The sequence below is a fragment of the Mucilaginibacter paludis DSM 18603 genome (assembly GCF_000166195.2).
Classification (GTDB): Bacteria; Bacteroidota; Bacteroidia; order Sphingobacteriales; family Sphingobacteriaceae; genus Mucilaginibacter; species Mucilaginibacter paludis.
In genome coordinates this window covers 346,029-403,699 of sequence record NZ_CM001403.1, presented here as the reverse complement: position 1 = coordinate 403,699, position 57,671 = coordinate 346,029, and the positions used below count along the sequence as shown (strand labels likewise).

The 57,671-nt window shown below is 43.9% G+C and carries 40 protein-coding genes and 1 pseudogene (2 of these 41 cut by a window edge); 15 read left to right on the top strand and 26 right to left on the bottom strand.

The genetic code is table 11. The features are described 5' to 3' along the window. From MUCPA_RS01530 to pxpB, 4 genes and pseudogenes are all read right to left on the bottom strand, one after another. A protein-coding gene (locus MUCPA_RS01530; protein ID WP_008504053.1) for an NRAMP family divalent metal transporter crosses the window boundary here: on the bottom strand, nucleotides 1-724 show its 5' portion. The gene continues 458 nt to the left of window position 1, outside the view; only the first 724 of its 1,182 coding nucleotides appear in the window; it begins with the start codon at nucleotides 722-724; its stop codon lies off the left edge, out of view. Further along, nucleotides 721-1,427 (bottom strand): annotated as a pseudogene (locus tag MUCPA_RS01525) (5-oxoprolinase subunit PxpA). The gene MUCPA_RS01530 and the pseudogene MUCPA_RS01525 overlap by 4 nt, the downstream one beginning before the upstream one ends. Nucleotides 1,428-1,496: 69 nt before the next feature. Next, the gene (locus tag MUCPA_RS01520) at nucleotides 1,497-2,492 is read right to left on the bottom strand and encodes a 5-oxoprolinase subunit C family protein (protein WP_008504051.1); all 996 of its coding nucleotides are present in this window, start codon (nucleotides 2,490-2,492) and stop codon (nucleotides 1,497-1,499) included. Continuing rightward, complete coding sequence (gene pxpB, locus MUCPA_RS01515; RefSeq protein ID WP_008504050.1) at nucleotides 2,473-3,222, bottom strand: 5-oxoprolinase subunit PxpB; 750 nt, start codon at nucleotides 3,220-3,222, stop codon at nucleotides 2,473-2,475. The genes MUCPA_RS01520 and pxpB overlap by 20 nt, the downstream gene beginning before the upstream one ends. A 297-nt stretch (nucleotides 3,223-3,519) precedes the next feature. Here pxpB and MUCPA_RS01510 point away from each other — a divergent pair, with 297 nt between their 5' ends. The 4 genes from MUCPA_RS01510 to MUCPA_RS01500 all read left to right on the top strand — a co-directional run bounded on the left by MUCPA_RS01510 (nucleotide 3,520) and on the right by MUCPA_RS01500 (nucleotide 11,055). Continuing rightward, the gene (locus MUCPA_RS01510) at nucleotides 3,520-4,722 is read left to right on the top strand and encodes an iron-containing alcohol dehydrogenase (RefSeq protein WP_008504049.1); all 1,203 of its coding nucleotides are present in this window, start codon (nucleotides 3,520-3,522) and stop codon (nucleotides 4,720-4,722) included. A 654-nt stretch (nucleotides 4,723-5,376) separates the two neighbouring features. After that, nucleotides 5,377-5,511 (top strand): hypothetical protein, encoded by a 135-nt coding sequence (locus MUCPA_RS39145; protein ID WP_008504048.1) that lies wholly within the window; start codon nucleotides 5,377-5,379, stop codon nucleotides 5,509-5,511. Between the two features lie 407 nt (nucleotides 5,512-5,918). Next, nucleotides 5,919-8,780 (top strand): UvrD-helicase domain-containing protein, encoded by a 2,862-nt coding sequence (locus MUCPA_RS01505; protein WP_008504047.1) that lies wholly within the window; start codon nucleotides 5,919-5,921, stop codon nucleotides 8,778-8,780. A gap of 31 nt (nucleotides 8,781-8,811) precedes the next feature. Next, entirely contained in the window at nucleotides 8,812-11,055 is a 2,244-nt protein-coding gene (locus MUCPA_RS01500; RefSeq protein ID WP_008504046.1) for a 2OG-Fe(II) oxygenase, read from the top strand. A gap of 48 nt (nucleotides 11,056-11,103) precedes the next feature. Here MUCPA_RS01500 and MUCPA_RS01495 read toward each other — a convergent pair whose 3' ends face one another. The 4 genes from MUCPA_RS01495 to MUCPA_RS01470 all read right to left on the bottom strand — a co-directional run bounded on the left by MUCPA_RS01495 (nucleotide 11,104) and on the right by MUCPA_RS01470 (nucleotide 15,988). Beyond that, entirely contained in the window at nucleotides 11,104-11,997 is an 894-nt protein-coding gene (locus tag MUCPA_RS01495) for a cation diffusion facilitator family transporter (protein ID WP_008504045.1), read from the bottom strand. A gap of 238 nt (nucleotides 11,998-12,235) precedes the next feature. Beyond that, nucleotides 12,236-12,439, bottom strand: coding sequence for a hypothetical protein (locus MUCPA_RS01490; protein WP_008504043.1), 204 nt, complete (start codon nucleotides 12,437-12,439; stop codon nucleotides 12,236-12,238). A gap of 150 nt (nucleotides 12,440-12,589) precedes the next feature. Further along, nucleotides 12,590-13,408 carry a helix-turn-helix domain-containing protein gene (locus tag MUCPA_RS01485; protein WP_008504042.1) on the bottom strand — a complete coding sequence of 273 codons (819 nt, stop codon included), beginning with the start codon at nucleotides 13,406-13,408 and terminating at the stop codon, nucleotides 12,590-12,592. Nucleotides 13,409-14,323: 915 nt separating this feature from the next. After that, on the bottom strand, nucleotides 14,324-15,988 hold the full coding sequence (locus tag MUCPA_RS01470) for an ArnT family glycosyltransferase (protein ID WP_008504041.1): 1,665 nt from the start codon (nucleotides 15,986-15,988) through the stop codon (nucleotides 14,324-14,326). 146 nt (nucleotides 15,989-16,134) lie between these two features. Here MUCPA_RS01470 and MUCPA_RS01465 point away from each other — a divergent pair, with 146 nt between their 5' ends. The 7 genes from MUCPA_RS01465 to MUCPA_RS01430 all read left to right on the top strand — a co-directional run bounded on the left by MUCPA_RS01465 (nucleotide 16,135) and on the right by MUCPA_RS01430 (nucleotide 24,305). Next, nucleotides 16,135-17,289: a TlpA disulfide reductase family protein gene (locus MUCPA_RS01465; RefSeq protein WP_008504040.1), complete on the top strand. Its 1,155-nt coding sequence runs from the start codon at nucleotides 16,135-16,137 to the stop codon at nucleotides 17,287-17,289. Nucleotides 17,290-17,595: 306 nt separating this feature from the next. Continuing rightward, complete coding sequence (locus MUCPA_RS01460; RefSeq protein ID WP_008504039.1) at nucleotides 17,596-18,441, top strand: prephenate dehydratase; 846 nt, start codon at nucleotides 17,596-17,598, stop codon at nucleotides 18,439-18,441. 92 nt (nucleotides 18,442-18,533) lie between these two features. Next, nucleotides 18,534-19,664, top strand: a complete 1,131-nt coding sequence (locus MUCPA_RS01455) for a chorismate mutase (protein ID WP_008504038.1) — start codon at nucleotides 18,534-18,536, stop codon at nucleotides 19,662-19,664. Nucleotides 19,665-19,673: 9 nt separating this feature from the next. Then, complete coding sequence (aroA, locus tag MUCPA_RS01450; RefSeq protein WP_008504037.1) at nucleotides 19,674-21,011, top strand: 3-phosphoshikimate 1-carboxyvinyltransferase; 1,338 nt, start codon at nucleotides 19,674-19,676, stop codon at nucleotides 21,009-21,011. 1,153 nt (nucleotides 21,012-22,164) lie between these two features. After that, complete coding sequence (gene aroC, locus MUCPA_RS01440; protein WP_040625604.1) at nucleotides 22,165-23,268, top strand: chorismate synthase; 1,104 nt, start codon at nucleotides 22,165-22,167, stop codon at nucleotides 23,266-23,268. A 116-nt stretch (nucleotides 23,269-23,384) separates the two neighbouring features. Then, the gene (locus MUCPA_RS01435; RefSeq protein ID WP_008504035.1) at nucleotides 23,385-23,777 is read left to right on the top strand and encodes an acyl-CoA thioesterase; all 393 of its coding nucleotides are present in this window, start codon (nucleotides 23,385-23,387) and stop codon (nucleotides 23,775-23,777) included. A gap of 93 nt (nucleotides 23,778-23,870) precedes the next feature. After that, on the top strand, nucleotides 23,871-24,305 hold the full coding sequence (locus tag MUCPA_RS01430; RefSeq protein ID WP_008504034.1) for a nuclear transport factor 2 family protein: 435 nt from the start codon (nucleotides 23,871-23,873) through the stop codon (nucleotides 24,303-24,305). A gap of 191 nt (nucleotides 24,306-24,496) precedes the next feature. Here the strand turns inward: MUCPA_RS01430 and MUCPA_RS01425 are convergent, their stop codons facing one another. After that, complete coding sequence (locus MUCPA_RS01425) at nucleotides 24,497-24,898, bottom strand: TraR/DksA family transcriptional regulator (protein ID WP_008504033.1); 402 nt, start codon at nucleotides 24,896-24,898, stop codon at nucleotides 24,497-24,499. Between the two features lie 83 nt (nucleotides 24,899-24,981). Continuing rightward, a complete protein-coding gene (locus tag MUCPA_RS01420; protein ID WP_008504032.1) occupies nucleotides 24,982-25,833 on the bottom strand; it encodes a phosphatase PAP2 family protein in 852 nt (283 codons plus the stop codon). A 140-nt stretch (nucleotides 25,834-25,973) separates the two neighbouring features. Between MUCPA_RS01420 and MUCPA_RS01415 the strand changes: the two genes are divergently transcribed. Beyond that, a complete protein-coding gene (locus MUCPA_RS01415) occupies nucleotides 25,974-28,532 on the top strand; it encodes a BamA/TamA family outer membrane protein (RefSeq protein WP_008504031.1) in 2,559 nt (852 codons plus the stop codon). A 19-nt stretch (nucleotides 28,533-28,551) separates the two neighbouring features. Here MUCPA_RS01415 and MUCPA_RS01410 read toward each other — a convergent pair whose 3' ends face one another. Beyond that, a complete protein-coding gene (locus MUCPA_RS01410) occupies nucleotides 28,552-30,576 on the bottom strand; it encodes an HRDC domain-containing protein (protein WP_008504030.1) in 2,025 nt (674 codons plus the stop codon). A 127-nt stretch (nucleotides 30,577-30,703) separates the two neighbouring features. On the opposite strand from MUCPA_RS01410, the gene MUCPA_RS01405 reads away from it, so the two are divergent. Next, nucleotides 30,704-30,940 carry a hypothetical protein gene (locus tag MUCPA_RS01405; protein ID WP_008504029.1) on the top strand — a complete coding sequence of 79 codons (237 nt, stop codon included), beginning with the start codon at nucleotides 30,704-30,706 and terminating at the stop codon, nucleotides 30,938-30,940. A 302-nt stretch (nucleotides 30,941-31,242) separates the two neighbouring features. On the opposite strand, the gene MUCPA_RS01400 is transcribed toward MUCPA_RS01405, so the two are convergent. The 6 genes from MUCPA_RS01400 to MUCPA_RS01375 all read right to left on the bottom strand — a co-directional run bounded on the left by MUCPA_RS01400 (nucleotide 31,243) and on the right by MUCPA_RS01375 (nucleotide 39,166). Beyond that, entirely contained in the window at nucleotides 31,243-31,710 is a 468-nt protein-coding gene (locus MUCPA_RS01400) for a cold-shock protein (protein ID WP_008504028.1), read from the bottom strand. A 103-nt stretch (nucleotides 31,711-31,813) separates the two neighbouring features. After that, the gene (locus MUCPA_RS01395; RefSeq protein WP_008504027.1) at nucleotides 31,814-32,731 is read right to left on the bottom strand and encodes a helix-turn-helix domain-containing protein; all 918 of its coding nucleotides are present in this window, start codon (nucleotides 32,729-32,731) and stop codon (nucleotides 31,814-31,816) included. Nucleotides 32,732-32,751: 20 nt separating this feature from the next. Beyond that, nucleotides 32,752-33,501 (bottom strand): SDR family oxidoreductase, encoded by a 750-nt coding sequence (locus MUCPA_RS01390; RefSeq protein ID WP_008504026.1) that lies wholly within the window; start codon nucleotides 33,499-33,501, stop codon nucleotides 32,752-32,754. 233 nt (nucleotides 33,502-33,734) lie between these two features. After that, complete coding sequence (locus MUCPA_RS01385) at nucleotides 33,735-36,935, bottom strand: error-prone DNA polymerase (RefSeq protein WP_008504025.1); 3,201 nt, start codon at nucleotides 36,933-36,935, stop codon at nucleotides 33,735-33,737. 6 nt (nucleotides 36,936-36,941) lie between these two features. Then, the gene (locus tag MUCPA_RS01380) at nucleotides 36,942-38,438 is read right to left on the bottom strand and encodes a Y-family DNA polymerase (protein WP_008504024.1); all 1,497 of its coding nucleotides are present in this window, start codon (nucleotides 38,436-38,438) and stop codon (nucleotides 36,942-36,944) included. Nucleotides 38,439-38,443: 5 nt separating this feature from the next. Beyond that, nucleotides 38,444-39,166 carry an ImuA family protein gene (locus MUCPA_RS01375; protein ID WP_008504023.1) on the bottom strand — a complete coding sequence of 241 codons (723 nt, stop codon included), beginning with the start codon at nucleotides 39,164-39,166 and terminating at the stop codon, nucleotides 38,444-38,446. Nucleotides 39,167-39,700: 534 nt separating this feature from the next. Between MUCPA_RS01375 and MUCPA_RS01370 the strand changes: the two genes are divergently transcribed. Together MUCPA_RS01370 and MUCPA_RS01365 are read left to right on the top strand one after the other, a co-directional pair. After that, on the top strand, nucleotides 39,701-40,030 hold the full coding sequence (locus MUCPA_RS01370; RefSeq protein ID WP_008504022.1) for a hypothetical protein: 330 nt from the start codon (nucleotides 39,701-39,703) through the stop codon (nucleotides 40,028-40,030). A gap of 5 nt (nucleotides 40,031-40,035) precedes the next feature. Beyond that, a complete protein-coding gene (locus tag MUCPA_RS01365; RefSeq protein ID WP_008504021.1) occupies nucleotides 40,036-41,040 on the top strand; it encodes a sensor histidine kinase in 1,005 nt (334 codons plus the stop codon). Between the two features lie 26 nt (nucleotides 41,041-41,066). Here MUCPA_RS01365 and MUCPA_RS01360 read toward each other — a convergent pair whose 3' ends face one another. From MUCPA_RS01360 to MUCPA_RS01320, 9 genes are all read right to left on the bottom strand, one after another. Further along, complete coding sequence (locus MUCPA_RS01360) at nucleotides 41,067-41,729, bottom strand: adenylate/guanylate cyclase domain-containing protein (RefSeq protein ID WP_040625603.1); 663 nt, start codon at nucleotides 41,727-41,729, stop codon at nucleotides 41,067-41,069. Between the two features lie 261 nt (nucleotides 41,730-41,990). Further along, the gene (locus MUCPA_RS01355; RefSeq protein WP_083839297.1) at nucleotides 41,991-46,136 is read right to left on the bottom strand and encodes a hybrid sensor histidine kinase/response regulator transcription factor; all 4,146 of its coding nucleotides are present in this window, start codon (nucleotides 46,134-46,136) and stop codon (nucleotides 41,991-41,993) included. Nucleotides 46,137-46,843: 707 nt separating this feature from the next. Next, on the bottom strand, nucleotides 46,844-47,224 hold the full coding sequence (locus tag MUCPA_RS01350; protein WP_008504018.1) for a hypothetical protein: 381 nt from the start codon (nucleotides 47,222-47,224) through the stop codon (nucleotides 46,844-46,846). Between the two features lie 64 nt (nucleotides 47,225-47,288). Then, the gene (locus MUCPA_RS01345) at nucleotides 47,289-48,917 is read right to left on the bottom strand and encodes a peptidyl-prolyl cis-trans isomerase (protein ID WP_008504017.1); all 1,629 of its coding nucleotides are present in this window, start codon (nucleotides 48,915-48,917) and stop codon (nucleotides 47,289-47,291) included. Between the two features lie 205 nt (nucleotides 48,918-49,122). Next, nucleotides 49,123-50,157, bottom strand: a complete 1,035-nt coding sequence (locus tag MUCPA_RS01340) for a DUF5627 domain-containing protein (RefSeq protein ID WP_008504016.1) — start codon at nucleotides 50,155-50,157, stop codon at nucleotides 49,123-49,125. Nucleotides 50,158-50,183: 26 nt separating this feature from the next. Beyond that, nucleotides 50,184-51,959, bottom strand: coding sequence for a RagB/SusD family nutrient uptake outer membrane protein (locus MUCPA_RS01335; RefSeq protein ID WP_008504015.1), 1,776 nt, complete (start codon nucleotides 51,957-51,959; stop codon nucleotides 50,184-50,186). 25 nt (nucleotides 51,960-51,984) lie between these two features. Further along, nucleotides 51,985-54,846, bottom strand: a complete 2,862-nt coding sequence (locus MUCPA_RS01330; protein WP_040625600.1) for a SusC/RagA family TonB-linked outer membrane protein — start codon at nucleotides 54,844-54,846, stop codon at nucleotides 51,985-51,987. A 13-nt stretch (nucleotides 54,847-54,859) separates the two neighbouring features. Then, entirely contained in the window at nucleotides 54,860-56,746 is a 1,887-nt protein-coding gene (locus tag MUCPA_RS01325; RefSeq protein ID WP_008504013.1) for a RagB/SusD family nutrient uptake outer membrane protein, read from the bottom strand. 11 nt (nucleotides 56,747-56,757) lie between these two features. Beyond that, nucleotides 56,758-57,671: the final stretch of a SusC/RagA family TonB-linked outer membrane protein gene (locus MUCPA_RS01320; RefSeq protein WP_008504012.1), read on the bottom strand. It continues 2,224 nt past the right edge of the window; only the last 914 of its 3,138 coding nucleotides appear in the window; its start codon lies beyond the right edge, outside the window — the gene reads right to left on this strand; it ends in the stop codon at nucleotides 56,758-56,760.

Sequence of the window (57,671 nt, the reverse complement as noted above, 5' to 3'; positions counted from 1 at the left end):
CTAAGGCTGCTATAAACAACAAGATACGCATTAAAGAGGCCAGTCCGATAGCGCTTAATGCGCCTTTGTTTATCGCAGGTAAATTCTCTTTACCGGTTTGGCGGGCATCCAGCAAACGGTGCGCGCCCGCAAAGGTGATATAGCCGCCAACCGTTCCGCCAACGATGGTTAAAACGGCGGTAAAGCTAAAGCTGGTAGGCACCACCGATCTGACGGCAGCCTCGGCCAGAGGAGGGTTGCTGATGTAGGCGATGTAAAGCGCCAGCGTAATTTTAAGCAGCCCCATGGTTTTAGCAAACAGGTCCATCGCCTTACCTGCTTCTTTATAAATAAAAATGCCAATGGCTACAATAGCGCTCATGATAGCACCCTGGCCTACGCTCACGCCAAGCAGAACATTTAAACCCAACCCTGCACCGGCAATATTACCGATATTAAAGGCCATACCCCCTAAAAATACCAGGAACGAAATAAAATAACCCAAACCGGGGAAAACCTGGTTGGCAATATCCTGTGCCGGTTTATCGGCTACGGCAATAATACGCCAGATGTTGAGCTGGGCAATGGCATCCAGTATTACAGATAATAAAATCACAAAGCCAAAGCTTGCTTTAAGCTGCGCCGTAAATACGGCAGTTTGAGTTAAAAAGCCGGGGCCAATGGCCGATGATGCCATTAAAAAGGCTGCGCCCAATAAAACGCTCCAGTTAAATTTTTTCTTCATAGGGCCGGAGCCTTAATAATAATGTGTTCGTCCTTTAGTTTTTGGGCAATCATTTTTGCAAACTCTACAGCGTGCGCGCCGTCGCCGTGCAGGCATAAAGTATCTGCCTTTAGCGGAATCTCCTTTTTATTCACCGATACCACCTGTTGGTTTTTTACCATCATCAATACCTGGCAATTGACTGCTGTTCATCAGTGATCATGGCGTTGCTTTGCACGCGTGGCGTGAGCGAGCCATCATCCTGGTAGGTGCGGTCGGCAAATACTTCTGATGCTGTAACCAAGCCTATTTTTTGTGCCGCAGTAACCATCTGGCTGTTGGCAAGGGCGTATAAAATTAACGATGGGTCAAAATCGTGTACGGCATTTACTATGGCGCGGGCAAGGCTTTCATCTTTAGCCGCCATGTTATACAAGGCGCCATGCGCTTTTACGTGGTGCAGTTTGCCGCCAGCTGCCTTTACAAAACCATACAAAGCACCAATTTGATACAGGGTCATTTGGTAGGCCTCGTTAGCCGAGATCTTCATTTCTCTTCTGCCAAAACCTTGCAGATCGGGCAGGCCCGGGTGGGCACCAATGGCTACGCCTTTTTTTATAGCCACGTTTACGGTGTGCTGCATCACCTCGGGGTCGCCGGCGTGAAACCCGCAGGCTATGTTGGCCGAGGTGATATAATCCATCAGGGTATCATCATTGGGCATGGGGTAATTGCCAAATGCTTCACCCATATCGCAGTTCAAATCGATACTTTGCATCATGTCATGTTTAATTTATAAACCGAATTTATTTTTAATAGCAGCGGTTAACTGATGTAATTGTTGTTCCTGTTCAATATACAGCGCTTCTGCTTCGCGTGCGCTTATTTCTTTAAAATATATTTGGTCGGCCGTTTTTAGCTGACCACATAGAGGCATATCCACAGCCGCCACCTGGCCTATGCGTGGGTAGCCGCCCGTGGTTTGGCAGTCGGCCATCAGGAGCACCATACTGCCATTGCCGGTAACTTGTATTGTGCCCGGGCTTACGGCGGTCGAAAGTAATTCGTCTTTCTTCAGCCGTTCAAGAGGAGCGCCCTCCAGGTGGTAGCCCATCCTGTTATTGCGGCTGCTTATGATGTATGGCGTGGATAAAAAATCAATGATGGACCGGCTATTGAACCACGTAAACTCGTGCGCAGGCACCACGCGGATATGCTGACGGTTATCTGGAAGCAACAATACCCGTGCTATGCTCCATAACGGATAGTTAACCGATGTGCATTCGAGATGATCGTAAATCAGGCTGCATAGGGGCGTTATTTTTTTGCCGTTATACAGGATATCCCCGCCATTAAGTTTCCTTCCATCTAAACCTCCAAAACCAGCTGCCAGATAAGTGCTTCTGCTGCCCATTACCCCGGGTACATCAAATCCGCCAGCTATGGCTAAATAAGTCCGGCAGCCCGAAGGCTGATTTTTTAATTGAACAACCGTTCCGGCCGGAATGAAAATCGGCCTTTCGGGCGGTAGCACCTTAGCGTTGCAAAATAAAGTGGCGCCATCTCCGGCATAGGCTATCAGTATCGCTGTTTGAGCCTTAAATTCAGCGTCTGCAAAAGTGAATTCTATAACTGCGGCATCGTCGTTATTTCCAACGGCCTTATTGGCTATCCGCGCCGATAAAGTGTCCATCGCCCCCGAAACCGGCACCGCCTGCGAACGATGCTGGCTACGGCCTAAATCCTGTATGGTGCTCAACAGGCCTGGTTTAATGATTTGGATGCGCATGGTTATTTTTTAGTCTGTTATACTCTTCCAGGTCAATCGGTTTAAATACCACCCGGTCGCCTGCGGTTAATAATGATGGCTTGGGCCAGGCTGCATCAAAGAGTTTAAGTGGTGTTCGGCCGATAATTTGCCAACCTCCGGGTGTTTCAAGTGGATATATACCGGTTTGTTCACCTGCAATGCCCACCGAGCCTGCCGGTACCAACGGGCTTGGCGTGAGCTTGCGTGGTGTGGCCAATAACTTGTTTAGGCCACCCAGGTAAGCAAAGCCGGGTACAAAGCCAATCATATAAACTTGGTAAACTGCTTTACTATGCAGTTGGATCACATCGTCTTCTGTTAGGTGATGCAATGCAGCCAACCCCTCCAGATCCGGCCCCATGCTGCCGCCGTAACATACGGGTATGGTAACTATTTCGGCAGGCGCCGCAGATGTTCGTTTTATTTTATCATTTAAGTTATTAAGGTAATTGCTTACTTTTTCAAAACAACTTAATCCCGGAAGTTCCGCTGCGCTGATTACCTGTAAAGGATCAAAGAAAACTGAGAGCGAAGCATAGGCTGGAACTGTTGTTGAAAACCCAGGAAAAGGATGATCTAAAAGAAACTGGTTAAAGTTCCGGATCTTTTGCTGTAAATCATCGTTAATTTCATTGCCAAACTCGATGGTTAAAGCATTTTCACTCAAAAAATAAATGGAAAGGCGGGTGTTTTTCGACCAAAATAGCATGCCGGTTATCGAGTGTTAAGTTACAAACCTAATTAAAATAAAACGTAAGGAAACTTAGCATTTTATTTTAAATAAAACGGTATCAGCTCACGCAAAATGTATGTTTTTTAGTTGTAATGCTGTTAAAGCTGATGTTGGGCAGCCAAAATGTGACCTGTACCCGCTTTTATAAAAATGGTGTACACGATCACTTTTTTTATTGATTGCGGTTATGTAACGGGCTTTAACTGGCCGCTAAATTCGTACTATTATATCAAGCATGTTTAAAAAAATTATCCTTCCACCAAATATATTATTATGGAATCTATCAGGCGTATTTACTGGCCGGCAATCAACCTGATTGGCCCCGGCGCTGTTAAAGAAATCGGTGTCGAAATCAAAAAATTAAATCTGAAAAAGTTATTGTTGGTAACGGATAAAGTGCTCCGCAAGATTGGCGTGGTTGACAGTGTAACCGCTGTTTTAACCGAAGCGAAAATTGATTATGTAATATTTGACGAAGTAGAGCCTAACCCGACCTGTAAAAATGTAAACGACGGCTTAAACGTATTTAAACAAAATAATTGCGATAGCCTGCTATCGGTAGGTGGCGGTTCGCCGCAAGACGCAGCCAAGGCTATCGGGATATTGTATACCAATGGCGGCAATATTGTAAATTATGAAGGTATCGGTAAGTCGACCCATAAATCGGTACCTATCGTGGCCGTGAATACAACAGCCGGAACTGCATCCGAGGTTACCGTGAATTATGTAATTACCGACGAAGTGCGGAAAATTAAAATGGTAATGGTTGACCCTAACTGCTTAGCTGCTGTTGCCGTGAACGACCCTGAACTGATGGTGAAAATGCCTGCCGGTTTAACTGCCGCTACCGGGATGGATGCCTTAACCCATGCCATTGAATCGTATATCTGCAAAGGCTCGTTCCGGTTGGCCGAAACACTATCGTTAGAAGCCATTAAACTGATAGGCGAATCGTTGGAGATTGCCGTTTGCGATGGCGAAAATATGGAAGCACGGTCAAAAATGGCCTGGGGGTCTTACGTTGCCGGGCTATCGTTCTCTAACAGCGGATTGGGCATTGTACATTCGATGGCCCATCAGTTAGGCGCCGAGTATAATTTACCTCATGGTGTGGCCAATTCCATTTTGCTGCCTTATGTTGAGGAGTTCAACTCGGTAGTCTGCGTTGAAAAATTTGCCAAAATTGCCGAAGCCCTTGGTATTGACACCACACGCATGAGCGACGAGGAAGCCCGTCGTGAAAGTATTTTAGCACTTGCCGATATGGCCGAACGGTTAAATATTCCTAAACTGGCCGACACACCGTTCAGGCTACAGGATATTCATAAACTGGCTACACAAGCCATGATTGATGTATGTACCGGTGGAAACCCAAGGGAAGTTACGTTGGATGATATTAAAACCATTTACAGAAATGCTTACCACCAGATGCTGCTTGCCAAAAAAACGCCTGCTGAGTTTTGTGTGGCGAGATAGGATTGCTTATTAGATACTCAATCACAATTAAGTAAATCGAAGGCTGCCTGTAACAGGGCGGCTTTTTAGTTGATTGCGAAGGATCAACTAAATGCTTTCCCGTTGTTGGGTGTCCCCACCGTAGCTGTATACCAAAGGTGTATATTCTTATTTATCAGGAATTTTCCCCTTAGTCGGTGTCCCCACCGACAATTTATGCACTCGTGCTTAGCAGGAATTAAAATCTACAATGATTCCTTTTTTAGTATCTCAATATCAGCGCGTCTGTTCTTACTCCGATAATCAGTATTCTTTAATTTAGAGCATCGGCCCGCTCAGTCGCCGCGGGAAGGGCTTTGTTCGTTATTCACTGTTGTTTGTTTTGGGTGTGAATGATTGCTATCGCAATTTTGTCTTGACACAAAAAGAACCAAATACCGACCGTAGGGAGCTCATGAACACCTTGAAAAACAAACAATAGGTGAATAACGTCAAGACTGCCCGATCCTTCCACCCTCAGGCCAGCTCCTGGCCCGGCGTGCAGTCAGGCCCTTGCGCACTTTTCTTATCTGCACAAAATAGCCTACAGGTTCCAAACTTCATCTCTGTTTTTTCCGGCCGACCGGGTCTATTACTTATAATGACCGCGACCGGTGGTCAAATTATCAGATCAATATGTGCGGCGCCAGTTGGGTTACCAACCTGGTTAGGCATAGGGCTGTGGCTATCGGTATAGCCCATGGAATTGATGAATTAATAGGCGGTAAAATTGAATTGCCTGAACAGGATAAAATGACGGGTAAATTTTAAAAGCTGGTTTTAAAAAAGCTTTTTGCCGGTGCGGGCGTATCGCGCGTTCCCATGAAGCAAACTTATGATGATAGCGCTGTGCTAATTAATAGGGGTAGCCGCCCGCTGGTGCGCGCGTGCCGCGCGTTCCCCGGCTGATAAATCGGTCTTTGAATTACAGACAAGCAATTCGCGTTAGGGATAGTAGCGGCTAACGGCCTGTGGCTAAAGCCTGTGCAGTATGAGCGGATAGCCCGGCCGGAGGCAACGCCCTGGTACCGCCATATTGATCTTTACAACTATGTGTATGAGTAATAATCGCTGATCTTTGCCAATTATAATGTTAATAAACATGACTATTCGCTATTTCAGGCAGATTATTAAATTTGCCACGAAGCAATAATCTCAAACTACCTGAGGAAGCAAAAATGGAAGTACTGGTATATAATGATTTAGGTGCAGATAAACTTAAGGATAAGCTAAAAAAGGTGATCGGTTTTTTGCAAGCTGATGATTTTCGTTCGGCTGACGTGAAAAAGATGATCGGCACCGGCTACTATCGGGCAAAGTTAGATGATACAAACCGGTTGCTATTCAGTATAGGTACATTTGCCGACAAAAGATACATATTTATCCTGGAAGTGATCCTCAATCACGCTTACGAGAAATCCAGATTTTTACGAGGAGCTGTTATCGACGAAAGCAAGTTATTGCCTGTTAACAGCGAAAAACAGATAACACCTGGAGATACTGCCCCAATCACTTACATTAACCCGAATAAAAAATCTTTCCATTTACTGGATAAGATCCTGTCGTTTGATGAAACGCAGGACGAAATATTACATCTGCCTGCACCTGGTATTATTATCGGCTCGGCGGGCAGCGGTAAAACGGCTTTAACTTTAGAGAAAGCTAAGATACTAACCGGGCGGGTACTTTATATTACGCTTTCTGGTTACCTGGTAGAAAACGCCAGCCTGCTTTACTATTCTTTTGATTACGAGAACAGCAAGCAAGAAGTGGAGTTCCTATCTTTCTTTGAATATCTCTCCACCATTGATGTACCCAAAGGCAAAGAAATTGATTTTCGCGGTTTTGAGCAATGGATCTCCAAATACCGGCAAAGCCATAAAATTAAAGATGCCTACAAGGTTTTTGAAGAATTTAAAGGGGTGATTACAGGTTCGGTAGTAGATAAACCTTATTTATCGTTGAAGGATTATCTGTCTCTGGGTATTAAACAATCTATCTTTCCCGAAGCGGAGCGCGGGCAGATCTATGATCTGTTTACCAAATACCTGGAATGGTTAAAGGCCGGTGTATATTTCGACAGTAATATTGTATCGTATAATTTATTGGAGCGCATAGAGCCCCGGTATGATTATGTGGTTGTTGACGAGGTGCAGGATATTACCAATGTACAACTGATGCTGATTTTAAAATCGTTGCATAACCCTGCCAACTTTGTTTTGTGCGGCGATTCAAACCAAATAGTACACCCCAATTTTTTCTCGTGGGCGCAAATTAAAACCCTGTTTTACAAACAGGACCTCAAAGCCAATATCATCAGGGTGTTGGCCACCAACTATCGTAACACACCCGAAGTAACTAAAATAGCCAACCAACTGCTGTTGATTAAAAACGCGCGTTTCGGCTCTATTGATAAAGAGAGCACTTACCTGGTGAAACCTAACTCGAAGCACACAGGGGGGGTAGAGTTTTTAGAAAATAATGCCCCTATCAAAGCCGACCTTAACCAAAAAACAAAACAATCTACAAAATTTGCGGTACTGGTTCTGCGTAATGAAGATAAGGCGGCTGCAAAAGCCTTTTTCCAGACCCCGTTGCTGTTTTCGATCCAGGAAGCCAAGGGATTGGAGTACGAAAATATTATTTTATACAATGCCATATCCGGTTATGATAAAGAGTTCAGGGAATTAACCAACGGCGTAACGCCCGCCGATTTGGACGAAGACAGCCTGAAGTTTTCGCGCGCGAAGGATAAAGCGGATAAATCGCTCGATGAGTATAAGTTTTATGTAAATTCGCTTTACGTGGGCATTACCAGGGCGATAAAAAACCTGTATGTTATTGAAACCAATAAAAAGCACGAGTTACTCTTTTTATTGGGGCTTACCAACTTTAAGCAGCAGTCGTCTGTCAAAAACCAGGCGTCCAGCAAAGAGGAGTGGCAAAAAGAAGCTCACCGCTTAGAGATGCAGGGCAAGCAGGAGCAGGCCGATGCCATCAGGACGCAAATTTTAAAAGTGCAGCCCGTACCTTGGGAAGTTACCACCCGCGGCGCACTTAAAGAATTATTTAAACAGGCGCTTAATCCCGAATTATTTAATAAAAAGGCTAAAGACCGGCTTTTTGAATACGCCCTTTATTATAACGAACGCGGCTATTTTACCCAACTGGCACAGTTAAAGTACCGCCCGGCCGAACGCTGGGAACAGGAAGGCAAGATTATCCTAAAAAGGATGCTGGCTGAATATTACCAGGACAATGTAAAGGCTTTGGAACCCAAATTACAAAAGTACGGCATCGATTTTCCTAATGAGCTTAACCTGACACCCTTTATGATCGCGATAGCTCACGGCGCTGAAAAAATAGCCGGTTACCTGGTACAAAACGGCGCTAAGATAAATGTAACCGATAATTTTGGCCGAAACGCCTTGCAACAGGCTATTTTAAAGGCTCATATAGATGCTTCTTTTAAAGGAAAGGTAATTAATCGTTTTTATGATACACTGAAAGGCGAAAGCACCAAAGTGAAGATAGACAACCGTTTGATTAAGATTGACAGCCATCAGGCGGAATTTTTGATGCTCAACTATATGATTGCCGTATTGCGCACGCATTTAATTAATCAACTTGATACAGCCGGGCTTTTCTTTCGTCTCAAGAATCATAAGCCAGCGTTCCAGACCCTCGATTTTGCCAACTTTTTTGATGGGTTGGCCCATAACATTGTGCCAGAGTATCGCCGCCAGCGGCCTTACCTTTCGAGCATCCTCGCTAAAAACGAGGTTAACCGCGATGATAAATATAACAAGAAGCTATTTGTTCGCCTCGAGACGGGCTTGTACCTGCCTAACCCATTAATGGAGATTTTGATTGACGACGAATGGGTAAACATTTATGATATGATTGATATCGATGAGATTGAAAAGAGGCAAGCAGTATACGGCCCTAAGATTATCTCGCGGATAAAAAATTACCGCGAACAACTCACCAAAAACCCGGACGCTAAAATTGATCCGGATAAATACTGGTTAGATAATTAATTTATATTTTGCGCTGTAAAAAACATCTGTCATGTCTGATTTTAAAAAACAATTACTCGGCGTTTTAAACGAAATTAAGGGAAGCGGTTCTTTTGTTACTACCGGGAGCAAGTCGTTTGTTTTCCCGGGTTTGGAAGTCCGGGGAGTTGGCGAGATCGGTTTTCCGGTTAATGCAGTTCAGGTAACTGAAATGATAAAAGGTGCTCATCAAGCTCCTTTTGGTAAGGGCAGCGAAACAATACTTGATACCAATGTTAGGAGTGCCTGGGAAATTGACGCCGATCAAATCGTATTTAGTAACAGCGATTGGAGTAAATTTATTGAAACCCTGGTTGAACAGGTTAAACCCGATTTGGGCATCAGCGAGCATTCTGTATCAGCACATTTATATAAACTGCTGATCTATGAACAAGGCGACTTTTTTCTGGCTCATAAGGACTCCGAAAAGGAGAAAGGGATGTTTGGCACACTCATCGTAGGCTTGCCTTCCAGGCATACCGGCGGCGAGTTGAGCGTACGCTTTGATGGCAAAACAGAAACGATAGATTTTTCGGTACCTGCAAGTAACTACAAAATACCTTTTGCCGCCTTTTATGCGGATTGTGAGCATGAGATATTGCCCCTTACCTCTGGTTACCGCGTTTGTTTGGTTTATAACCTGGTGCAAAATAAAGGCACCGAAAAAATTGGGATCCATCAGTTAGGAGGCTACGTAGATCGGTTGGCCGATATACTTAAAACCCACGAGGACGACCAAGGACTGCCTAAAATGGTATTGCTGGGTCACCAATACACCCCATCAAATTTTACCATAGCGGCCTTGAAGCTGAACGACAGGCCTAAAGCTGAATCATTGCTGCTGGCAGCAGAAAAAGCCGGTTATTATGCCAAAATGGGCTTAATAACATCATTTTTGGCTGGTCAGCTGGAAGTAGATTATGCCCGGTCAAATAGGCACGGCAAGCAGCGACAATATAACCCCTATGATGATGAGTACGATGATGATTTAAGTGCCGAAGATGGTGTAATGGGCGAGGTTTATGATGATCGTATAGATATTGAGCATTGGATGCCCGGAGGCGTACCGCCGCTGCAAAATATTGCCTTTGATGAAGAACTCCTGATTACCGACATTGAATTAAACGAAGGGGAACCCATTCAGAAAGAAGCCGAAGGTTATACCGGAAACGCCGGTATGGAAATGTATTATTGGTATCATTACGGAGCCGTTTTTTTGTGGCCGAAAAAATACCATTACCAGATGCTGACCGAACAAGGCACTGAAAATAAGCTGGAGTGGATAGCCTGGTATAACGAGCGCTGGGATGCCGTAAGCGGAGCAGAAAGAAAATTAATTGAAAGACTGATAACCGAAGATGTTAGCAGGGCTAATTTAGGGAAAGAGGTGAATTGTACCCCGTTGGCCGATTGGCTGATCAACCTGAACGATGAACAATACGTGTTTGAAAAGGGAACGGTTATACTCACAAATAACTTTAGCCAAATTGCGGTTGAAGCCTGGCTTAAGTTATTTGAATTGTATACAGCCAGTTGTTTTGAGCCTGTTTTTGCCGAGGCCGGAGCGATGGGGCAATCGGCCATAGTAAGGCATTGGCTGGCCATATTAAATTCCTTGCCTGAAACAGGCCGGTATGAGGCTTTTGTAATGGGGCAAGCCGAACGGATACCCGGCAATATAAAGGCCTTGAACTTACCAAACAAAGATGGGCAAACCGTAATCAAAGATATTTTACGCAACGTACTTACCTTAAGTAAACTAAAGGATGGGGATAACACCTGGCTCAAGAACACAATAGAAGCTTTTACGCGTGTGCTTACCCGGAATTATGTGAACAAGATATTGGTAGAAGTACTCCTGGAATGGGGGGCGGGTTTGCCCTTAGCTAAGCAGATGATGGCTGTTTGCAAAGAACATCTGGTGTACCGGGTTGACCATAAGCCACAGCCTCCGGCAGACTGGTCAAGGGCTGTGCCTTCCGTGTCTAATTATAAGAAACAATGGGCGCTGTTGGCCGATTTTTTACAATCGCCAACGCAGCAGATTTTTGATTATCAAAGGGTACAGGCCGAACGGGACTTAATGGAAGATGCCATCCGGGCAGTAACCATCGATCTGGATATGGAGACAATTAAAAAAGGATCGCCCCATACGCTCAGGATCACTAAAAACCAGAATGCTTATGAGGCGGTACTTGCCGATTGGAAAGCGGATGTAGCATTGTTAAAACAAGTGAGTGATTTTCAGTTCCTTTGAGTGCTTAAAGTTCCGGCACACGGGTTCAACGCGTGTGCCGTTTTGCTTTCATACCGGTTCAATAAACAAATGCTTAAAATGTGGATGACTTTTTTGGACCGCATGTCTGATGTTTTGAATAATTGGTACCATTTGCTGGCTGGATATATCCCGCTCAAAATTAATGGTTAAAATTAAAATCACTTCCTCGGGCGATAGGTACATGGATTGCTGGGTAACCACACGCACAACCGCCGGATCACTCGTTATTAAACTGACAATCCCGTTGATATCCTCTTTTGGCGCACTTTCGCCCATCAAAAGGCTGTGGCTCTCGCGTACCAGCACTACGGCCACCATCGTAAGTAATATACCGATCAGGATGGAAGCTACGCCATCGATATAGGGATTATCAAGCATCCGGCTCAGCAGTATGCCGGTAAAGGCTATCAGGATGCCTATTACGTCTGCCGCGTCTTCAAAAAGCACCACAAATGTTGATGGATCCTTACTTTGCTTTACTGCTTGCCAAAATGGGGTGGCGCCACGTTGGCGGTTAAATTCGCGCATGGCTGTAATTAACGAGAATCCGTCAAAAATAAACGCGATGCCCAGTACGATGTAATTCCAGATGGGTTTTTTCATCGGCTCGGGCTGTATCAGGTGGTGGATGCCTTCGTAGATAGAAACGCCACCACCCAAAGCAAAAAAAAGCAACGATACCACAAAAGCCCAAAAGTATAGCTCTTTTCCATAGCCAAAGGGCCGGTTTTCGTCGGCCGGCTTTTTGCTTTTATGCAGGCCAAGCAGCAGCAAAACCTCGTTACTGGTATCAACGAGCGAATGAATGCCTTCCGATGCCATGGCCGAACTCCCCGTTATTAAGGCCGCTGTCATCTTGGTGATTGCTATTAACAAGTTTGCCGCAAAGGCAGTATAAATGGGCGTTTTTGATGCAGGCATGTATGGCGTTTGTTTTGCCTTAACAAGGTTTATAGTAAGCCTGTTTTAATTAAATTATAAATCAGTCTCTATAATATGGATGCTACATGGCTAACGCAGCCGATAAATCAACAGGAGAATTTATTCAGCAAAAAAAGAGCCTTCGGACTTGGCATTTTAGCGTGTATGTAAAAATGTGACGATAGAGTCTCACGCGAGGTAACCTAATATTATCCTAACTTAATTCTGGTTGAGGGTACTATTGTGGCTTGGAGTTTGCTTTCAACATTACCCGTCCTTTTTTGGTAAGGGTGCAAGCCGGAGACCGTTCGTTCTCTTCCCCTTTTGCTATCTCAATAAGGTTGTACGCCTTTAAGCTTTGCAAATCATCTTTTGTCATATTGATTGCCATGCCTTTATCTGCAATTATTTGGAGTGCCGCAACCACCTCGTCGTGTTTCATGAATTTATTTTAATATAATGGTGTCCGTAAAAGTGTGTAATGTATCAATAATTTATTTGAAAGCGCTAAAAAGCCTTAAAAAGAAGGAGGCATGATAGCGGGACGGAATAAGAGAGCATATTGCAGGCTGATACAGTTCAGCACAGCAAATTACAGCAAGTCGCCAACATCAAAGCCATAAACCTCTTTAAATAACTTGCTAAAGTAAGTGGGCGTTTCAAAGCCAACGGCATAGGCTATCTCGGCTATAGTGCGATATTTGCCACTTGCAATGGCTTCTCGGGCCATTTGTAAGCGTATAATCCGTATATATTGATTGGGGGTAATTCCAATAGCGTTTTTAATGCGTCGGTATAGTTGCCGTTCGCTTATGGCCATTTCGGTGCATAACAGGCTAATGCCGAAGTTGATTTTGCCGGTATATTTTCTTATGATGCGTTCAAGCTCAGAAAACCAGGCCACATCAGCTTGTGAGTTTTTGGGTATGGTTTGGCTGTTGCCAGCAACAAAAATATCATCAAAGTTTAGTATCCCGGCATGTTGTTTAAGTGCGTTTTGTTGTGCGGAGTTACCTAATAAAAATGATGCCCTGTTAAACTCTTCGGCTTTTTTTTTGGAGGTGATATTTTTGGCAATGGCGAACACCACCTTTTCGCGTTTGATTGGCATTGATGTCCACGAGAGCCAAACAATATCGCCGCTTTTGGTTACATACCTGTTTTCGAAATTTAAAAGTGGGGCATCCTGTTTCAAGCGTTCGCGTTTACGCGCCGTAATGTCGCGATCTTCAGCATATACAAACGAATTTATGGGTTTAGCAAACAATTCTTTATTGGTATAACCTAATGTTTTTGAAACAGCGGGGTTTATTTTTTTAAAATAGCCATCATAACCGGCTATGCATAATAAATCGGGCGAAAGCTCGAAAAAATATTCTAAATCAAATTTCTTGTTTAAACTGGAGTTCATTTCTTTCCATTATAAAATTTTAGGGGGTATTTTATAACGAAGGCAATTTAACTTAAATCGAACATTTATCTTAAAAGTGTTACACGGAGCTCCGTGATGTAATTAAATTGTTACGGAGGGTGTTGGCGTACACAGTAGCTGTCGACTGGGTTGCTTCGGCAGTATTGTTGCTGAAAATGGCAGTATTGTTAACTTTAGATAGTGCAGTTTTGTTTCAATGAAAGCTTAAAGCTACCAGCACCTCCGGAAACTTGCATGCCCTATAGTTTGCATTTTTCAATCTATGAAAAATTTGAAATGACTGCCTCGAAAACTTCGGGTGAGGAGCCTGGCAAAAAGCCAGTGGTTCAAACCAAATGTATTTTTTGCAAATCGCCCGATGTTGGACGAATATCCCGGGGTAAGTTGGTCAAAATGCTTTTACCTTTTCTGCCGCTAAGACGCTTTATCTGTTTTAAATGTTTAAAAAAGCATTACAGAATCAGTTCTGCGCCAGAAGAGTAAGTTTATTATTGTCCCCACTTGTTTAAATTAATGAAGATACTCGCTCTTGTCCGAATGTTCGCTTTCTTTCCTTTTTTTGGTATTATTATACCAGATTGTGCCCTTATCTGGGAGAATCCTCTTTATCATATTCCGCTTTGGCACATACTTACTTGTGTTTGTTTGTTATTGTTTGTGATCGGTTCATTTGGGGCACAGGCGCGTCAGCCTAAAGCCCCTTTTGATGGCTTTTGATGTAGTAATATTAGAGCAAATTAGTTAATAGTTGAGTTGACGACGCGTTGTCATCCCTGACAACTGACCAGGGATACAATGATAACAAGAACTTTAACGGTTTGTGAAATGAGTTTCGAGATGTTGTGCTAAAAGTAGGTTGGCCATTAAGTAATAACGGCCAACCTACTTAATCAGTTAATGCCCAAACGGAGGCAAGCCCATTAACTGGTAATACACCGGCAAATCTTTACGTGGTACCGAAGGCAAATGGAAATTTGTACAGTAAAAAGTAGCTAAATGCAGCTCGGGCCTGCCGTTACGGGTTACTATAATATCGGGTACCCGTTTTACCTTGTCAAAAAACGGAATAACATCCTGGTAGATACTGGTCGTATCATTTTGGGTAATCAATACGGCATCATCTCCTTTCAGGGTTCCCGGGTCAACCAAAAACGCCAGGTTACGTGGGTCATAGCTAAAACATACAATGGGTTTTTCTCCTTTCAGGGCCCAGTCAACCTTGCCGGTTAACCACCAGCGGGTGCAGCCTGCAAACACTTTGTCGTTTTTTAACCAACCTTCTTTTTCAAAGCGGGTTTTAATATCAAGGTAATCGTTTCCTTCAATAGTAGGGTCGTCAATACCTAAATGGGTACGGTTAACAATATATTTAGGTCCATACCATTGCCAAAAGCCGGTTACCATGTGCAGGCTTAAAAAAGTAATAGTAATAATGGTGAACGAGGCCGAAAATCTTAACCAGCGTCTGGTTGACCTTGCTTTTTCAGGATTATTTAAGTTTTGATCAATGGCGTATCCCAATGGCATAAAAAGCATCAGGTAGCCCGGCGCCTGCCAGTGAAAATGATATTGAAGATCGGCCCAAAGAGTGATCACTGTAAAAAATACAATGGGCAATACCGATGTCCATAAGATAAAACTGTAAGCTTCGGAGTTATTACGTTCTTTAAACGCCTTATATAATTGGCGCATTACCGGAATCCAGATCCAGGGTAGGATCCAGCAGGCCTGGCCGATAAAACTGCGCAGAAACCAATCGGGGTGTAATACAAATTTACCGTCAGAACCGGCTCTTGATCCCTGGAAGGCGAACGATACCCAGGCATTATGGTAATTCCACCATAGAATAGGGGAGGCAAATAAGATGGTGATGAGTACGGCCAGATACGGACCGGGGTGCCTGAGCCAGTGGCGCTGGTTTTTGTTAGCACTTACAAAAATAAGTATTCCTACGAATAAAAATAGCACATGATATTTACTCAGGGTTGCTAAACCCATACAAATGCCTATGATGATCCATTGTAAATAAACATTGCCCCGGCTGCGTTGGGGGGCGTCTTTAACAGGGAGCATCAGCTGTACCATAAAATAAGTAGCGGCCAGCCAAAAAAACATAAGCGGAGCATCGGGTTGGAACCACGTGGCTACCGGTATGGTGAATACAGCGCTCAGGTTCATCATTAAAACCGCCCAAAAGCCTGCTTTGGCGTTGAACAACCTTTTGGTAATTAAAAACAACAGCCAGCTCGTACCTGCAAACAGTAAAACCGCAGGCAACCTTAAGCCTATATTAGTTAGGCCAAATATTTTAGTGGTAAGCCAGCTTAGCCAGAAAAACAATGGAGGCTGATCAAAATAGCTTAAACTGAGATTTAATACCCCTCTGAAATAGTATGATTCGCCAATGCCTAATCCCGTGTAGGCGGCAATGAGCAAACGCGCAATAAATGTTGCGGCAATTAAATAAAACGTGTAGCGTGCAGCATTTAATTCGGTAAGTTTTTTTGTATGGGATGTATTATTTGAGGTGTTTTGGGCTGGGTCAATGTTTTTATTCATGTGCGCAAGATCGCTATAACTGTTTCTGTAGCAAATTGACTAAAATGGTTTAAAAGTAAATTCATAGAAATGCCATATTGTAATTTTGACGGAATGCTTCAGTACTATAATGTAATACATATATTTATTTGTACATTATCGCTATTATGAAAGTTGCTGCTATCTTGTTATTATTGTCCCCATTCATCCTAATGGCGCAATCGGGGCCATTTGTTATAAAGGGTATTGTTGAAAATTACAAAGAGGGTCAAAAGGTATACCTCATCGGCAATCATATTCGCGACTCAGCCATCATCACAAAAGGCAATTTTACTTTTAGTGGAAACGTAACCATTAGTAATGAACCAGACCAGAACTATAACGATTCGCACTCCAGTATTTTTCTTGACCATACCGGTAAAGGAATGAATTTCGATATCATCAATGTAAATACCTTTCGGGATTGGGGCACGGTATACCTGGAGCCGGGTAAAATTGAAGTAAAGATAGCAGATTCGGCACGTTATGCCATCGTTACCGGCGGCAGGGCGATGCACGATCATCTGGAGTACGATTCAATACTCACAGCATATCATATCAAATACAAAAAATGGATAAAGGGCGAGATGCAAATACCCGAAGAGGTGCGTGAGAAAACGTTTTTGTATGATATGGGCAAGGCAACAGCTGCTTTTAAAAATGAACAGAAGGCTGATGCCTTGCAATTTGTGAAAACGCACCCATGGTCGCCGGTAAGTTTGTATATCTTAAAGCACAACGAAGAGCCTTATCCGGAATATGAGCAATTGGGTCCGTTATTTGAAGCCCTTTTACCCGAATTAAAGGATACAAAATTTGGACAAGGGTACGTTGATATGTTAGCCGGACTAAAGTTAACCCGGTTGGGCTCCCTTGCCCCGGCGTTTACGATGAACGATCAGAACGATAGGCCTGTATCACTCTCTTTGTTTAAAGGAAAGTATGTATTGATTGATTTTTGGGCATCATGGTGCGGCCCTTGCCGACGGGAAAATCCAAACGTGTTGAAGGCATATAAGCAGTTTAAAGATTTTAACTTTGCCATTCTCGGTGTATCGCTTGATGAAAAGAGAGATGCCTGGATTAAAGCTATCGGTACTGATGAGCTCTACTGGACACAGGTATCGGATTTAAAATCATGGAATAATGCCGCCGCAAAACTGTATTCGGTGCAGGCTATTCCGCAGAATTTTTTGATTGCCCCGTCCGGAAAGATTATAGCAAAGAACTTATTTGGCGAAGAGCTTACAAAAAAGTTATCGCAAATATTTGGTTCGAAGTAAATGTGGAAGTTTTATGTATGGGAAATTGAATACAATCAATAGATAATTTGTTTTTTAAATGTTTTATTGCGCTTATCCAAACATAATTCGGAATAATAAAAAAAATAAAAATTAGCTATTGACAAATTAATTATTAAACGTAAATTTACAGCGCAATTAAAAACAATATGAAGTTTACAAACGCATTCTGGTTCGGTTATTACTTTTACTTTATGAGTACAAGCCGGGACTGATATGTCGTAACAGATATAATAAAAAGCAAAAAGTCCCGGCCCAACAGCCGGGACTTTTTTGTTGAATACAAATATGGAAAACAGGAAACCAAGAGTAGCTATACAAGGAATCAGGGCATCGTTTCACGAAGAAGCGGCTTTTAAATTTTTTGGTGATGACATTGAGCCGGTAGAATGCAGCTCGTTTAAACAAACGTTTGAGAAGCTACAGGCTAAGGAAGCCGACTATGTAATTATGGCCATTGAAAACAGTATAGCAGGCAGTATATTGCCAAACTATACGTTACTGATGAATTATAATTTCCCGGTGGTGGGCGAAGTTTATTTACCTATCCAACTGCATCTGTTAGCTTATCCGGGCGTTAAATTTGAGGATGTAAAGGTGGTAACATCTCACCCGATGGCTTTGCGCCAATGCCTTGATTTTTTTGAAGCATATCCGCATATCCAGTTGGTGGAAGGGACTGATACCGCCGCCTGCGCCAAAAGGGTACGTGATGAAAAACTGACGGATACTGTTGCCATCGCCAATACCCTTGCTGCCAAATTGTACGGCCTTGATGTTTTGGAACGCAGGATAGAATCAAACAGAACCAACTATACCCGCTTTTTAATTCTGACAGACCATAACGATGCCGAGAAAATACAGGCCAATAAAGCATCATTATGTTTCCAGGTGGGTAACCATGTAGGAGCGCTGGCTAAAGTGCTTAATATTTTTGCCGGGCAAGAGCTAAACATGAGCAAAATACAATCGATGCCGGTATTAGGCAAACGTAACGAATACAATTTTTATGTAGACGTTGAATGGGAAAAACAAGAGCAGTACGATACGGCCATCCGCCAGATCTTAAAATACACGCAAAACTTTAACATACTGGGCGAATATTTAAAGAATGACGGCCCCCCGACCCCCTGATGGGGGAGGAAATATGGATCCCGGTTATCGCATCATAAAATATAAACTAATTAATCTCAATACTCAAATCTCAATACTCATATCTCAAAAAGATGAAACTAAATTTTAACATACAACCGCTCAATACCTGGGCTAAGGTAACCAAAGAACCCTTTTTAATTGCTGGCCCTTGCAGTGCCGAAACCGAAGAGCAGTTAGTTGCTACGGCGCATTTATTGGCAAAAACAGGCCGCGTATCGGTTTTGCGTGCGGGCATCTGGAAACCGCGTACCCGTCCGGGAGAGTTTGAAGGTATTGGCAGCATTGGCCTGGAATGGTTGAAACGCGCTAAAGCCGAAACTGGCCTGCCAACCGCGGTTGAAGTAGCCACAGCCAAACACGTAGAAGAAGCCTTGAAAGGCGGAGTTGATGTTTTATGGATAGGTGCCCGCTCAACAGCTAACCCTTTTACCGTGCAGGAAATTGCCGATGCTTTAAGAGGTGTTGATGTACCTGTAATTGTAAAAAACCCGGTAAATCCTGATCTGTCGTTATGGATAGGCGCTTTGGAGCGTGTTAACAATGCCGGCATTACCAAACTGGCTGCTATACACCGGGGCTTTTCATCACACGAGAAAACAGCTTTCCGCAACGAGCCAATGTGGGATCTGGCCATCAGCCTGAAGACACATGCACCCGATCTGCCTATCATTTGCGATCCGAGCCATATTTGCGGTAACCGCGAGCTAATCCCTTACATCGCCCAAAAAGCGCTCGATCTGGATATGCAGGGTTTGATCATCGAATCGCATATCGATCCGTCTGTAGCCTGGACTGATGCCAAGCAACAGTTAACACCTTCGGCATTAGACGAGATCATGAGCCGTTTGGAAATCAGGAAGCCAGGAGCCGGTACAGCCGAGGTTAAAGATAAATTAGCTATTCTGCGTAACGACATCGATAAAATTGATGACTTGGTGATCCAGAAAATAGCTGAAAGAATGCAGATAGTTGAAAAAATTGGCAACTACAAAAAAGATAACGGTATCACCATTTTACAGGTTAACCGTTGGGACGAGATATTGCAAAAGCGTACCGCTTACGGAGCTGCTTTAAAGTTGAGCAAAGAGTTTACCGAAAAATTATTAGAATTGCTGCACAGCGAATCTATCCGTAAACAAACCGAGATCATGAATAAGGATGGTATCTCCGGATCTGAGCAGGAACACTTAACCCACGCCTAAGCAGCAGCGATGCAAGCAAATATCATTATATCAAAGGCAACAAAAACCTTGAGCGGTACCATACAACTTACCGGCTCAAAAAGCGAATGCAACAGGGCTCTCATTATTGAGGCCCTGAGCAAAGGCAAGGTTAAGGTGCTCAATATATCCGACGCGGCCGATGCGGTAACTTTGGCTGCGGTTTTAAAAGTCCATAGTCCATGGTCCATAGTCCATAGCCAGGCTGTGGCGGATCGTGAACCATCAACCATAGACCGTCAGCCTCCAACCATGGACCATGGACCATCGACCATGGACTATGTCGATATCGGCCCCGCTGGCACTGCTATGCGTTTTTTAACCGCCTATTTACCTTTGCTGGATAAAAACATCATCATTACCGGTACTAAACGCATGCAGCAAAGGCCGATAGGTATTTTGGTTGATGCCATGCGTAAGTTGGGTGCCAAAATTGACTACCAGGTTAACGAAGGTTTTCCTCCGCTTCAAATCCACAGCGGTTTTCAACAAAAAACGGATCGCATCAGCATCAAAGGTAATATCAGCAGCCAGTATATTACGGCTCTGTTGCTCATCGCGCCAAGCTTACCTTTGGGATTAACTTTGGAGATCGAAGGCGAATTAACATCAAAGCCTTATGTGGAGATGACTTTGGCCATGTTACAGCAAGTAGGTATACAGCATACATGGGACGATAACAACATTCATATCGCTAATCAGCCGTTTAAAGAAACTTCCATATTGGTTGAGCCCGATTGGAGCGCGGCATCCTACTGGTACGCCATAGCGGCATTGTGTGATGAGGCCGAACTGTTTTTACCAGCATTAACGCCTTACAGTTTACAAGGCGATAGCGTGATCACTGAGATTATGGCCAACTTTGGCATCACATCGCAATTTAAAGATGGCGGCGTTCACCTGCAAAAGGAAGCAAAACCTATTTTACGAAAGATCTTCGACTTTAAGGAATGTCCCGACTTAGCCCAGACCGTAATTGTGGTTTGCGCAGCCTTAGGCCATGATGCTACCTTTACCGGATTAGAAACCCTAAAGATCAAAGAAACAGATCGCGTTGCTGCGTTGCAAAATGAGCTGGCCAAAATAGGGGTGAAGCTAACCGAAAAAGGCCAGGTTTATAAGCTTGACTGTAGCGAAAAGCAAATCCCCGAAAAGGTAACCATCCGTACCTACGAAGATCACCGGATGGCCATGGCCTTTGCGCCTTTAGCCCTGGTGGTGCCGCAGGTGGAGGTAGAGGAGCCCCAGGTAGTAGAAAAATCATACCCGGCATTTTGGAGTGATCTGGAAAAGGCAGGGTTTAAGGTTGATGGTTATAGTATTGCGTAATGAGTATTGCGTAGTGCGATTGATTGATAAGCGTTACATTCTTTTTTCAGCGTCATTGCGAGGAGCTACGACGAAGCAATCTCTAAGCTGTACAGAGCGAAAATGCAAAACTGCTTTTCCTAAGTAGAGATTACTTCATACCTCGCAATGACACTTTATGCTGGCTGTCAATAATTTAATAAGACGTCATTGCGAGGAGGTACGACGAAGCAATCTCTAAGCTGTACAGAGCGAAAATGCAGAGCCGCTTTGCCTAAGTAGAGATTGCTTCGTACCTCGCAATGACGCTTGGAGAGAAAAACCGTCGTCATTGCGAGGATTTAATACAGGTAGTCTGTGAAAGGGTGAAACTACAACTGAGTACCGATTGTAGAGGCCACCGCACCGTACTTCGACAGGCTCAGTATGACACCCCATTTTTGTGCGTGAAAGCTGTCATCGCGAGTAATGATCCGGCCCAACCTGAAAAAAATAGGGATGGCGTTTGAACCTTATAGATTACCAAGCGCAAAAAGAAAAGTGCGCAAAGGCCAGACTGCACGCCGGGCCAGGAGTTGGCCTGCGGGTGGAAGGATCGGGCAGTCTTGACTTTTTGGTTACTTTTGTGTCAAGACAAAAGTAACAGCCCTTCACGCGGCGATTGAGCGTGCCAATGCTATAAATTAAGGATACTGATTATCGGAACAGAATTAAATGTACTGATATTCAATAACTTAAATAGATGTCATTACAAGGAGCGAAGTAATCGCACGGAGGCATTTCGCTCTGTATAGTTTGCGATTGCTTCGTACCTCGCAATGACACTTTTATGCTGGCTGTCAGTAATTTAATAAGACGTCATTGCGAGGAGGAAAGACGAAGCAATCTCTAAGCTATACAGAGTTAAAATGCACAACCGCTCTGCCTAAGTAGAGATTGCTTCGTACCTCGCAATGACGAGTGGAGAGAAAAACCATCGTCATTGCGAGGAGGAACGACGAAGCAATCTCTAAGCTGTACAAAGCGAAAATGCAAAGCGAAAATGCAAAGCCGCTCTGTCTAAGTAGCGATTGCTTCGTACCTCGCAATGACGCGTTGAAGGAGTAAATACTAAATAAAAAATACAAATGAGTACAGCTATTTGCAATACTCATTACTCAATACCAATAACAACATGGCAGGCAATTCATTCGGACAATTATTCAGGATAACTACTTTTGGCGAATCACATGGCGAAGCCATCGGCGTAATCATAGATGGTTGCCCGGCGCAGCTTCCCATTGATATGGAATACATCCAGGGCGAGCTCGATAAACGCAAACCGGGCCAAAGTAAAATAACTACCCAGCGCAAAGAGAGTGATACCGTTAAGATACTATCAGGGGTATTTGAAGGCAAAACTACCGGGACACCGATTGCGATGCTGATACCCAATGAGGACCAGCGATCAAAGGATTACAGCCACAATACCGACGTTTTTCGCCCGTCGCATGCCGATTATACTTACCAGGCCAAATACGGCATCCGCGATTATCGCGGTGGCGGCCGTTCATCAGCCCGTGAAACCGCCGCACGGGTAGCCGCTGGTGCCATTGCCAAATTATTGCTGAAAACCCAGCGCATTGAAATACTGGCGCATGTAAGCAGTGTAGGCAAAATAGACGCACCCAATGTGGAGATCACCACTGCTGAAGAATTTTTGGCGGTAAGGGAAAGCAACATCGTGCGTTGCGCTGATCCGGCAACTGCCGAAGAAATGATTGAATTTATAGATTCGGTGCGCAAGGATGGCGATACGGTAGGGGGTAAGGTGAGTTGCCATATCCAAAACTGCCCGGTTGGCCTTGGCGAACCCGTGTTTGATAAACTGCACGCCGAATTAGGCAAAGCGATGTTGAGCATTAACGCCGTACACGGTTTCGAGTTCGGCTCAGGTTTTGCCGGCAGCGAGATGCGCGGCTCCGAGCATAATGATATCTTTGTGAAAAGCCATTTGGGAGATATCAAAACCATCACTAATTTTTCGGGCGGCATACAGGGTGGTATCAGCAATGGTATGCCTATCGAATTTAAGGTCGCTTTTAAACCGGTAGCCACTATTATGCACAATCAGCAAACTGTTGATGCTGGCGGTAATGCGGCCGAGATTAGCGGCAAGGGCAGGCATGATCCCTGCGTTGTACCTCGTGCCGTACCCATTGTAGAAGCAATGGCCGCGCTGGTTTTAGCCGACCATTGGTTAAGGAACAGAAATGCGTATATTGAGCTGGAAGCTTGAGGCACAAGCCGTAGGACTTTTTTAAGCTTTTAGATCTTGTGCTTTCGAGTTTAACCTTAACCTGATATCATAAAATAAGCTTGAGGCGTTGTGCTTCAGGCTTCAAACTCTAAAAAATGAATTTCTACACACGCAAATGGGTAAAACCCGAAGATTTAAACGCTCATGGAACTCTTTTTGGAGGGAGCCTGCTCAGTTGGATAGATGAGGAAGCGGCTATATACTCTATCATCCAGTTAGGTACCAATGGCTGTGTTACCAAATACATGTCCGAAATTAATTTCATTAACTCGGCCAAGCAAGGTGATATTGTAGAGTTGGGTATCAAGGCGGTTAGCTTTGGCCGAACGTCGCTCACCTTAACCTGTGAGGTTCGTAATAAGATCACCCAAAAAACTATCCTCACCATTGATAAGATCGTATTTGTGTCTGTAGATGAAAATGGCGTGCCCGTTCCCCACGGCCGTACAGAGATACTTTATACGGATGAGCGCCTGAGGGAGGATTGATCGACGCATTCCGCTGATAGATTAAATAAACGCTGTGATTTTGCTATCGCCGTTCAGCTTTTTGCTTTGGGCTTTTTTATCTAAGTTTGATTTATGAAGAAGATAATCCTGTTATTTACCGTTGTTTTAGGAATTGCCGCAGGCACCCATGCTCAAACTAAAGACGAGGCAGATGTAGCCGCCGCAGTCGAAAAAATGCGCTTAGCCATGATTAGCGCCAATAAGGCTGATTTGGAGAACATAGCCTCTGATAACCTCACTTATGGACATTCGAGCGGAAAACTGCAAAATAAAGCTGAATTTGTTGATGCTTTTATCAGTAAGGCATCGGTATTTGTAACCATAACCTTAACGGATCAAACCATCAAAATAACCGGTACTACAGCCATTGTAAGACATAAATTGAATGCCGAAACGGCGGATGGTGGTAAACCCGGTACGGTAAACCTGGGCATTATGCTGGTGTTTGTTAAACAACACGGTGCCTGGAAACTGCTGGCAAGGCAAGCTTATAAACTGCCTGTTTAAGGTGCTTTTACCCCGGATTACGCGTAATTAGATAAGCATCGATCATGTTTCACAAGAGGCGGATTTTTTATCGCCGGGGCGCTGAATAGTATACAAAAGCCTTTAATAGATAAATGAGATGCCCGTATACACAGATCAGTTGCAGTTGATGAAATCAATCTGTTTAACGGGCACCTTTTTTGGGTTTATGATCAGTATTGTTTCATTTTGGCTTCCATGCTTTGCGTGGTATGTGGTACGGCCATCAACCGTTCTTTTTGAATCAGTTTTCCGGTTGAACGGCAAATTCCATAAGTTTTATTGGCAATGCGCACCAGGGCGGCATCCAGTTGTTCTATAAATTTTTTTTGGCGTCCGGCCAGCTGATGGATGGATTCTTTTTCCAGCGTAGCCGCGCCATCCTCCAAAGTTTGGTAAGCTCCGCCGGTATCATCGGTGCCATTTGGATTAGCACTTTGTAACGATGCCGATAATGACTCCAGTTCCTCTTTGGCAATGACTATTTTATTAAGGATAAGATTCTTGAATTCCTCCAATTCGGCATCCGAATAGCGTGTTTTGTGAGTTGCTGTATTAATTTCCATGTAGCCCATAACGCCGATTTCTGAATTTGGTTTTGGTGTTTTATCAGTACAATCATATCGTCCGGTATATCAGGCATATGCGATACCAAAATCTAAAGCTCCATCGCAAATTGAACGCCGAGCGCTCCATCCTGGTATGATGGTAAAAGGATTGAGCTTTTCATGGGCTTCCGTTTTAGCTCCGGAGGCATGTTTTCTTGACCTTCTTTTTCCCGGCCTCCTTTAAATATGCGATTGCGGATATATGGGTAAAGCAAATAAGCCGCCTTGGTTGATAATATGCCAAAGCCTGCGCCAGCAACCACATCGCTCAGCCAATGGTCCTGGTGGTAAATTCGCATCACGCCGGTGGTGGTTGCAAAAGCGTACCCGATGATGCCGTACGCTATAGAATTGCCATTGAGTTCCTGAGCCATGAATTCCGCTCCCGAAAACGCATTACCCGTATGTCCGGAAGGGAATGAGAGCCTGTCTGAACCATCGGGCCTCAAACGGTGCGTAGTTCTTTTAACTGTGTTTAATGATATCTGGAGCATCCCCTGTGCCATCACGTAAATCAGGGTTCGGTCAACAAAAGTATTTTTTCCGTGCACCCCAACCAGGTTGAGCCCGTACACCAGCGCCATGGGTGTATATTGGAAATAGTTTTCCAGTGGAGTACGGCTTACAATATCATGTTCTATAGCTTCATTATAAACATAGCTATCCACCCTTCGCAGCGGCCTGATGTAAAATGAGCTCACTCCATACCCAATTAAAACCACAGGTGGGATAAGCGAGCTTAACTTACTATGTAAATGTCTTACGGTGTCGGGGGCCGTAAACAGATCTTTTTTTAAAGTATCCGCAATATTTTTCTTTGTGGTGTCTCTGGTTTGTTGCGCTTCGGCTTCAAAAGCAATCAGCAACAGCAATGCCAGTATCGTATTTTTATAATTAATCATTTGGTATGAGGATATAAGTGTGATCAACAATTTCCCTGGCAAAAGGTTAGTTTTAAGTTATTAAATTATTAAAATAGTATTAATAAAAACAATGTATATCACTTGTAACTTATAGTCAATAGCCATATTTTTAAAAAAAGTTGAGATCATTCCTGTTGTTTATAGTTTTTGTAGAACTCCTGTCATCCAGGAGTTACGGGCAAACATCTGATAGTATTAAGCTGGCTGTTGAGCCGGAGTATAATAAGGTAAGTAAAACACACCAGTTTTTTCTGGGCCAAAACTATCGCAAACTCTGGGCGGCTCCCGTTAAACTGCCTGTGTTCTATTTATCAAAAGAAAAAGGTGGGTTAAAAATTCTGCAAAGAGGTGGGGGGAAGCAAACCAAATCATTGCGTTTGCAAGATTCAACCGGGCAGCAGTGGGTATTAAGAACTTTACAAAAGTATCCGGAATACGGTTTGCCGCTTAACCTCCGGCCAACGGTGGCAAAGGATATCCTGCAAGACCAGGTATCCGCAGCTCATCCTTTTTCTGCCTTAACAGTACCTCCACTCGCACAGGCCCTGGGCATACCGCACTCCAACCCACGTATAGTTTACCTGGCCGATGAGCCCGCCTTAGGCGAATACCGAAAGGAGTTTGCAAACCAGGTTTTTTTGTTTGAAGAACGTGAGCCGCTGGATGCCGACAAAACTGATAATACCGAAAAAACACAACGGAAATTACAGCAGGACAATGATAACCGGGTTGACGAAAAAACAGTATTAAGGGCGCGCCTGCTGGATATGCTTTTGGGCGATTGGGACAGGCATGAGGACCAATGGCGATGGGAGAAGATTGACGGAAAGCACGAAACAGTTTATGAGCCTGTACCACGCGACCGCGACCAGGTTTATTACAAAACATCGGGCTTGTTTCCATGGATAGTATCGCATCAATGGTTAAAATCAAAATTTCAGGGTTATAGCGGTGCCATCAGAGATATCAACGGGTGGAACTTTAATGCCCGCTATTTTGACCGTTATTTTTTGAACCAGTTGAGCGAAGACGACTGGAAGGAGCAGATTGCCTATGTGCAGGCTAAACTAACAGACAGCCTGATTAGCAAAGCTATCCGTTTGATGCCCGATACAATTTACCGCCTTTCGGGGCCTGCAATTGTGGCCAACATAATCGCACGAAGAAACATACTGGCTCAACAGGCTTTGGAATATTATCGCTTTATATCCAACGAAGTAGAAATTCCGGCAAGCGATAAAATGGATCAGTTTACCATCCATAACGAAGACAACGGTAATTTAACGGTAACGGTAAATAAAATTAAAAAGGACGGTACCATTGATAAAGTAACCTACCTGCGCACCTTTAAACCCGATGTTACGCTGGAGGTAAGGCTGTATGGTTTTGATGGCGCAGATATTTTTTTAGTGACAGGCACAAAGGCATCGCCGATTAGGGTGCGGATGTTGGGCGGAGGTGGTGTTGACAGTTTTTATGTTGATAAGAACCTTCACAATAAAAACAAACTTTATGTTTACGACAGATCTGATCAGCAGAATATTTTGCCTTCATCATCCAAGGTAAAAATCCGTACTTCAACGGATACGACAGTAAACGATTATGATAAAACAAGCTTCAAATTCGATAGGTTTGAGCCTGTTATCCTGGCAAATTACAGTAATGATATCGGTGTTTTATTGATCGGCGGCTTCTCGTACCAGAAACAGGGCTTTCGTAAAGAGCCTTACGCTTTCAGGCAGGAGTTTTTAACCAATTATTCGCTGGCGCGCAAATCACTCTTGTTTACGTATGTAGCCCGGTGGACAAAACTGATCGGTAATAATGATTTGAGTATCAATTTGCTATCCAGGGGGCCCAATAACCTCAGTAATTTTTTTGGTGTAGGTAATAACACGGTATTTGTAAACCAGGGCGATAAAGATATATCCTACTACCGTAACCGCTATGATTATATCACCGGGGATGTTTCCCTGTACCATACCTACGGCAAGTTGCGTTTAAGCGCTGGTTTGGCCGGGCAATTTTATAACAGTGAGGCCGGGGATAATCCCCAAAGATACCTGACAGATTATAACCAGGCAAACCCCGGCGCCAATGTTTTTGATACCCGGTTTTACGCGGGCCTAATAGCGGGTGCCCAATTGGATACCCGTAATAAAGGGACGCTACCTACCAAGGGCATCTACTGGAATACCAGCCTTAGTGGCTTCACTGGTATCAGCAGGGATAAGAATACTTACGGACAGGTTTTATCCGAGTTTAGTTTCTATTTAACCCCCGACCGTGATTCGGTGTTGATTATTGCTAATCGCACAGGCGTGGGTACCACCATTGGCAACGCGGCATATTTTCAGCAACTTAAACTTGGTGGCGCGCAAAATTTCAGGGGTTTTCATACCAATCGTTTTACAGGTAAAACTATCGCTTACAATAACCTGGAGCTGCGTTTAAAAGTACTCGATTTTAATTCGTACCTGCTTCCGGGTACTTTAGGTATTATCGGTTTTAATGATGTTGGCAGGGTATGGGCACCGGGCGAATCATCAACCGTATGGCACGATGGTTACGGCGGCGGTATTTATTTGATACCCGCCCAGTTGCTTTTAATTGAAAGCGTTGTTGGCTTTTCTAAAGAAGGGGCTCTGCCTTATATTTCTATAGGCTTTCGCTTTTAATATTTTTTTAAACCGCTAATCAAAACAAACTCTTTTGTTCCGCTTCGCCCGGTTGCGATGCCTGTTGATAGGCCCTGATCAGTTCGATAATCTCCTGGCCATATTGTACCGCTTTAGGTTGCCCAACACCTTTGATGGCGCCAAGGGCTTTAAGGGTTTGAGGGAGCTTTTCGGCAATGGCTGCTATCGTTTTTTCAGACAAGATCATGTTGGGCATCACCTTGTTTTTTTCGGCCATGCTAACCCGCCATTGCATCAGCTGTTTATAGAGCTCTTCGTTAGGCTTCGCGTTAAGCGCTTTAACGTATGACCGGGATTTATCAGCAACAGATTTAGCCTGGGCTTCTTTTTTAAGATCAAGGTAAGCGTTAACGGTAAAGTCTTCAGCCGAGAAGTGTATCATCAATGTTATCCGCGCCATTATCAGCTGCATCACCTGGTCGGCTTTAGCGGCTAACTCTTTTTTGGTTGATGATTGACTGATTAAGCCAGGTATCAAGGCATGTAAACTTGTTGTAAAGGCTTCCAGTTTCTGCAAAAAATAAACTGCTGCTTTCTTAATCCGGTCCGTATCGATGGTGTGCAATTGCCTTGTCAGTTTTTCGGCTACGGTAACAACCTCCGTATTGAAGGTAGGTACAACTTCCTCAAAACCTTCCATCTTGCTTTTCACAGGTGCAAAATTAAACAGCTCTGCTATCAAAAATTGCCGATAGCGTTCCTGATCGAGCGTTAGTCTTTCCCGGTCAGGCTTAATGGCATGGGCTTGGTTATTAAAGAGAGCGATAGCCGGATCGCCAATAATATTATGTGGCGATACCTTATTGCGTAAAACCATGCCGCCAAGGCTCCGGCAACGGCTTAGTGCAACGTATACCTGGCCATGTGCAAAAGCTTCGCTTACATCAATAATGGCCTTATCGAAACTTAAACCCTGGCTTTTGTGGATAGTAATGGCCCAGGCCAGTTTTAAAGGGATTTGTGCAAAGCTACCGGCATTGGTTTCGTTAATTTGTTCTTCTTCCAGCTGATATTTAATGTTGGTCCATTCCAGTGCCTGTACGGCTATATCTTTGGTTTCGTTTCCGCAACGTACAAATACGGTATCGCTTTCAATACGGGTAATCAATCCAATTTTCCCATTATAAAAAAGCTTCTCCGCCGAATTGTCGTTCTTAACAAACATCACCTGCGCACCAATCTTTAGCTTGAGGTCGGTTTCGGTAGGATAAGCATCTTTGGGGAATTCGCCTCTTATTGTTGCTTTAAAATCAAAAACCTCACCCTCAAGTGCTTCAATAAATTCGTTATTGAGCTTTTGCGCTATACTGTTGTGGGTGGTGAGAGTGATGTAAGGTTCTGTTGCCGTTGGCCTGAAATCGGGTTGGTGGCGTTCGTTCAGTACTGCCAAACTCGGTGGGCTAATTTGGTTGTTGCGTACCTCGTTCAGGATATCAACAAAGGACTGTTCCTTCTGCCTGAATACATGGTCGAGCTCAATACGCACAAAAGGACTGTGTTGTAATACCCGGCTGCTAAAAAAATATTGATTGGTATAATAACGGTTCAAAAGCATCCACTCCTCATCACGGATGATGGGGCTGAGCTGCGATAGATCGCCGATGAGGAATAGCTGAACTCCGCCGAATGGGTAGCTTGAATCTTTAACATTCCGCAAAACAAGGTCGATATAATCTAATATATCAGGCCTTACCATACTCACCTCATCAATTACCAGCAAATCAAGGCTGGATAGCAACTCTTTCTTTTCAACGCTGAAGTGTGCTTCGGGCCTTGCCGTGTTGGATGGGATGATAGGGCCAAAGGGCACCTGGAACATGGAATGGATCGTCATTCCGCCTGCGTTAATGGCGGCTACACCGGTAGGCGCAACAATAGCCATTTTTTTGCGGGTGTGTTGCTTAACATATTGCAAAAAAGTAGTTTTACCTGTTCCGGCCTTCCCGGTCAGGAAAATAATGGTGTTGGTGCTCTCCACATAGTCAAAAGCCAACTGCATTATGGGGTTCATCTCTTCCATCATTCAGCTGCAATTTTAACATAAAAATTGCGAACGCCGGTAAATATTGTTTTACTCTGGGCCAGAGTATTGTACCGTAGAAGTAAAATAATCGGGCTGGCTACAATTGCACAAACTAAAAGAATATGTTATGTTTGAGTATAAGTTTAAGAAGCAATTTAATTATACTACCATGCTGGCAACCATTAATAACAACATTGATCCGGATGAGGATTATTTGACTGAAGAAGAGGATTTTGACCTGGACGAAGGAAGTGATTTTGAGGTGGAAGATGATTTAGATGAACTTGACCCTGACGATGAGGACTTGAAAGGTGAGCCCTTGTTTGATGATCTGGACGATGTTGAGGATGAAGACGAAGATTAAGGGCTTTGCCTGATTTTTTAGTTTAAGCCTTGTATTCAGGGTGTAGTATGGCATCACTCAAAGTTGACGCCATAACTTCTATCAACACTGCTACCGTGTAAACTATAAATGCCGGTTAGCCCTGGGTTGAATCAAATTTATCAGCCAGAAGGCAATCACATTGAATTGCTCCAGCCTAAACACGCTCGGCTTAGCATTACAGCCTTTGAACTGTATTTTGATATCATACAATTGCAAACCTGCGTTTGCAGTTGTATGATATATTATATTGCCGCCTGGCGTTTTGCCCTGCAGTTATGGTATTACTTACTCTCTTTAACTGCTTTTTTAACCTTGATGGCGCTCAGCCCTTTTAATCCCTGTTCGGTTTCAAAAGTTACTTTGTCGTTTTCTTTAATGGCTTCTTCAAGCGCTTTTACGTGTACAAAGATGCTTTCCTGGGATACTGAATCCTGAATGAAACCAAATCCTTTAGATTCGTTAAAAAAGGTAACTGTTCCTTTTCTAAATGGATCAGGCGGAGCCATGGCTTCCTGCTTTGGTACCGAGATCTGGATATCTTCGGTAACAATCTTTTTCCTTTTAGACGGGTCTGGTGGAGTGGATGTGATATTACCATCATCATCAATGTATGCCATCATATCTTCCAGGGTTTTTCCTTTATCGGAGTTAGCCTTTCTTTCTTCCGCCTTTTCTCTTTTGTCCTGTAATTTTTTTGATTTTTTTTTCTCTCTTTCTTTCTTACTGAATGTTTCTACTGATCTTGCCATGATTGAATATACATAAAATTTTGGCAAAATGCTACTAAAGTTAAAATAATATTTTGAAAGGTTGTAATCTTGTTGATTTATAGGTAGTTATTATTGGCTTGGCCTAATTGAACGACCGCCTGAAAGCGCTGGGAGAAACATCAGTATTGCGCTTGAATAGTTTATTGAACGATTGGGGATGCTCAAAACCGAGTTGGTATGCAATCTCCGAAATACTGAGTTGGCTGGTGCTGAGGATCATCTTTGCTTTTTCTATCAGCCGGTCATGAATATGCTGTTGCGTGCTTTGGCCCGTTAGCGACTTGAGCATATCAGTAAGATACCTGGGTGAAACTTGCAGGTGACTTGAAACTTCCTGTACGGTTGGCAATCCATCAATTGTTGAACCGATGTGGTTAGAGCGATTAGCCAGGTAAGTATCCATTTGAAGGATCAAATCGTGATGAACAACCTTCCTTGTCAGAAACTGCCTGTTATAAAAGCGGTTACTATGGTTAAGCAACAACTCAATCTGCGAAACCAATACATCCTGGCTAAAGGCGTCGATATTGTTATCCAATTCGGCTGCTATACTTTCAAACAAAGCCGACACTACTTTTTTTTCCTTATCGGCAAGAAATAAAGCTTCGTTAACAGCGTACGAAAAGAAGCCGTATTGCGTGATGTTTTTCCCCAACTGGTAATTCCGGATCAGGTCGGGATGGAAATAAAGGGTATAACCATCGTAACTGCTTTCCTCGCCCGATAGGGTAACTAACTGGTTCGGCGCTAAAAAAGCCAGTCCGCCTTCCTCAAAGTCGTAATAACCCTGCCCATATTTCACCTGCCCTTTAAAATTCTTTTTAAAGGAGATCTTATAAAAGTCGATCAGGAAACTTTGGCCGGCATATTCCCGGCTGATTCTTGTTACATCATAATTTACCAGCGCCACCAGCGGATGCAGTGGCTTAGGCATACCAAGCCTATGCATCAGTTGGGAGATGTTTTTAAAAACGATGGGAGGCTGGGCAGGTGTTTTCATGCTTTATGCTAAGTTAAGTATTAATCCTGTACGGTGGGCCTGATGATAATATCACCCACATCAACATTTGCGGGCTGGCTAATAGCATAAGCTACAGCACCGGCGATGGCATCCGGAGAGATTGCAATCCTGGTTGCCATTTCCTTAATGGCGGTCATAATGGTTTTATCTTTTACGTGATCTGCCAGTTCTGTTTTTATAAAACCAGGCGATATGCCGGTTACACGGTATTGTCCTCCAGATTCCTGCCGCAATGCTTCGGCAATGGTTCTAATCGCGTTTTTGGTACCGGCATACACACCCTGCAAGGGAACAATTTTGATGCCGGAGGTAGAAATGATATTGATGATATGGCCTGAGCCTTGTTTTTTAAAAACGGGTAATGCTGCGGCAATGCCATATAGGGGGCCTTTAAGGTTAACGTCTATCATCTCTTCCCAATCTTCTACCTGTACCTCGTCTACACGCGAAAGATGACTGATCCCCGCGTTATTCACCATCACATCCAGGCGGCCATAGGTTTCAGAAGCTAAAGCCACTAATTTAATCAGGTCGGTACGTCTTTTAACATCAGTAACCTGGTATATCGCTTCACCACCATCATTGATAATCCGTTCAACCAGTTTTTCTAATCGATCTGCACGGCGGGCTCCTAAAACTACTTTAGCCCCTTGCGCCGCCAGCATAATCGCTATGGCCTCGCCAATGCCGCTGCTTGCGCCTGTAATAGCTACAACTTTTCCTTTGATATTGTTTTCTATCGTTTTCATATGGCAAAGTTCAGTAAGGCTAATCACTAATAGTTAGCCTAAACCGTTGATGTTGTAGCCTGAATGTTGTCGGAATTGTCGGTGGGACACCGACAAGGGATGAGTTGTGGTGGTTGAAGGATACCGGCAAATGCGGGAATGTGGCAAATTGTGCTCTAAATATTGCATTGGGAATTGTCGGTGGGACACCGACAAGGAGAAAAAAACAAAGTCAGTATAAGCTCTCACCCGCTCTATTTAAAATTCCGGCCCTTATGAAAAAGGTCTTCCGCCGGTTTTGGGGTTTGCTGCCGCGGGTCATAAGCATAAGGGGCAGTTGTTTCGTCTGAGTGGGATAATGTTGTAGTAAGCAGTGCATCATCTTCATGCCCGGTAAGTTTGCGTAGCAGTCCGTTCAGGTTAAAGCAACGGTTTGCAACCACATGAATCACATCGCCTTCTACCTGCAATTTACCTTCCACCATCAGTAGCCGAGCCTGTAAAATTTCTTTGCGGTATTTGGCAAAGGTGCTTTCCCAAACCACCAGGTTAGAATAACCTGTTTCATCCTTAATGGTAATAAAAACTACACCCTTAGCGGTACCGGGCCGCTGGCGCACAGTAATCATACCGGCTACTTTTACCTGGTCGCCGTTTTTTAAATTTTTGAGCTGGCCGGTTGGGGTAACCTTTAATAAATCCAGTTGTTCCCTAACAAAACTCACCGGGTGTGCCTTGAGCGACAGGCCGGTTGTAGCAAAATCCTGTACTACATGCTCCGCAGGTGTCATGATGGGTAAGCTGATTTGCGCTGATGGCACTTGCTGCCCGGTAAACAAACCGGTAGGCTTATCGCTTAGCGCTGATACTTCCCACAGGGCCTGCCGCCTGTCTGATCCGATAGACCGGAACGCATCGGCATCGGCCAGTTTTTCAAGGGCATCCTGAGGTACACCCGCATCATGCAATTGGCATATAGCTTGGTAACCTGTACCCCGGTTGTTGATCAATAGCTGCATATCTTTTTCCCTTAAGCCACTAACCTGGCGGAAGCCCAGCCTTACGGCGTAGTATTTTCCGTCTTTATCTTCCAACGTATTATCCCAACCAGAGTAGTTGATATCCACCTCGCGCACACTTACGCCGTGGTTACGGGCATCATCCACAATTTCAGCCGGTTGATAAAAGCCCATGGGCTGGCTATTGAGTAATGCCGTGCAAAATACGTCCGGGTAATGGCATTTAAGCCAGCAGGAGATGTACACCAGGTGGGCAAAGGCGGTGGCATGGCTTTCGGGGAAGCCATAGCTGCCAAAGCCTTCCAGTTGCTTAAAAATGCGTTTGGCAAATTCCTCCTCATAGCCTTTAGCAACCATGCCGTCAACCAGTTTTTTTCTGAACTGGCTCACCAGGCCCTTGGCTTTAAATGTAGCCATGCTGCGGCGCAACTGGTCGGCCTCGGCTGGGCTAAAACCGGCCGCTACAATGGCTATCTCCATCGCCTGTTCCTGGAACAAGGGGACGCCTTTGGTACGCCCTAAAATATCTTCCAGTTCCTGGGATGGATATTCTATGGGGTCGATGCCGTCCCTTCGGCGCAGGTAGGGGTGTACCATATCCCCCTGGATAGGGCCGGGGCGTACAATGGCAACTTCTATCACCAGGTCGTAAAACACCCTCGGCTTTAAACGCGGCAACATCGACATTTGCGCTCGGCTCTCAATCTGGAAAACTCCCAGCGTATCGGCCTTGCAAATCATATCGTATACCCGGCTATCATCCTGCGGAAGACTCTCCAACGTGAGGGGTAGATTGTAATGCTGCTTCATCAGGCTGAAAGCCTTGCGGATACAGGTTAACATACCCAGCGCCAATACATCCACCTTTAAAATCCCTAAAGCTTCCAGGTCGTCTTTGTTCCATTCCAGTTGGGTGCGGTTTTCCATGCGCGCGTTCAAAACGGGGCAAATATCTGATAGTTTGCAACGCATAATTACAAAGCCGCCGGTATGTTGCCCCAATTGCCGGGGGAAACCCATCAACTGTTCGGTTAGTTCCAGTACTTTTTTTAGTACCGTATCGTCGGGGTTTAAGCCCTGGCCGATGATGCGTTCCCGGTTAAAAGCTTCCTCGCTAAAATCCCAGATGCCGCCACCCAGGCGTTTGATGGTATCTTCGGACAGGCCCATCGCCTTACCCACATCGCGGATGGCGCCCTTATAACGTTCCTGGGTTACAGTAGCTACAATGGCGGCATGTTCGCGGCCATAAGTTTCATAAATCCACTGGATGATCTCTTCCCGGCGTTCATGCTCAAAATCCACATCCACATCGGGCCATTCCTCGCGCGAGTCGGACATGAAGCGGGAAAACAATAAGCGCGACTTATCTGGATTAACCGGGGTAATGCCCAGGCAAAAGCAAACGGTACAGTTGGCTGCCGATCCGCGGCCCTGGTATAATATAGCCCGCTTATCCGCTTCGCGCGTGTATTCATAAATGCGCAAAAAATAAGGTGCCAGTTTGCGTTTCTTAAAAAAAGCCAGTTCAAATTCAATTTGTTTGCGGTGCTTGGGCAATTTGTCTTCTGCAAAAACGGTTTTAGCTCCTTTCCAGGTAAGCTCGGCCAGGTGCTCATCTGCCGACCGGCCATCCGGGCTAACCCAAACAGGCTCGAGGTATTTTAAGGTATCTAACGAAAAATCACAGGCATCGGCAATCTCCATCGTTCTTTCCAAAGCTTCAGGGTATTGCCTGAAGAGGCGCTCCAATTCATCAAGGGGTTTAAGGTACCGCTCGGCATTGGCATGGAGTTTATAACCAGCTGTATGTATGGTGCATTTTTCTCGTACACAGGTTTCCACATCCTGCAATTCACGCCTTTCGGGATTGTGGTAATGCACATCGCCGGTGGCCACCATGGGTACACCCAGTTGTTTGATGCGGTAAAAGCGCTTGGCATCATCACCACTATAGGATCGGCTGGCGGCTATATATAATTGATTGCCTAAGGCTGCGCGGTATTCTTCCAGATCTTGTTTAAAAGCATCATCAAAATCAAAACTTGCATTTAAAGTACCGGGTGGTATTACTATGAATTTAATACCCTGTGCATGGGCGTATAAATCCTTTTTATAAAGTTCGCATTTGCCTTTTTCTGTGCGCAGGTTACCCAGGGTGAGTAAGGCGCAAAGGCGCCCCCATGCGCTGGTATCGGTAGGGTAGGCCAGCAGGCTGGGGCCATTGTGCAGGTCGAGCCGGCAGGCGGGGATAAGGCTGATACCTTTAATTTGGGCAGCCATGTGCGCCCGTACTACGCCGGCCATGCTATTGCAATCTGTAATGGCTATCTTGCTGTAGCCCAGGTCGGCGGCGCGTTCTACCAGTTCATCCGGGTGCGATCCGCCCCGCATAAAACTAAAATTGCTGGTTACCTGTAATTCGGCGTACTTCATGGCGTGTTAAGCAAAATAACCGTGTAAGTACCATTGCGGGGCATTATTATAATGCCCCGAGCGGAAAAGCCAATAGCGTTGCCCGTTTGTATCCTCCACGGCATAATAATCGCGGTGCGCCCCTTCGTCAAGCCACCATTCGCGCTCAATGCGTTCGGGGCCGTCGGCTTTAGCTATGATATGTCTTTTACCTTTATGGATAAAAACTTTGGGTGGATAATCGGGCAATAAGGCCATTACCTCTATCGGTTGGGGCCTGCGCAATAGCCGTATGGGGCGGGGGCGGTCGGCGCGCCATGCCGTTGCAGGCATCTCTGTTAGGGATAAGGCAATTTTAACAGATCGTTCGGGCCAGTAATGTTCGGCAGGCAGATAGCGCATAACCCGTCCGGGCCCTACTTTACCCGCTATCCTGTCGAGCAGTTCGGCCAAAGCCATATCGCCCAGGCCTGGCTGGCCCGCCCAAAGTTTTTCTTGTACGGGGTCAACATCTTCAACCTTAATGGCCTCAAGCAAAAACAGCTCGATACCAAGGGCCGGTTCTATTTTACTGATTTGCAGGCCGAATAATTTTTGGAGGTGTTGCAGGTTATGCGAGCCACGGTTGGTGCTGATGCCTGCCTGTACCTGTTTACCATCTATGCGATAACATTTTAGTATGGCTTTGCGTAAACCCTTACCCTCGGATTGCAGGCGCTGGCATAATGCCTGCAATAGTTTTTCGATGGCAATTTCGATACCCTTATCTGTTTTTATGGGCTCAAGGCAGGGCAGGCGTTCCTGGTAAGGTACGGGCGGCACTAAAGGTACCATTACTTCATCTTCTATACCCAGCGCCTGCTCAAGCCGCAACACCATTGCGGCGCCAAAACGGCGGCGCAACTCACGCTTGGGGATACCCAAAAAACTACCGATGGTATAAAAACCAAGCTTTTGAAAACGATCAAGTGCAGCTACGTCTAAGCGTAGTGCCGCCGGTGGCAGCTTGGTTAGGGCTTGTATTTGTGTGCCGCTTGCAATAATGGGAGTTAATTGGCCATAGCGCGCAACAGCCCATGCCGTGCCAATGGTATCAGCTATTGCGCCGCGGGCATTGTAACCGGCATTTCTTAGTTTATTAATCAATTCTTTTAAATAGCCCCGCTCGCCACCCCAAAGGTGGGCGCATCCCGAAATATCAAGTATCAATCCGTTTGGTGAAGCGGCTGCAACCAAGGGGGTATAGCGGATGCACCATAAGCCCAGTCGCCGTAATAATTGATCGGCCTTGTTGGGTATGGCATCCATCACCTCTAAGCCAATAGCAAGCGCCTTTGCATCGGCAAGGGCCATACCGGCATGTATGCCTTCGGCTTCGGCCATGGCATTGGCGGCAATTACAATTATCCGGTTATGCTCGGGTGCTACAAAAACAAGCGGCAGTTCTTTTAACTCCGGCCGGCTAAGCGTTAACCAGTCGGTAAGTAAATGACGGAACCATATCACCATAAACCGTTTTTGCATCAGCTTTACCCTACTAATAATTGTTGTTCATCCCTGGTTGCGGCTGGTGCCGGTACAAAGCGCCCGCCATGCCACTGCAGTATCCATTTGCCAGGCAAGCCATTACGCACCTTTAATAATTCTACTTCCCAGCGAGGGAAGCCCAGGCCGGGCAGGCCGTCAACAGGCTCACTGGGCAGTGGCTTAATTTGCCAACGGGCTGCCGCCGCAGTTGATTCTATTTTTTTTGAAGCATTACGAAGCACAAAACCAGTGGTATGGCTATGCTCCACAGCCAGTTGGAAGCGGCGTGATTGCTTAAAATCAATTGTGCGCAATTCGCCAATAACGGCTGCCAAACCCGGGCACTTCAGTGCTTCTTCCATCACCCATAACACATCTTTATCTTTAGCGAGTTTGATAAATATTATGCGGTGAGGTTCAATGCCAAAAGCTTTTAAGGCAGAAGGAAAGAGATTATCCGACAGGCTGACCCACAAACAGGCACCTCCTTTTTGCATCAGTACAGAAAGTAAACCGGTAATAAAGCCGCCGCTGGCTGCCGCCTGCTCTGTATTGCTGCATACCAGCTCATGCATGGTGCCGAGCGGAAAGATACCGTTTGGAAATGCGGCTTCGATAGGGCCCAGGCCAATCATCTCTTTTGTGTCTTCCGCGGGGGATCGGTATCCTTCCTGTTGAAGAATTTGCTGCCGGAGCTTACTGATGATGTCTTTTTTATTATACATAGCTATCCTGGTGTTAATCATCCCGGATCACTTGCCCGTTCTGCTTTATTTTTTTACCTGCATTTGCATTACGCGAATTACCTCCCATGATCGGATTGTAATCCTTTATATCCATTTTTAAAATATTGACGGAACAAAAATAATGCTAAAATTTTTAGTATTGTATAGTGTTTGAAAAAAAATTGAGACGATAAAATAGGTGATGCTGTTGGTATTTGCTTTCGCAATCATCTGAATTTTTACAGAATAGGTAGGATAGTGTATAGCAGTTTAGGCTTATTTGAAAAATAGCTTTAACTTGTCCAGCTAAAATTAAAAGAAATTTGAGCCAGCTATTTGATCAGTAATTTTAAAGTTTTCAAAACGAAAATACTGATTGCCAAAAAAAACAGTTGACTATCAGAGATGTAGCAGTTTTCTTTTCTGAAAAGTAAGAATATAAATATCAAATTACGTCGGCATCTTTTAATTATTAGTCCATCGGCTCTGTAAATATTTAATAATTATATTTACAGGCAATTACCTTTGAAAATTGTGAAATATACACTCAACTTAAGTTTTGAACAAATTAAACTCCCCCCATTCCAGGACATTTTAATACTGGCAAGAAATTCACCGCAAGGAAAGATCGGCTTAAGTAAGTCTTTTGAATTATTGTTACCCAACGGTTTTGAGCTGATCGATGTGGAGGACGAGCTGATTGAAGCAGTTTTTGTGCAGAGGAACATACTTCATAAAGTTCCTTCCGAAAAAGTAATTAATATTCTTAGAGAGCATGTATTTCCGTTTATCTCGGAGGGCGAATTGGTTAAAGTTGATTTTAATGTAACGATATCTGTTCATAATATTGAACTGCAAAACTGATCCTTATGATAATTAGTCCTTTTATCAAAACAGATTATTTTACAGTACGTGCTTTTCAGGGAATTAACCAAGTTAGAAAAACGATATTTGAGCACGGAAGCGCGCTGGTAATTTCGGAAGACTCAAAGCCTATAGGCATTATTACGGCTCATGACCTGGCCACCCGTCAGCATAATTTGGTGATCGACTGCCTGACGGATAAGCCCAAAGTAACCAACAATCATCTTATCCCGGAAGTACTTTCTATGATGCAGAAAGTACATTCAGATGCCCTGATGGTTTATGAAGGTGGAGAGCTTACAGGGATAGTGCATAAAAGAGATTTGACGGATTATCTTTGCAGATCAATAGAGCAGCAGAAAACCCTGGTGCATAGTATTGCACACGACCTCAAAAATCCATTGTCGAGTGTTTTAAGTGCCACCTATCTCCTGGAAGATGTTGATGCCGGAGCCGAACATAAAGAACTTGTAAGCCTGGCGCAACAGGCGTGTAATTATGCCAACGGCATCATCAATGATCTGTTATTTAGTGATGGACATAAAAATGAACCGTTAAATAAAGAGCGGCTGGAGTTAAACGAGTTGATTACAGACTGCGTGGAATCTTTTAAGATCGCCCTTCAACAAAAAGATATCCGGTTAAGCACTCCTATACAAGTTGGCGAGTGTTATATAGCCGCCGACCGGATCAAGTTAAAACGTGCGTTTTCCAATTTGATATCCAACGCCATTAAATTCACACCTTCAGGCGGTGGTATCTCTGTTATAACCAATCAGCAGGATAGCCATTTGCTGATCGCTATCAAAGACAGTGGAATTGGTATTTCTGTCGAAATGCAGCCTCATATTTTCGATAAATTTACAAATGCCAAAAGGCAGGGCACTAACGGCGAGGGCTCTACAGGCCTGGGCATGTTTATCACCAAGCAAATTATTGAACAGCACGGGGGGAAGATATGGTTTGAAAGCCAGGAGCAACAAGGCACAACATTTTATATAAAACTGTAATAAGTGGACTTTTATTCTGTGGTACCTTATCGCGATATGGCAAGCAAATAATCCAGGCTGTGCTGTGGTTTTGCGTAAGGCTTGCCCGCTAAACGAATTTGCTGCCCATGGCTGATGCCCTGTAATTGCACATTTTGGTGTGGTACGATGGCTTGAGCATCATCCAATAACTGATAGGCATCTTCTGAAATGATCAGATCGTTGTTCAATTCCCTGGTTTTAGCCTGAAGCCTCGACGCTATGTTAACCGGAAGACCCATAACCGACAGTTGCGGCGCATCATCCAGGCCGAATTCGCCAACAAAAACTTTCCCGGCATGTAAGCCTACGCCAATTTCCAATGGTCCGCCATCATAAGGCTGGCTATGTGCCTCATTAAAAAGGGTAACGGTTTGCAGCATTACTTTGGCCGCCTGGTAGGCATTGTTTACCGATTCCTTCAACTCCGTTTGTAAGCCAAACACGGCATACAAACTGTCGCCGGCAACTTCAACTACCTTTCCCTCAAATTTTTTGATGATCTGGTTAAAAGCTGTGAATAAACGGCGTACAACTTGTACTACCGTTTGGCCGGGCTGAGATTCCATCAGGCCAGTAAAATTCCGGATGTCAAGAAACATGATGGCCAGGTGCTGCTCCTGATCGGGCACAACGGGCATTGGGTTATGTATTAGGTAATTAGTTTCCATGGTAGTGTGAATATGTTTAGTTTTTTAATACGCTTTACAAAGCGTGATTGTCAGTAAAACTAAACCTATGGCAGCCTTGTAACGATAGCAAAAAGGCCAAGCAGATAAAATAATCGGTAAAAGCCATGATTTAAGCGGTGAACTTTTTAAGAACGGAGTACGGATTGTAAATATTAAATAATAATACGAAGTGAGGGGGCTTTTACAACAGCCAAACGATACGGTATATATTTAGGACGATTTTTAAAAGATCGCCATATTCTAACCCGAAAATCCCTGAACACAACGCTCCTGTTTTCTTTTCCGGCCCAGGTATTCTGACGGCAACATGTCATATTTGGATTTGAAGGATTTAGCAAAATAATTTGGTGTTGCAAACCCAACCGTATAGGCAATCTGTGCGATGTTTAGGTCGCTGTTTTCCAAGAGCATCGCCGCCTTTTCCAATTTTATCGAGCGGATAAATTCTACAGGCGTAAGGCCGGTGGTTTCGAGTAACTTATTATATAGCGATCCTCTGCTCATGCCAATATGCCTGCTCAAATCCTCTACTGAAAGTTGTGCATTGGTTAAATTATCTTCGATGTATTTTACAACCGATGCCAAAAATATTTCATTTACAGATTTTACCTTGAGTTCCGTGGTCGAAAATTTGATATGCTTGGTATAGGTCTTTCTTAAAGTCCGGTTTAGAGTTAGCAGATTTTTGATTCTTACATTAAGAATTTCAAAACTAAACGGCTTGTTCAGGTAATCGTTCGCACCAGATTTGAGGCATTCAAGCTGCTTTGCTTCACCGGATGATGCCGTTAGTAATATTACGGGGATATGATTAGTCCTTTTGTCTGTTTTTAACTTTCGGCTGAGCTCCAAACCATCCAAATAAGGCATCATAACGTCACTTACAATCAATTCCGGGTGACATGCCAGCGCTTTTTGCCATCCTTCAAGGCCATTAGTAGCCTCAATAACTTTATAGTGTTGTTGTAAGTTATCACGCATAAAAAAGCGAAAATCTTCGTTATCTTCTACAATCAATATCAAAGGTAAATTCTCATCCCCATTTACCTCCTGTTCAACCGCACCTTCTTTCATAGGTGCTACAGGTAACAGCATGTCAGTTTGTGACATGCTGTTACCTGATGGATTAATCGCCATCTCTTCAAGCCGGAAAGGGAGTTCAATATGAAAGGTTGTTCCAGTCCCTTTTACACTTTCAACGTTTATATGGCCGCCATGCATTTGCACAAATTCTTTAACTATTGACAATCCTATTCCACTGCCCTGATCCGCTACCGCGCCCAAGGCTCTGCTTTGGTAAAAACGCTCAAATATATAAGCCTGACTTTCTTCTTTGATACCGATGCCTGTATCGGTAACTTCCACAACAAGCGAGTTTTCGAGGTTGTTGCGGCCTGTATTTTTAAGATATACCACCACCATTACCTTGCCTCCTTCGGAGCTGAATTTAAATGCATTAGAAAGGAGGTTGAACATGATACGTTCAAGCTTATCAGGATCGAAGGGGATGTTCAGCCGCTCAATGGATGATTTAATAACAAATGCGATCTGTTTTTTTTCTGAAAGATCCTGGAAAGATTCGCAGGCTTCGCGGATAAAGGCAATTACATCGCCCATTACCGGATTGAGTTTCAACTCGCGCTCTTCTATCTTACGGAAATCCAGTAACTGGTTAACCAGGTTAAGCAACCTCCTGGCATTTCTTTTTACTACTTTTAGCTGAACCATCGAGTCGCCGTCCATAGGGGAGTGGTTGATCAGCTTTTCAACAGGCCCCATGATCAATGAAATGGGGGTGCGCAGATCATGGCTCAGGTTGGTAAGAAATTTAATTTTTAACCCATCCAATTCGTGCAGCCGTGCCGATTCTCTTTCGGCTTGTTCCTGCTTAAATTCAAGTTTAAGTTTTTGGATGCCGCGGAATCGCAAATATAGAATGGATGATATGGTCAATATAATATAAAGCAGGTACGCCCAAACGCTCATCCAGAAGGGTGGGGCGATATTGAACTCCAAAGAAGCCGTTTTTTTACTCCATACCCCATCATTGTTAGTTGCTTTTACTTCAAAAGTATATTGTCCAGGGCTTAAATTAGTATAATAAGCGGTGGTTTTGGTACCGGCGTTTACCCAGTTTTTGTCAAATCCCTTTAAGCGGTAATAGTAATGGTTTTCTTGCGGACTGGTAAAATTGAGCGCTACAAAGCTGATCGAAAAGTTTTCTTTATAGGCAAACCTTGCAGTTTTTGCTATAGAAATATCCGCATCAAGCACATCCTGGTTAGCACCACTAATTGTTTTATCGCCGATTTTTAATTCGGTTAACATAATTTCGGGCGGGCGGTTATTAAATTTAATAGATTTTGGAATAACATAATTCAGGCCTTCGCCACCACCAAAGTATAGGGTGCCGTCTTTTGTAATCAAGCCCGCTCCATTTTTAAACGAAGTGTTTTGCACCCCGTTGTAAGAGCTGTAATTAGTAATTTTTTCGGTGGCGGGGTCCAGCCAGCTTATGCCTTTATTGGTACTAACCCATATCCGTCCGTCCTGGTCTTCTAATATTTTATGTACTACCCCGCCTGGCAGGCCATTCTTATCACTAAATAATTTAAATTTTTTAAGATCGGCATTAACCTTAATAAGGCCCTCACCTCCGCTGCCAACCCACATATTGCCGTTGTGATCTTCCAAAAACGTATTTATTTTATTGCTTGGCAGGGTGCCGTTGAACAGGTTAAGTGCCAAAAAATCCTTCTTTAACGGATCATAAATAGCCACACCTGTTCCATATGATCCTATCCACATTCTTCCCTTTCGGTCCTGTTCCAGTGCACGGATATAACCATTGAGCTGTAGATACTGAATACCACGACCCGCAACTGGCCCGTATTTTATAAACAACCCGGTTCGGGGATCATATACATCAACTCCACCGCCATTGGTTCCAATCCAGAGCCTTCCGGCCTTATCTTCTTTCAGGCAAAAAATTTCATTGTTGTTGAGCGCTTTCTCACCATCTCCCTTTAGATAATGTTCCGTACGGCCCCGAAGGGGATCCAGCTTAACTAAACCGTTTTGATAAGTACCCATCCAAAGGTTTCCGTCCTTAGTGCGCTCCAAAGCGAGTATTTTAAGGTTGGCCGACTCTGCGTTCATGCCATTTAATAAAATATGGTTAAACAGGCCGGTTTCCGGATGGTACACGCTTAAGCCGCCGCCATCAGTACCAACATAGATATCTCCTTTATCTCCAGTTGCAAGTGCGCTCACAATTGGCGCGGTAAGTCCAAATTCGTCGTAAGGATTGCTTTTTTTTAATCCGAAAAAAGTAAGGTTGCGGTCAAACTTGTTTACCCCGGCTTCAAAAGTACCTATCCATGATATGCCATCCCTGTCGTTCAGTATGCTGCGGACGGAGCTGCCTGATAAGCTGGAAATGTCGCGTGCAACCGGATAATGGTGAGAAATTTTGCCCGTTTGGATATTAAGGATATCCAATCCATTCTCGGTTCCTATCCATAAGCTTTGCTGATCGCCGATGTTGAGGCAATATACGGTGTTATTGCTCAATCCATCTGAGTTATTCTTGGTAGCTATGTTGTGAAAGCGGTTATGTAATGCGTCATAACTGCTTAAGCCACTGCCTGTGCCAAACCAAAGCGTACCTGACTTGTCTTCCGTAATGGCCCTGATACGATCCCCGCAGATGCTTTCGGGATCGTCATTAAGGTGTTTGAACGCGGTAAAACGTTTGTCGCGGAGGTGGTATCTAAATAAACCATTTCTTGTTCCAACCCAGATATGCTCTTTGCTATCGGCATAAACGGAAAGTACTTCCCCATGACAAATTTCTGTGGGAGCGCCATGGTTTTCATTGAATTTGGTTATGTGCTTAGTATTCGGATCAAGCATATTAACACCACCCAATGTGGCAATCCATATGTTACCTTTACTATCACTGCAAATATTTTTGACATTGTTGCTCGAGAGGCCATCAGCCATCCATTTTGCCCTGTAAGCCGAAAAACAATTTTTTTGTCTATCATACAAATGCAGCCCTTCGTTTGTGCCTATCCAAATTCGGCCCGCTCTATCTTCGTGTAAGCTGGAAATTTCATTTCCCGATAAACTGGTAGAGTCTTTATCATCATGGCGGTAAATAGTAAAATTTAAGCCGTTGAACTTAGTAAGGCCATCATCTGTAGCAAACCATATTAAACCATACTTATCTTTAAGGATAGCGTTGATTGTATTGGAGGGCAATCCGTCCTTGGATGTTAAGCTGGTAAAATGCATATCTTTGTGTTGCGCAAATGCATCCTGCATCATACAAAGCGATACGCATATAGTTACCAAAAGGATATTGTAGTATAATTTTACCATAGGGTTAATTTGGAGCCGTGTCTTCGGGCAATCGTTCCGGTTTTATCCAACACAACGCGTTAAAATAACCAGCTGCTGCTGGTATGGAAAAACCGGTAAAGATGTTATTGAAGTTTACGGAGTACTTTCAATTGGTTAAACAAATATATACTTACTGAATTAAAGCGGATAGAATATATGTTCAAATTACTACAATTAAAGTTCAATAATACCTGTTTTAACATGTATTTTATAATATAAAATACTGAAAAAAAAGGCACTTGCAAATGCTGGACAACTGGTGTAAATATGGTCACTACCATGACTTATTTATAGGGGAAGCCGTTTGGGTTTATCAATAATAAAATAAAGGTTCTTTTTCAGATAATGAAACAACGTGTAATCACTGCTTTTACTTTACGCATAAAGTACAAATATCAAACACCAGTTGCAATGCGCTGTATTCGGTAAATATTGCAAGCTTATGGCTCGGCAAATGTTTTTGAATGGCCAATAGAGATCTTATCTTCTATCGTATTCTATCCCAATATGCCAACCCAGGAAAATCAAATAGTTTACGGTGTGTGCCTTATAAAAATCAGGCATACAATTTATAAGCGGTAATATTGCAAAAGAAGGAAAAGCCTGGTTAGAACTGTTGAAGCTCTTAACCAAGCTCTACCAAACAATAGCCAGATTATAGATTTAATAAGTGGTAATTAAATATTTTATTCCCATTTAAGTGTCACAGAGCCATAGGTGAGCCAAGCTTCAAAGTTAACATAAATTGAGCTCCAATAAATAGGATCTCCATAGCTTGTTACCCTGTAATAAATATATGGGGTAGTGCCATTCGGATAGTCATGCGAAAAGTCATAGGTATAGTAATAATCGTAGTTATTTCCTACAAAAACCAATGATGCAAAACCTTGATCGGCTACGCTTCCAGAAAGCTCCACGTTAGCTGAGTAAGCATTAAGATTTACTGTCATGCTCTGGGTATCTGTGTAAGACATTCCATCGACATACAGCGTTTGGCCGCCGCTCCAGGCAAAACTACCAGAAACAGAAGCAAAAAGTACTACAAGAATTAAAAGTGCTCTTTTCATAATTTTAAAGATTTTAATGTTATATAAGTAGACTGACTATTGTTTCAGGTTAATTGCCATCTCATTACAGATGGTAGTCGGTTGTTTTTGTGCTGGATAAATATTGGAGTATGTTGTTTTTTTCTACCGGATATTTAGTCGTCATCCCTTCAAGCAAATGCGCGGTTATCTGTTTTTCTTTCTGGGATTGTAATACACGCGTTATTTCTTCTTTTGCGTAACTCAAAGGCAAAGTAATTAGCCCCTTTCTGGAAGATACTGAAATCAACCAGTATTCGCCCTTTAACTCAATCGGAGCCGAAATCTGTCCGGGAGGCAAGCTCAAAATAGCTTTGATCAGTTTTGGATCATTGCTCTGGTCTTTAATATTTACTTCTATATCTGTAGCTAAAAGTGAGTTAACACCGATATTCTTTTTGGGCGCCACCATATCTCTTGCTTTTGCTGATAACACCATCCTCTGATGATAGGCTTCCCGGATATCTCTAAATTTATAAACAGAAACCGTGGCAGATTCAAATACCCTGAAATTGTTATTGTGTTTACTATAGTAATCCTCCACTTCTTTTGGTTGGATAGAAATTTTCGGATAAATATGATTTCGTTTGTAATATTCAACAAAGATCTTCTCCCTGTAACCCTGCGTAAATTGCCGGTACTCCTCATTGGCCTGTATATTCATTTGCAGAGCCTCTGCAAACAAATATTGTTCTGTAATAAAGGTGCGGAGCATTTTTTTTACATCTTCCGGTGCAGAAAGAGATCCCATAAACATCGGTTCGTTATTCACAAATTCCTTAAAATCCGATACGCTATATTTAATCCGTTTGCTGCCTAATTTATAGCTTGCAAGCACCAGTTCAGGATCAACTCCGGGCCAGCTTTTTTCGCGGGCATTAAATTTTGAAGTTAGTTCTTTAATGGCAGCGTCATCCATTTCAAGCTTAGCCTCATTAAATATGCGTTTCTGGCTCTCCCAATTGGATTTCTGTGTTAGCCCCAAAAGCAACTCCTGTTTGATACGGGCCTTCTCCTTTTCGTAGGGCTCCTGGTTTACCTGCCGCACACTTGTTACATGTGCTGTTATGTATGCGTCTTCGGTTTCAACCGGACCTATAACATCCCCGGTATTGACTGTGTCGATACGACGATAAACGCTAAGCGGGTAATAAGGGAATTGTAGAGAAATGTTAAAAATCTTGATATTCTTGTCACCTGATACCTTTTGCTTAATGATGTTAAAATCTTTCGCCTTTGCCTGATACTTATCTGACAGATTTTTAGAAGGAAACCAGATAACCTCCAGTAGGTATACTTGAGACCTTTTGAGATATGCTTCTTTTATCGCCTTGTCCGTGAGTTGAAAGTCAGGCTTAACTTTACCATTCAACAGGGACCGATCAGTACTTGCAACATACGCCCGTGAGGCATATTCTGTAAGCTTATTTAAGTCGCTAATGGTATCGTATCCATGATCTAAAGCGAAAGCAACTATTCTACCATCTTCAATTAGCTTATCTTCTAAAGCCTGATCAGTAAGAAGCTTATACCTCTCAGCTTTTCTTTTTAACTCAAATTCCGTTGTTGTAAGTTTATACTTACCAATCTGTAGAACCACGTATTCTTTAGTTGTTGTATTACAACTTAGAATGGGGCTAACCAGTAAAATAGCAATAAAAATTTTAATTTTCATGGAGCAATTGGTCTGATATAGCCCCGACCTGTTTATGTTGGGTAGTATTTTAAACTTATCGATATTGAGTCCGCTCCGAAAAGTAATTCATAAAAAACAAAAAAGGAAGCATTAGAAGTAATGTAACGAACCATCTATATGCTAAACATATTCATTTGAATTTTTTGCTTTTTGTTACTTCTCGGAGCGGACTAAATCTTAACCGCTATTTTATTGTTACATCAAAATATTCGGCTTTTAGACCTCTGTCACGAACAATCAGCGTATCCTTGGTAGCGTATTTTACATTTAAATTTTTAAAGTTAACGCTATAATCCAGGTAGATTGCGCTCCGGTCGGCTCCTCCTATGCTGTTTTTTTCGCCATTTGAAACAAATTTACCAGTGCCGGCAATATCAAAGCTACTTGAATTGCCCCCTACAGTACATGTCCCGTTATCGGCAAAAGTGAGCACCAGAGTAAAAGTAACATTGGTGCCGGCGCTGTTCTTGATAGACAATGCCAAATTAGCAGTCTTTAAAGAAGCTGTAGTAATGTTAACTAACTGGTTATTTTCAACATAAGGCGTATGGCGTACTGCGGTAGTAGTTGATCCGTCTGCCTGCGTTATTTGATCTGTCCCTTTTCTTAAATAGTTTGCCTGCCAGGGGTTAACATATTTAAGGCCGTAAAGTACATAGTCTTTAGGCTGAGTTGTCCAGTCGGAAGCCTTAACCCGTGACGGATTTGAAACGGCCGTCTTACCTCTGAGAATAGAATCTGCGCCGGTTACTTTAGTCATCACCAAGGGAATGACGTAGTTGTTGGTCAAGGCGTTCGGATCGGCAAAAAAGGCATCGGTTAACTGCACTTCCACACCGCCGAGTATGCTTCCTGCCGGAATTTTGATCTGGTTAGAAGCCAACTGATAATATTGCGCAGGCATCGGCAGAATTTTAGGGCCGTTGTTGTTGTAATAAAGGTTATTCAGCAGTGATTCGTCAACCTTCACATCTATCACAACATCTTTTTTATTTTCGTATACGCCGCCCAATGTGGCCTTAACAGATACCTTATGTTGGTTATCCAGCGTATTATCTATAAACAAGTCTTCTCCGAGTTCAACAGTCCTTTCTGGGTACTGGCTGGCAAAATAGACCGTGGAGTAGGTGAAATTAGGATATTCGATCTTGTCATTTTTGCAAGATGCCAGCAAACCCGCCGAAGCCGCCAATCCCATCATTATTTTATTAATTTTCATGTTATTTAATTTAAAACCCATTATAGTTATCTCCACCCCTGATTTTGTGAAAGCAGGTTGTATTTCAAAATCTCCGAATTGGGGATAGGCCCGTAGTACATATAACTCTGGTACGAACGCGTTTCCACACTGTTCAGCGGAGTGTAAACGCCCGCGTTCACATCCATTCCTCTTGCTGTTTCGTTCAATTTAGTCAAATCAACCTTCCATCGGCGAAGGTCCCAGAAACGGAAACTTTCAAAGCATAATTCCAGGCGGCGTTCATTGCGAATCAGATCGCGCATTTTACCTTGATCGCTTTTTACTTCCTCTAAATAAGGGTCGGTATTTAAATTGAGCGCTCTTTTCCGGATTGCCTTGATCACGTCGTATGCCGAATAAGCTTGAGTTCCCACTCCGGTAGGCCCCCAGGCCTCGTTGGCGGCCTCAGCGTAAGCGAGATACATTTCGGTATAGCGCAGGCGGGGCGTATAGTGCGTTTGTCCGCTTATTGAACTCGAATTACGGTTAACATCCATCCTAAGGCGCTTTTTCATGTAATAGCCTGTGCGTGTAGAAGTTGACCTTATATTTATTCCGTCGTCAGTACCCGATGCACTGCCAGTTTTGATTACCGCATTACTTACCCCTTCGGTACTTCCGTTGTAAATAATATATGCTGCGAACCTCGGATCTCTGTTTGTATACGGCGCGGCGGCATTGTAATTTGCGTTAGGATGATCAATGGGATAACCATTAGCCATTGGAAAGGCGTCTACCAGGTTTTGAGTGGGGTTCATATAGCCGGTACCGCCCAATGTAGGCGGAAAATTCTGGCCTTCCTGGGTACCATCATTGGTTACCAGGTTTTCTCTCCAGATGATCTCGGCTGGATTACTACCATTAGACAATCCGCTAATTTCACTCTTATTGGCATAATAAGTAACACCCGTCGAAGGCAAAGCGCTAATTCCGCCTTTGTAATTGATCACTGCCGCAGCGTAGTTAGCGGCATCTGCCCATGTTGCAGGGTTAGTACTGTTCTGGAAGGCCGGGCTCGCTGCCAACAAAGCTGTCCTGGCCCGGAACGTCTTTGCTATCAATCCGTTAAACAATTGCCGCCCGTACTGCCCCATCACCCGGTTATACGTATCCGGATTCTGGGTAAACTGTTTAAAGCGGTCAGGAATCTGCGCAACTGTACTTATATCGTTATATTCTACAGGAAGATAAACTTCTGCGCTGTCAAGATCTTTGTAAATCTGTTTAACACAGGCATCAAAACTTGCACGTGGTACATTGAATACCGAAGTAGGGGTTTGATACTGGGTAATGATAGGTACACCTAACAACTGCCCGTTGCTGCCAACTCCGCCATGATTACGCAATAAAAAATACATATAAAGGCCGCGCATACCGAAAGCCTCGCCCCGCATCCGGGTGTTGAAAAGCTTTGCCGCCTCGGGGTCTGAAGCCCATTTAACCTTATTTGAGTTTTCAAGAAAAAGGTTAAGATACTGCATGGCCTCGTACGACGAATTCCATACAGAAACAGGATTATTAGAGGCCGTCCATGACCCTGTGGCCATCGTCAGATAACTATTGGTCAACTGGTTAGTTACGGCATCGTCTGTGGCATAATCTGAATTGTCGTAGTAAGTCGGTATCGTTCTGTAAGCATTGATCAAAAAACCCTGGGCAAAATTGGCATCAGTGTACATTTGGTCAACCGTCTTCAAGTTTTCCGGCTCCGGGTTGAGGATCTTTTTGCAGCTTGTAAAAAACAAAACTGCCAATCCGATAAATATGATATTGAATTTCATATAATTTAAGCTTTACATAGTTAAATTAAAAAGAAGCCTTGGCGCCTAAGTTAAAAAAGCGAGTTTGGGGCGCCGATCCGATATTGGTCTCCATCAATTGACGCTCTTTTGATATGACAAGCAGGTTATCACCCTGTGCATAAACGCTCAGGCCATGCACAAAGGATTTTCTGAAAACCTTGTTGTCGAAATCGTAGGTAACCTGAACCCGGTTCAGATTAAAACGGTTTACTTTGTACATCCAAAAAGTAGAGTTACGGAAATTGTTGCTACTATTGGTTGTTAAGCGCGGATAGGTGGCTGTATTTTTGGTTGCCTCTGTCCAGCGGCCCCATACCACGTCAGAATATTTACTGCTGCCGCCAACCCAGTAATAGGAGCTGTTTTTGAAACCAACAGCACCACTGGTGCCTGAACCTAATGCAAATAAGGTGAAGTGTTTCCACTTAGCCGTAAAGTTAAGCCCATACGAAAACGGAGAAGCAGCATAGCCGGTATGCCCCAGGTCTACCTGATCCTTGCTATCAATTATACCATCATTGTTGATATCTTGATATTTCAGGTCGCCTGGCTTTACCGTGCCAAATGTTTGACGCGGGGAATTAGCTATATCAGCCTGGCTCTGAAAAAATCCTTCACTGATATATCCATAATTGGCATCCAGAGCCCTGCCTGTCCTGGCCAGGTAGCTTTCTTCGGGTAGCTCATCCCTGCGCAGTACTTTAGAGTTGTAATACATTCCGGATACCCCTAATGAATATTGTACTTGCCCAATCTGTTTGTTCAGGTTAACCGTGAAATCAAGCCCGGTACGTTTTTCCTTATTATAATTGATCCAGGGGCGAAAATCACCCCAACCGGAAAAGTAAGACGGATAAATGGAAGTGCCACGGGCAAGCAGGCCGTCGGTGGTTTGTGAAAAGTAATTAACGTCAAGCGTAATCAGGTTTTTAAAAAGCGATCCGTCAAATCCTACTGTCAACTCATTCCGCTTTACGTATGTCAAATCAGGATTATCTGCCTGGCCCGAAAGCGTTGTGAACCCGCCAGCCGAACCATCGCGCCACTGATACCAGCCGCCAAGAGTAGCGGTATTACTGTAGTAGCCTTGGTATAGGTAGGTATCGGTAGCAGCGCCACCGGCCCTTGTGCCTGTAATATCAATGTCCTGCTTAATAGATGAATAAGATGTTTTTAACTTCAGATCGTTAATAAAAGAAATGTTGTTTTTAAAGAAATCTTCATCACTAATGCGCCATCCGAGCGAAACCGTTGGCGACAAGGCATTACGCTTTCCTGGCGGCAATTTAACCGAATGCACTACCGCGCCCGAAAAATCTACATAATATTTGCTCTTGTAGTTATAGCCTGCCTGGAAACCCAGGTTCAAATTTTTAACAGGTTGATAAGTACTTCCGCCATTATTATCTTGATCGCTCGAGAATTGCGATGTGTAGCCCCATCCCAATAAAGTTGCCGTAACATGATGGTCGTTTGCAAAAGTACGCTGATATCCAAACTGCGATCTTAAAGAAATGGTTTGTGTGTAAGATGATACTCCAATAAATTCATTAGTAGAGTTTCTATCTACGCCATACTGAGTCAGAGCGGTAATCACGTCTTGCCCGCTAACGGTAGACCAGGTGGGCTGGTATGTTGCGTAAGGCAATTGGTAGGCTTCAGAATATATGGAAGAATAATCCATACTGGTTATTGCTTTAAAGGTTAAGCCTTTTAAAATCGAACCCAGATCGGCTCCTAAACTCATATTGTACAGAAATGTGCTCGACTTGGTTTTAATGTAACCGGCCGCCAGCATATCAGACAATACATTGGTTTGGCTTGAACTTACCCCGCCAAGCAAATACTTACCATCTATAAGGTGGTTGCTATTTTTGGCAATGGCTTGCAGCGAACTATTGTTAGGATCTAACATACTTACGGGGATATATGGCGAAAACTTGTTGAAATTGGCAGTAACTGATGAAGTTGCTCCCCAGAAATCACCTCTCCCGGTATAGTTGTTGGTATTTACGGCCACGGCATCTACAGATGCAGTAAGCCATTTATTAAGGTTCATGTCAACATTTCCCCTGATATTGAAAACGAAATCGTTATTGTTGTTCCATTCGCCAAATTTTACCAGGTTATTATTGTATGACATGCCAATATTTGTATAATACCGGGCAAATTCATTCCCACCGGATACCTCCGTGGTTACATCCGACTTTACATAAGCCTTTTTGAGGTAGTCGGAACCTAAAAGATTAATATCAGGATACTTGTAAGGGTTTGCACCAGCCCGGGTATTGTTAATCTGGTCGGATGTATAACCGCCTCCCGAGGTCGCAATCCCATCGTTGGTCAACGCCTCATTGTATAAGGTCATATAGTCGGCCGCATTAAGATATTTAGGGTACGATTTTGGCAGAAAAACGCCGGTATTGGCGCGTACATCAACTTGCAGTGGCTTCACGCTTCCACGTTTCGTGGTGATCAGGATAACACCCTTAGCGGCAGTACTTCCGTAAAGTACAACAGCACTCCCGCTTTTAAGCACTGTAATGGACTGTATCTCTGTCAGGCGGATATCCGAAGCACGCCGGGGTATCCCATCAACCAGTACCAGTGGTGCCTGGCCCCAAACGTTCCCTGTATACCCTCCTACAAAACTTCCCAAGTTATCTAAGCTGTAGGTGCCGTAACTTTTTTTCATGATGTCGGATATGTCAACAGTGGATGCTGCCCCCAGCAGATCCTGCTTAGCAACCGTTCGGAACGCCAGATTTACAATACTATCCTTTTTTTCCTGTGCACGCGCTCCTGCCAATCCGCATAGCAAAAAGACTAAAAGGACACAGTAGTTTTTTATATTTTTTCTCATCATTTTGAATTTTAGATTACCAACCGGGATTTTGCTTAAATTCACTATACATGTTCACGTCTTGTGGCTGGAAAGGCAACCAGTAATGCCGCTGGCTCAATTGCCTTTCGAACAATACCGTTTCTCTGAAATTATTTACCTTGGCATTTTTAGGATCAGCGTATACCTGGGCGTTAGGAAGCCCCCTGTCAAAATCAACCGATTTTTTATAGGTATATGGGCGTTCGGTTAAAAGCAGCCAACGGCGCAGATCAGTAAACCGGTGCCCTTCAAAGGCCAGTTCAACGGCCCGCTCGCGGCGCAATTCGCTCATGAAACTTGTTGTCGACCCGAGAAATTTGGCGGCCACTCCCGCTACACCCGCCCTTTGGCGTATCTTGTTAACAGCATCAACCGCAGTAAGATCATATCCGGTGGCATTACTTTGAGGGGTGCCGTATCCGTTTGCAACCGCTTCAGCATAAAGCAGGTAAACATCGGCCAGCCTCATCAAGCTTAAAACAACGGTGTTATTGTCCTTGTATCCGTCATAATCGTTCTCAAACTTGGAAGTAAATTTGGAGTTTAAATACCCTGTCCATACTTTTTTGTTGCCGTCGGACGTCCTGTAAAGCCCACCTGTAAAAAGACTGGCATACTGCCTGGAGTCATTATTACCCACACTGGCGGCACTAAGCACACATTTGTCACCATCAACTATAATGTCGTTATAAAAACGGGGATCCCTGTTTTTCCATGGATATGACGGATCGTAGCCACTTTCGGGATCAGCCTTTTCAGCATCCGGAATGGGCAAACCGTTTGCCATGCCATAATAATCCACGTAGTTAGCTGTAGGATATACTTTGATTCCTGTTGGCTGAATAGTGATGGGGCGATAATCGTTTACCTGGTTCCAGCGGAAGCGGCCAGCGGCACCAGCCAGGTTTTCCAGGAATATGGCTTCCTTTAAGCCCGGAATTTTGCCGTTCTGGTTCCAGGTGTAAAATATATCCCTGTACTGTGAAAACGGTGCCAATTCATAACGTGCGGTAGATTCTGTTATTTGCAAGGCCTGAGCCAGGGCATCGGCAGCCTTTGTGCAATAGGCGGTATTATAGGTACTGTTACCGGTGGATTCCCTGTTCATCAAAGGGCTCCCTGCCCACAGGTAGTCTTTCCCCATAAAGGCAAGCGCCATAATTTTATTGATACGCGTATTATTTTTGCCGCTCGTTTGTTGTCCGGCAGTTGTGGCATCCCAGTCAACCGGGAGCAACTCAGAAGCCTTTTTTAAATCGGCCGCAACTTTGTCTGCCGTAGCCTGGTAGCTGAGGCGGGAAAGCTTAATGACCTGATCGGTAGGGTAAACCTGATCTATATAGGGTAGCCCACCCCACCATTCCATCAAAGCAAAGTGGAAATACCCTCTGAAAAAGTATAATTGCCCTGCAATCAGGTTTTTTTCTTCTTGAGTGGCATCGGTCAGTTTGTCAAGGTTTGCCAGCCCCAGGTTCGCCTTCCTGATGGCATACCAGGATAAGCCCCAAAGCTGCCCTTTTGAGCTGTTTTCATCGCCAGTTGATGGGTTTCCACCAGTACCAAGGAAATTATAATACGTACTTGTCCAGGCCGGATAATTACCCTGATCGATCTGGTAAGATATCAGCCTGGTTTCGCCAACTTCCCAAAATTCATCTTCGCCAAGGTTAAAGCTGTTATGAGCTTGAGCCAGGCTCAGCAGCGGGATACAGTTATACAGTTCTTCTGTAAATCCCTGAAAGTTCCTGAAGTTTTTATAAGGGTCGTTTGCCGCTATATCGGCAAGAGGCGTCCTTTCAAGATATTTTTTGCAGGAATCCAATGAACCGGCGCCCATCACCATCATGATGGGTAACAAAATTTTTGTAAAAAACTTTTTCATTTTCAAACAGTTTATAGGGTGATATCAATACCTAAATTATAACGTCGCACGGTAGGATATGCGCCACCGCTGGAATTGCCACTGAAGTTAGACTCGCGGTCGTCGGGCATTTTTGTCCACAACAACAGGTTGTTGCCGTTAACATAAAACCTACAAGTCCGTAGCCCCAATTTACTCACGTATTTACCGGGGATGGTGTAGCCTATTTCAGCATTCTTTAAACGTATATATGATGCATCGTAATAATAGCGGGTACCGGCGCCGCCCATGGCATCCAGAACGCTCCAGCGCGGTGGAGGTACTTCGCCACCACCACTTTGCTTATACCAGAAGGGTTTTTCAACAAACACCACGTTACTCTTGCCCTGAAAGTCGGGGAACTCAATATAACGTGTAACATTGTTTACTCCATAGAATTGCAGAACCAGGCTCAGGCGTTTCCATTCGAACCCGATGGTAGCATTGTAGGTATTTTGGGGGGTAGCTGTATAGCCGTAAGGAGCCTGGTCCTTATCATCAATAACACCATCGCCATTAAAGTCGACAATATTATAGTCTCCAGGTAACCGGTTCTGATTATTGGCAGAACGGGTAGTACTGCCATACAGGTCATCCCAGCTTGTGATAAATCCATGATCGATATAAGACTTGGTTTGCCCGATGGCATAACCGGCCTGCTTCTGATAGGCGGGTGTCAATTCTGGATCATCCCTGAAAATTGTTTTATTGGTAGCATGAGTTTTGGCTAAATTAACCCAGGCACGAATACCATTACTAAAAGAGTGATTGAACTTAAGTTCCACTTCGTACCCCTTACTGGTTACTTCGCCCAGGTTGGCCTGGGGCGTACTTGAACCATATCCAAAAAAGGATGGTATGGCGCGACTTGTACCGCCGATCATAATCCTTGTCCTCCTATCGTTGA

Coding starts and splice junctions, on each gene's coding strand:
- MUCPA_RS01405 (WP_008504029.1), top strand. CDS start 30,704: ATGTTTGAGTATAAGTTTAAGAAGCAATTTAATTATACTACCATGCTG.
- MUCPA_RS01380 (WP_008504024.1), bottom strand. CDS start 38,438: ATGCAAAAACGGTTTATGGTGATATGGTTCCGTCATTTACTTACCGAC.
- MUCPA_RS01470 (WP_008504041.1), bottom strand. CDS start 15,988: ATGAATAAAAACATTGACCCAGCCCAAAACACCTCAAATAATACATCC.
- MUCPA_RS01500 (WP_008504046.1), top strand. CDS start 8,812: ATGTCTGATTTTAAAAAACAATTACTCGGCGTTTTAAACGAAATTAAG.
- MUCPA_RS01335 (WP_008504015.1), bottom strand. CDS start 51,959: ATGAAATTCAATATCATATTTATCGGATTGGCAGTTTTGTTTTTTACA.
- MUCPA_RS01430 (WP_008504034.1), top strand. CDS start 23,871: ATGAAGAAGATAATCCTGTTATTTACCGTTGTTTTAGGAATTGCCGCA.
- MUCPA_RS01330 (WP_040625600.1), bottom strand. CDS start 54,846: ATGATGAGAAAAAATATAAAAAACTACTGTGTCCTTTTAGTCTTTTTG.
- MUCPA_RS01360 (WP_040625603.1), bottom strand. CDS start 41,729: ATGGAAACTAATTACCTAATACATAACCCAATGCCCGTTGTGCCCGAT.
- MUCPA_RS01485 (WP_008504042.1), bottom strand. CDS start 13,408: ATGAACTCCAGTTTAAACAAGAAATTTGATTTAGAATATTTTTTCGAG.
- MUCPA_RS01455 (WP_008504038.1), top strand. CDS start 18,534: ATGAAACTAAATTTTAACATACAACCGCTCAATACCTGGGCTAAGGTA.
- MUCPA_RS01340 (WP_008504016.1), bottom strand. CDS start 50,157: ATGAAAATTAATAAAATAATGATGGGATTGGCGGCTTCGGCGGGTTTG.
- pxpB (WP_008504050.1), bottom strand. CDS start 3,222: ATGCTATTTTGGTCGAAAAACACCCGCCTTTCCATTTATTTTTTGAGT.
- MUCPA_RS01425 (WP_008504033.1), bottom strand. CDS start 24,898: ATGGGCTACATGGAAATTAATACAGCAACTCACAAAACACGCTATTCG.
- MUCPA_RS01490 (WP_008504043.1), bottom strand. CDS start 12,439: ATGAAACACGACGAGGTGGTTGCGGCACTCCAAATAATTGCAGATAAA.
- MUCPA_RS01350 (WP_008504018.1), bottom strand. CDS start 47,224: ATGAAAAGAGCACTTTTAATTCTTGTAGTACTTTTTGCTTCTGTTTCT.
- MUCPA_RS01325 (WP_008504013.1), bottom strand. CDS start 56,746: ATGAAAAAGTTTTTTACAAAAATTTTGTTACCCATCATGATGGTGATG.
- MUCPA_RS01345 (WP_008504017.1), bottom strand. CDS start 48,917: ATGAAAATTAAAATTTTTATTGCTATTTTACTGGTTAGCCCCATTCTA.
- MUCPA_RS01395 (WP_008504027.1), bottom strand. CDS start 32,731: ATGAAAACACCTGCCCAGCCTCCCATCGTTTTTAAAAACATCTCCCAA.
- aroC (WP_040625604.1), top strand. CDS start 22,165: ATGGCAGGCAATTCATTCGGACAATTATTCAGGATAACTACTTTTGGC.
- MUCPA_RS01465 (WP_008504040.1), top strand. CDS start 16,135: ATGAAAGTTGCTGCTATCTTGTTATTATTGTCCCCATTCATCCTAATG.
- MUCPA_RS01460 (WP_008504039.1), top strand. CDS start 17,596: ATGGAAAACAGGAAACCAAGAGTAGCTATACAAGGAATCAGGGCATCG.
- MUCPA_RS01505 (WP_008504047.1), top strand. CDS start 5,919: ATGGAAGTACTGGTATATAATGATTTAGGTGCAGATAAACTTAAGGAT.
- MUCPA_RS01365 (WP_008504021.1), top strand. CDS start 40,036: ATGATAATTAGTCCTTTTATCAAAACAGATTATTTTACAGTACGTGCT.
- MUCPA_RS01495 (WP_008504045.1), bottom strand. CDS start 11,997: ATGCCTGCATCAAAAACGCCCATTTATACTGCCTTTGCGGCAAACTTG.
- MUCPA_RS01355 (WP_083839297.1), bottom strand. CDS start 46,136: ATGGTAAAATTATACTACAATATCCTTTTGGTAACTATATGCGTATCG.
- aroA (WP_008504037.1), top strand. CDS start 19,674: ATGCAAGCAAATATCATTATATCAAAGGCAACAAAAACCTTGAGCGGT.
- MUCPA_RS01385 (WP_008504025.1), bottom strand. CDS start 36,935: ATGAAGTACGCCGAATTACAGGTAACCAGCAATTTTAGTTTTATGCGG.
- MUCPA_RS01510 (WP_008504049.1), top strand. CDS start 3,520: ATGGAATCTATCAGGCGTATTTACTGGCCGGCAATCAACCTGATTGGC.
- MUCPA_RS01520 (WP_008504051.1), bottom strand. CDS start 2,492: ATGCGCATCCAAATCATTAAACCAGGCCTGTTGAGCACCATACAGGAT.
- MUCPA_RS01435 (WP_008504035.1), top strand. CDS start 23,385: ATGAATTTCTACACACGCAAATGGGTAAAACCCGAAGATTTAAACGCT.
- MUCPA_RS01410 (WP_008504030.1), bottom strand. CDS start 30,576: ATGATGGAAGAGATGAACCCCATAATGCAGTTGGCTTTTGACTATGTG.
- MUCPA_RS01420 (WP_008504032.1), bottom strand. CDS start 25,833: ATGATTAATTATAAAAATACGATACTGGCATTGCTGTTGCTGATTGCT.
- MUCPA_RS01375 (WP_008504023.1), bottom strand. CDS start 39,166: ATGTATAATAAAAAAGACATCATCAGTAAGCTCCGGCAGCAAATTCTT.
- MUCPA_RS39145 (WP_008504048.1), top strand. CDS start 5,377: ATGTGCGGCGCCAGTTGGGTTACCAACCTGGTTAGGCATAGGGCTGTG.
- MUCPA_RS01390 (WP_008504026.1), bottom strand. CDS start 33,501: ATGAAAACGATAGAAAACAATATCAAAGGAAAAGTTGTAGCTATTACA.
- MUCPA_RS01400 (WP_008504028.1), bottom strand. CDS start 31,710: ATGGCAAGATCAGTAGAAACATTCAGTAAGAAAGAAAGAGAGAAAAAA.